The sequence below is a fragment of the Burkholderia sp. Tr-862 genome (genome assembly GCF_011753085.1).
GTDB classification, from domain to species: domain Bacteria; phylum Pseudomonadota; class Gammaproteobacteria; order Burkholderiales; family Burkholderiaceae; genus Burkholderia; species Burkholderia ambifaria.
Map to the genome: position 1 here is coordinate 1 of NZ_VWWG01000025.1, position 57671 is coordinate 57671.

At 66.0% G+C, this 57671-nt stretch carries 47 protein-coding genes and 3 pseudogenes (1 of these 50 running past the window's edge); 29 read left to right on the plus strand and 21 right to left on the minus strand.

Translation table 11 applies throughout. The annotated features are described in order from the left end of the window. Positions 1-141: 141 nt before the first annotated feature. Together sctV and sctU are read right to left on the minus strand one after the other, a co-directional pair. Entirely contained in the window at positions 142-2193 is a 2052-nt protein-coding gene (sctV, locus tag F3J14_RS10565; RefSeq protein ID WP_166722920.1) for a type III secretion system export apparatus subunit SctV, read from the minus strand. Between the two features lie 20 nt (positions 2194-2213). Next, positions 2214-3302, minus strand: a complete 1089-nt coding sequence (gene sctU / locus F3J14_RS10570; RefSeq protein ID WP_166722921.1) for a type III secretion system export apparatus subunit SctU — start codon at positions 3300-3302, stop codon at positions 2214-2216. Positions 3303-3616: 314 nt separating this feature from the next. Between sctU and F3J14_RS10575 the strand changes: the two genes are divergently transcribed. Genes F3J14_RS10575 through sctT form a run of 8 tightly spaced genes read left to right on the plus strand, consistent with a single transcriptional unit; the run spans position 3617 to position 9796 of the window. After that, a complete protein-coding gene (locus F3J14_RS10575) occupies positions 3617-4189 on the plus strand; it encodes an HrpB1 family type III secretion system apparatus protein (RefSeq protein WP_166722922.1) in 573 nt (190 codons plus the stop codon). A 21-nt stretch (positions 4190-4210) separates the two neighbouring features. Beyond that, on the plus strand, positions 4211-4615 hold the full coding sequence (locus tag F3J14_RS10580) for a hypothetical protein (RefSeq protein WP_105832299.1): 405 nt from the start codon (positions 4211-4213) through the stop codon (positions 4613-4615). A gap of 1 nt (position 4616) precedes the next feature. Beyond that, positions 4617-5468: a type III secretion inner membrane ring lipoprotein SctJ gene (gene sctJ, locus F3J14_RS10585; RefSeq protein WP_166722923.1), complete on the plus strand. Its 852-nt coding sequence runs from the start codon at positions 4617-4619 to the stop codon at positions 5466-5468. Between the two features lie 13 nt (positions 5469-5481). After that, entirely contained in the window at positions 5482-6204 is a 723-nt protein-coding gene (locus F3J14_RS10590) for a type III secretion protein HrpB4 (RefSeq protein WP_166722924.1), read from the plus strand. Then, entirely contained in the window at positions 6189-7052 is an 864-nt protein-coding gene (gene sctL / locus F3J14_RS10595; protein WP_166722925.1) for a type III secretion system stator protein SctL, read from the plus strand. The genes F3J14_RS10590 and sctL overlap by 16 nt, the downstream gene beginning before the upstream one ends. Then, positions 7049-8416, plus strand: a complete 1368-nt coding sequence (gene sctN, locus F3J14_RS10600; protein ID WP_166722926.1) for a type III secretion system ATPase SctN — start codon at positions 7049-7051, stop codon at positions 8414-8416. Before sctL ends, sctN begins: the two co-directional genes overlap by 4 nt. A gap of 37 nt (positions 8417-8453) precedes the next feature. Beyond that, positions 8454-8984, plus strand: coding sequence for a hypothetical protein (locus tag F3J14_RS10605; RefSeq protein WP_166722927.1), 531 nt, complete (start codon positions 8454-8456; stop codon positions 8982-8984). Continuing rightward, complete coding sequence (gene sctT, locus F3J14_RS10610) at positions 8981-9796, plus strand: type III secretion system export apparatus subunit SctT (protein WP_166722928.1); 816 nt, start codon at positions 8981-8983, stop codon at positions 9794-9796. Before F3J14_RS10605 ends, sctT begins: the two co-directional genes overlap by 4 nt. A 64-nt stretch (positions 9797-9860) precedes the next feature. Here the strand turns inward: sctT and F3J14_RS10615 are convergent, their stop codons facing one another. The 4 genes from F3J14_RS10615 to F3J14_RS10630 form a co-directional block, all read right to left on the minus strand. Beyond that, complete coding sequence (locus F3J14_RS10615) at positions 9861-12842, minus strand: hypothetical protein (RefSeq protein WP_166722929.1); 2982 nt, start codon at positions 12840-12842, stop codon at positions 9861-9863. Between the two features lie 63 nt (positions 12843-12905). After that, on the minus strand, positions 12906-13538 hold the full coding sequence (locus F3J14_RS10620; RefSeq protein WP_166722930.1) for a GNAT family N-acetyltransferase: 633 nt from the start codon (positions 13536-13538) through the stop codon (positions 12906-12908). 14 nt (positions 13539-13552) lie between these two features. Then, positions 13553-14992 carry a helix-turn-helix transcriptional regulator gene (locus F3J14_RS10625; RefSeq protein ID WP_166722931.1) on the minus strand — a complete coding sequence of 480 codons (1440 nt, stop codon included), beginning with the start codon at positions 14990-14992 and terminating at the stop codon, positions 13553-13555. Positions 14993-15197: 205 nt separating this feature from the next. Next, positions 15198-15383 carry a hypothetical protein gene (locus tag F3J14_RS10630; protein ID WP_166722932.1) on the minus strand — a complete coding sequence of 62 codons (186 nt, stop codon included), beginning with the start codon at positions 15381-15383 and terminating at the stop codon, positions 15198-15200. A gap of 1195 nt (positions 15384-16578) precedes the next feature. Between F3J14_RS10630 and F3J14_RS10635 the strand changes: the two genes are divergently transcribed. Beyond that, the gene (locus F3J14_RS10635) at positions 16579-17010 is read left to right on the plus strand and encodes a lytic transglycosylase domain-containing protein (RefSeq protein WP_166722965.1); all 432 of its coding nucleotides are present in this window, start codon (positions 16579-16581) and stop codon (positions 17008-17010) included. Between the two features lie 65 nt (positions 17011-17075). Then, complete coding sequence (locus F3J14_RS10640) at positions 17076-18116, plus strand: aromatic ring-hydroxylating dioxygenase subunit alpha (protein ID WP_166722933.1); 1041 nt, start codon at positions 17076-17078, stop codon at positions 18114-18116. 121 nt (positions 18117-18237) lie between these two features. Here the strand turns inward: F3J14_RS10640 and F3J14_RS10645 are convergent, their stop codons facing one another. After that, positions 18238-18885 (minus strand): hypothetical protein, encoded by a 648-nt coding sequence (locus F3J14_RS10645; protein ID WP_105832314.1) that lies wholly within the window; start codon positions 18883-18885, stop codon positions 18238-18240. Here F3J14_RS10645 and F3J14_RS10650 point away from each other — a divergent pair. From F3J14_RS10650 to F3J14_RS10660, 3 genes are all read left to right on the plus strand, one after another. Next, on the plus strand, positions 18884-19129 hold the full coding sequence (locus F3J14_RS10650) for a hypothetical protein (protein WP_166722934.1): 246 nt from the start codon (positions 18884-18886) through the stop codon (positions 19127-19129). The two genes, F3J14_RS10645 and F3J14_RS10650, sit on opposite strands and share 2 nt — an antisense overlap. A gap of 371 nt (positions 19130-19500) precedes the next feature. Continuing rightward, positions 19501-21267 (plus strand): hypothetical protein, encoded by a 1767-nt coding sequence (locus F3J14_RS10655; protein ID WP_166722935.1) that lies wholly within the window; start codon positions 19501-19503, stop codon positions 21265-21267. Positions 21268-21952: 685 nt separating this feature from the next. Continuing rightward, positions 21953-23005, plus strand: coding sequence for a hypothetical protein (locus F3J14_RS10660; RefSeq protein ID WP_166722936.1), 1053 nt, complete (start codon positions 21953-21955; stop codon positions 23003-23005). Between the two features lie 35 nt (positions 23006-23040). On the opposite strand, the gene F3J14_RS10665 is transcribed toward F3J14_RS10660, so the two are convergent. Together F3J14_RS10665 and F3J14_RS10670 are read right to left on the minus strand one after the other, a co-directional pair. Further along, complete coding sequence (locus F3J14_RS10665; protein ID WP_166722937.1) at positions 23041-23946, minus strand: 2-dehydropantoate 2-reductase; 906 nt, start codon at positions 23944-23946, stop codon at positions 23041-23043. A gap of 128 nt (positions 23947-24074) precedes the next feature. Beyond that, entirely contained in the window at positions 24075-25145 is a 1071-nt protein-coding gene (locus tag F3J14_RS10670; RefSeq protein ID WP_166722938.1) for a hypothetical protein, read from the minus strand. A gap of 339 nt (positions 25146-25484) precedes the next feature. Here F3J14_RS10670 and F3J14_RS10675 point away from each other — a divergent pair, with 339 nt between their 5' ends. Further along, entirely contained in the window at positions 25485-26777 is a 1293-nt protein-coding gene (locus F3J14_RS10675) for an MFS transporter (protein ID WP_166722939.1), read from the plus strand. A gap of 35 nt (positions 26778-26812) precedes the next feature. On the opposite strand, the gene F3J14_RS10680 is transcribed toward F3J14_RS10675, so the two are convergent. Next, a complete protein-coding gene (locus F3J14_RS10680) occupies positions 26813-27136 on the minus strand; it encodes a hypothetical protein (RefSeq protein WP_166722940.1) in 324 nt (107 codons plus the stop codon). 394 nt (positions 27137-27530) lie between these two features. On the opposite strand from F3J14_RS10680, the gene F3J14_RS10685 reads away from it, so the two are divergent. Together F3J14_RS10685 and F3J14_RS10690 are read left to right on the plus strand one after the other, a co-directional pair. After that, positions 27531-28199: a hypothetical protein gene (locus F3J14_RS10685; protein ID WP_166722941.1), complete on the plus strand. Its 669-nt coding sequence runs from the start codon at positions 27531-27533 to the stop codon at positions 28197-28199. A gap of 205 nt (positions 28200-28404) precedes the next feature. After that, positions 28405-28563, plus strand: a pseudogene (locus F3J14_RS10690) (galactose-1-epimerase); the annotation flags it as partial. Between the two features lie 30 nt (positions 28564-28593). Here the strand turns inward: F3J14_RS10690 and F3J14_RS10695 are convergent. Next, positions 28594-29565, minus strand: coding sequence for an AraC family transcriptional regulator (locus F3J14_RS10695; RefSeq protein ID WP_166722942.1), 972 nt, complete (start codon positions 29563-29565; stop codon positions 28594-28596). Positions 29566-29659: 94 nt separating this feature from the next. On the opposite strand from F3J14_RS10695, the gene F3J14_RS10700 reads away from it, so the two are divergent. Further along, the gene (locus tag F3J14_RS10700; RefSeq protein WP_166722943.1) at positions 29660-30493 is read left to right on the plus strand and encodes an oxidoreductase; all 834 of its coding nucleotides are present in this window, start codon (positions 29660-29662) and stop codon (positions 30491-30493) included. An 80-nt stretch (positions 30494-30573) separates the two neighbouring features. Here F3J14_RS10700 and F3J14_RS10705 read toward each other — a convergent pair whose 3' ends face one another. Continuing rightward, positions 30574-30948, minus strand: coding sequence for a VOC family protein (locus F3J14_RS10705; RefSeq protein ID WP_166722944.1), 375 nt, complete (start codon positions 30946-30948; stop codon positions 30574-30576). Between the two features lie 248 nt (positions 30949-31196). On the opposite strand from F3J14_RS10705, the gene F3J14_RS10710 reads away from it, so the two are divergent. Continuing rightward, on the plus strand, positions 31197-32033 hold the full coding sequence (locus F3J14_RS10710) for an alpha/beta hydrolase (protein ID WP_166722945.1): 837 nt from the start codon (positions 31197-31199) through the stop codon (positions 32031-32033). Between the two features lie 94 nt (positions 32034-32127). Here F3J14_RS10710 and F3J14_RS10715 read toward each other — a convergent pair whose 3' ends face one another. Together F3J14_RS10715 and F3J14_RS10720 are read right to left on the minus strand one after the other, a co-directional pair. After that, on the minus strand, positions 32128-32835 hold the full coding sequence (locus F3J14_RS10715; protein ID WP_166722946.1) for a DUF3142 domain-containing protein: 708 nt from the start codon (positions 32833-32835) through the stop codon (positions 32128-32130). Between the two features lie 7 nt (positions 32836-32842). Continuing rightward, on the minus strand, positions 32843-35014 hold the full coding sequence (locus F3J14_RS10720; protein WP_166722947.1) for a hypothetical protein: 2172 nt from the start codon (positions 35012-35014) through the stop codon (positions 32843-32845). 453 nt (positions 35015-35467) lie between these two features. Here F3J14_RS10720 and F3J14_RS10725 point away from each other — a divergent pair, with 453 nt between their 5' ends. The 3 genes from F3J14_RS10725 to F3J14_RS10735 all read left to right on the plus strand — a co-directional run bounded on the left by F3J14_RS10725 (position 35468) and on the right by F3J14_RS10735 (position 38533). Further along, positions 35468-36973 (plus strand): hypothetical protein, encoded by a 1506-nt coding sequence (locus tag F3J14_RS10725; RefSeq protein ID WP_166722948.1) that lies wholly within the window; start codon positions 35468-35470, stop codon positions 36971-36973. Between the two features lie 32 nt (positions 36974-37005). Continuing rightward, entirely contained in the window at positions 37006-37332 is a 327-nt protein-coding gene (locus tag F3J14_RS10730; RefSeq protein ID WP_166722949.1) for a hypothetical protein, read from the plus strand. Between the two features lie 148 nt (positions 37333-37480). Then, a complete protein-coding gene (locus tag F3J14_RS10735) occupies positions 37481-38533 on the plus strand; it encodes an AraC family transcriptional regulator (protein ID WP_166722950.1) in 1053 nt (350 codons plus the stop codon). A 42-nt stretch (positions 38534-38575) separates the two neighbouring features. Here the strand turns inward: F3J14_RS10735 and F3J14_RS10740 are convergent, their stop codons facing one another. Continuing rightward, positions 38576-39988, minus strand: a complete 1413-nt coding sequence (locus F3J14_RS10740) for a 3-deoxy-D-arabino-heptulosonate 7-phosphate synthase (RefSeq protein WP_166722951.1) — start codon at positions 39986-39988, stop codon at positions 38576-38578. A gap of 178 nt (positions 39989-40166) precedes the next feature. Next, the gene (locus tag F3J14_RS10745; protein ID WP_166722952.1) at positions 40167-40928 is read right to left on the minus strand and encodes a fumarylacetoacetate hydrolase family protein; all 762 of its coding nucleotides are present in this window, start codon (positions 40926-40928) and stop codon (positions 40167-40169) included. 374 nt (positions 40929-41302) lie between these two features. Between F3J14_RS10745 and F3J14_RS10750 the strand changes: the two genes are divergently transcribed. Both F3J14_RS10750 and F3J14_RS10755 read left to right on the plus strand, forming a co-directional pair. Further along, positions 41303-41782, plus strand: coding sequence for a universal stress protein (locus F3J14_RS10750; protein WP_166722953.1), 480 nt, complete (start codon positions 41303-41305; stop codon positions 41780-41782). A gap of 14 nt (positions 41783-41796) precedes the next feature. Continuing rightward, positions 41797-41988, plus strand: a complete 192-nt coding sequence (locus F3J14_RS10755; protein ID WP_166722954.1) for a DUF2964 family protein — start codon at positions 41797-41799, stop codon at positions 41986-41988. 106 nt (positions 41989-42094) lie between these two features. Here F3J14_RS10755 and F3J14_RS10760 read toward each other — a convergent pair whose 3' ends face one another. Next, positions 42095-43285, minus strand: coding sequence for a tetratricopeptide repeat protein (locus tag F3J14_RS10760; RefSeq protein WP_247682183.1), 1191 nt, complete (start codon positions 43283-43285; stop codon positions 42095-42097). 364 nt (positions 43286-43649) lie between these two features. Here F3J14_RS10760 and F3J14_RS10765 point away from each other — a divergent pair. The 6 genes and pseudogenes from F3J14_RS10765 to F3J14_RS10785 form a co-directional block, all read left to right on the plus strand. Further along, positions 43650-43919 (plus strand): annotated as a pseudogene (locus F3J14_RS10765) (hypothetical protein); the annotation flags it as partial. Beyond that, positions 43902-44061, plus strand: a pseudogene (locus tag F3J14_RS35620) (MFS transporter); the annotation flags it as partial. The pseudogenes F3J14_RS10765 and F3J14_RS35620, both read left to right, overlap by 18 nt. Positions 44062-44159: 98 nt before the next feature. Then, complete coding sequence (locus F3J14_RS10770) at positions 44160-45896, plus strand: site-specific integrase (RefSeq protein ID WP_166722956.1); 1737 nt, start codon at positions 44160-44162, stop codon at positions 45894-45896. Positions 45897-45974: 78 nt separating this feature from the next. Beyond that, positions 45975-46298: a TfoX/Sxy family protein gene (locus F3J14_RS10775; protein ID WP_166722957.1), complete on the plus strand. Its 324-nt coding sequence runs from the start codon at positions 45975-45977 to the stop codon at positions 46296-46298. A 60-nt stretch (positions 46299-46358) separates the two neighbouring features. Further along, a complete protein-coding gene (locus F3J14_RS10780; protein ID WP_166722958.1) occupies positions 46359-47270 on the plus strand; it encodes a hypothetical protein in 912 nt (303 codons plus the stop codon). 428 nt (positions 47271-47698) lie between these two features. Further along, positions 47699-48433, plus strand: a complete 735-nt coding sequence (locus F3J14_RS10785) for a lysozyme inhibitor LprI family protein (RefSeq protein WP_166722959.1) — start codon at positions 47699-47701, stop codon at positions 48431-48433. A gap of 70 nt (positions 48434-48503) precedes the next feature. Here the strand turns inward: F3J14_RS10785 and F3J14_RS10790 are convergent, their stop codons facing one another. The 4 genes in view from F3J14_RS10790 to F3J14_RS10805 are tightly spaced (at most 17 nt apart) and all read right to left on the minus strand, a layout consistent with a single transcriptional unit that may run on beyond the window. Then, positions 48504-49850 carry a hypothetical protein gene (locus F3J14_RS10790; RefSeq protein ID WP_166722960.1) on the minus strand — a complete coding sequence of 449 codons (1347 nt, stop codon included), beginning with the start codon at positions 49848-49850 and terminating at the stop codon, positions 48504-48506. Next, positions 49847-56161 (minus strand): AAA domain-containing protein, encoded by a 6315-nt coding sequence (locus F3J14_RS10795; RefSeq protein WP_166722966.1) that lies wholly within the window; start codon positions 56159-56161, stop codon positions 49847-49849. Before F3J14_RS10795 ends, F3J14_RS10790 begins: the two co-directional genes overlap by 4 nt. 17 nt (positions 56162-56178) lie before the next feature. Further along, positions 56179-56823, minus strand: a complete 645-nt coding sequence (locus F3J14_RS10800; RefSeq protein WP_166722961.1) for a 4Fe-4S single cluster domain-containing protein — start codon at positions 56821-56823, stop codon at positions 56179-56181. A gap of 3 nt (positions 56824-56826) precedes the next feature. Next, positions 56827-57671: the end of an AAA family ATPase gene (locus F3J14_RS10805; protein WP_166722962.1), read on the minus strand. Its footprint extends 979 nt past the window's final position; 845 of the gene's 1824 nt are visible here — the last part of the coding sequence; the start codon falls outside the window, past its right edge — the gene reads right to left on this strand; it ends in the stop codon at positions 56827-56829.

Here is a 57671-nt window from a genome sequence, read left to right on the forward strand (position 1 = left end):
TAGCCGCGCGCGGCGCACAGGGCGGCATAGTCGATACCGGCGCGCTGCCCGCCCGGCGCGGGCCGGCGCGCCGGCGTTTCGTCGGCGTCGGGCGCCGGAATGATGCGTGGGTTGACGATCGGAGGGGTCACCGCGCCTCCGTCACAGCGTGATCCGTCCGAGCGGACGCAGTTCGACGTGTTCGGTCAGCTCCTGATACGAGTAGACCGGCAGCCACGCGAGGCGAGTGGTGATCATGCGGCGCACGTAGCGGCGTATGTCCATCGACGTGACGAGCGCGATGCCGTCGCGCGGCAGCTCGCCCGCGTATTCGGCGATGCTCGTGCAGAGCTGCTGGATCTGGTCGGGCGACAGCGCGAGGAAGTTGCCGGTCGGCGTCTGCTTGATCGACTGGCGAATGAACTGCTCGACGTCGTTGCCGAACAGCACCGCATCGAGCGTCGGCGCGCCGCGACTCGCCCGGTACGCGATGTAGCGGGAGAGGTCGCCGCGAACGTATTCGACCAGCATCAGCGTGTCCTTCTCCTTCGGTCCCCACACGACCAGGCTTTCCATGATGCCGCGCGCGTTGCGGATCGACAGCTGCTCCTCGAGCAGGCGACGCAGCACGTCCGCGATGCGTTGCAGCGGCAGCGCCTTCTGGACTTCGGCGACGAGGCCCGGGTAATCGGCGCCGAGCTGGTCGAGCACCCATTGGGTTTCCTGGATGCCGACGAAGAGATGCGCGTGCGTGCGCAGCAGATCGACCGTCTCGTTGGCCACGATCTCCTCGGTGCGCCAGATGGTCGTGTTCGGCGGCACGTCGCGTTCGGCGAGCCAGTGGCTTTGCGCGTGTCCGCCGGCCGGCCCGGCCGTTTCGCAGCGCGACGCGAGCGCGGCATCCGCGGGCGCCTGCGCGAGCATGACCTTGCCGGCCGGCATCTGCACGCGCGCGTAGGGCACGTCCTGCAACAGGATTTCATACGTATGCGCGGCAAGCGCATCGCTGGTCCACATCGTGATGCCGGGAAACGGCAGGCCGATTTCCTCCTGCAGGCGCGCGCGCCGCGCCTCGAACGCGAGGTTGAGGGCGGCAGGCGACAACCGGGCGACCAGATCGGGCGCGAGCCGCACGCCGATCGCGCTCGCGAACTGGGGCGCGCGCGGCAGGATGCTCGGCGCGTCGCCTTTCGCTCCCGCACGTTGCAGCGCGGCGACCTTCTCGCCTCTCTGCTCGTCGTGCGCGCCCTTGCGATGAATCCGGTAGCCGGTGAACGCCAGGATCGCCGACAGCAGCAGGAACAGCGGCCACGGGAAGCCGGGCACGATCGCGAAGCCGAGCAGGAGCACGCTGGCGAACCACATCGCGTGGGCGTTGCCGGCCATCTGGCGAATCAACTCGTCGCCGAGCGAGCGGCCACCGCCGTCCGAGGTTTCGTCGGACACGCGCGTGATCATGATGCCGGCCGCGACCGAGATCAGCAGCGATGCGATCTGCGACACCATCGCATCGCCGACCGACAGGATCGAAAAGCGGTTGGCGGCGTCGGCGGCGCTCATCGAGTGATAGGCCACGCCCACCGCGATGCCGGCGACCATGTTGACGAGCGTGATGATGAGGCCCGCGATCGCGTCGCCCTTCACGAACTTCATCGCACCGTCCATGCCGCCGTAGAGCTGGCTTTCGACCGCGAGCCGCGCGCGTTTGCGGCGTGCCTCCTCGGGCGTCAGGAGGTTCGCCCGCAGGTCCGCGTCGATGCTCATCTGCTTGCCGGGCAGCGCATCGAGGGTGAAGCGCGCGCCGACTTCGGCCACGCGTTCCGAGCCTTTCGCGATGACGATGAACTGAACCGTCGTGATGATCACGAACACGACCAGCCCGACGATCAGGTTGCCGCCCACGACCAGCTCGCCGAAGCTGTCGATGATGTGACCGGCATCGGCATGCAGCAGGATCGACTTGGTCGACGCGATGTTGAGCGACAGCCGGAACAGCGTCGTGAACAGCAGGGCCGACGGAAACGACGACAGCGACGTGATGGTCGGCACGTACATCGTCACCATCAGCAGCGTCACGCTCAGGCAGATGTTGATCGAGAGCAGCACGTCGATGATGTCGGGCGGCAGCGGCAGGATCATCAGGGAGATGATCGCGACGATCAGCGCGGCGATGCCGATTTCGCCGCTGGCGGGAAGTTTGAGCGATTTCAGCATGGAAGACCTCCGTGGCAGGATCAGGAACGGGAACGGGTGTCGGACGATGCGCCGTCATCCGGCGGGTGCGCGGCGCCCACGGAGCCGACCCAGCGCAGAACGGCCGCGACCACCTCGAACAGCTCCTCGGGAATCGCATGATTCACGCCGACGCGGTGCAGCGTGCGTGCGAGCGGCGGATTCGCGACGATCGGCACGCCGTACAGGCTGGCGAGCCGGCGCAATTCGCCGGCGTCGGCATCGACGCCGCTCGCGACGATCACCGGCAACGGATGTTCGGCGGGCGCGTAACGCAGCGCGACCGCATAGTGGGTCGGGTTGACCACCATCACGTTCGCGCCCGCGACGGCCGCTGGTCGCGGATCGCCATTGATCATCCGCTTCGCGAGCTTGCGGCGCTCCTGCTTGATCTTCGGATCGCCGTCCTGGTTCTTGTGCTCGCGCTTGACCTCGTCCTTGGTCATGCGCTGCGAGAGCAGGAACAGCACGTGCTGAAGCTTCCAGTCGCCGATGCCGATCACGAGATACGTCACGCACGCGACCGACAGCACCGTCAGCAGCGCCGACCACAACACGGCCGACAGCCGGTAGAGCGGCTCGTAAAAGGCCGCGGCGGCGAGCGGCAGGAGGCCGGCGATGGTCTTCCACAGCACCGCGCCGAGCACCAGGGCCTTCAGCGTCATCTTCAGCAGGTCGATCAACGAACGCTTCGAGAAGATCCGCTTGATGCCGGCCGCCGGGCTGATCGCATCGAGCTTGGGCATCACGGGCTCCAGCGACACCTTCAGACCCACCTGCATCGCGGACGCCAGCGCGGTGGCCAGCATGCCGAGCGCGGCCAGCGGGACGCAGATCGACACGCCGATGCCGAACAAGTGGAACAGCGCGGAGTCGAGCGCTTGTGGCGAGCGATCGGTCGCGGTGAAGTCGAGCGCAGCGTGAATGGCCTCGCGCAGCGAATCGAACAGCCAGAAGCCGGCGGTGTGGAACGCGACGAGCATCGCCAGCAGCGACGCGGCGCCGACCAGATCGGTGCTCTTCGATACCGAACCCTTGGCGCGTGCGTCTTTCAGTCGCTTGGCTGTCGGCTTTTCCGTCTTGTTGCTCATCGTCGCGTCGATTCGTGCGGCCCGTGCAGGCAATGGCACGCACGATAGTCGTCGCCGGGCGGCGAGCGAACCGCGAAAGCGAAGCCGCGCCGGCAGCCGCGAAGCGGCGCGCCGAATGCACGGCGCGGCGCGGCATGGGTGGCGTTTCATCCGCGTCCGCGCGCCGCGGCGGCCGATCGATCCCGCCGCCGCCGCGCTTCGCATGCGTTCCGCTCGCTTCGCCTCCGGCACCGGGCAAACCCTGCCGCGTTTGCTACTTTTGTCTCCACCGGCCCAGGCCGCGATTTAGACCGCTCATTCACCGGAACGCCAACATGAACCAGATACATCAGTACCCGACCTGCTCGCACGAACTGTTCGGTGCACTCGTCGAGATCGTCAGGATGTCGGTCGTCGACCAGTTCCCGACCACGCGCATCGACGTCGACGACGTCGAGCATCTTCTCGAGGCGTTGCACGTGATGCGCCCGAATCTGCCGGAACTCCACCTGTTCGACGGCTTCGTGCATGTCGTGCGCGGCAACTGGCGCGAGGCGACCGCGATCTTCCGCGCGCTCGTCGACCAGTCGGTGGGCCTGCCCGGCAGCAAGGCGATGCTGATCTACTGCCTCAGTTCGAGCGGCGACGGCGACTGGCGCATCGTCGCGAACCAGCTGCTGGACGACGACGGCGTGACGCCGCAAGCGCGCATGCTCGTTCATGCGGTGATGGCCCGCAACGATGTCGAGCAGGCGGGCGAGTACGCGCTCGCCAGCGGCGAATTCGTCGAACCCGAGTCGCTGAAGCAGCTGCGGGCGGACTCGGTGTCGGGTGAAGCGGGAAACGGGGCATCGGGTTCGGCTGCGACCGAACTGCCGATGTTCGATGGCCAGTATCTGCGCCTTTGATGGCTTGGACAGGAGAATGCGATGAATCAGGCTTTATCGTCGTTGACGCTCGACATGATGCGGATCCAGCCGACTTCGATCCCGCATCAGCCCGACGTCCACGTTGCGCCCGTTGCGGCGCATGTTGCCGACAGCTTCGAGGCGATGATGCAGCGCGGCGTGATGGGGCCGTCGTCGGGCACCGGCGACAGCGCGGGCACGATGATCTCGGAGATCGTGCGCGGCGAGGACGCGGCGTTCCAGACCGTGTCGAACGACATGCTGTACATGATCCACAACGTCGATGCAATGTCGCCCGGGGAACTGACGGCATCGGTGGTCCAGCTGCAGATCGAGGCCGCGAGCCTGCAGGTCGACATGCAGATGAAGATGAGTGTGGTCACGTCCTCGAAGGACGCGATCGAAACCCTGATGAAGAATCAATGACATGAACCTGGGTGCCGAACCGAAACGCCGGTCGATGCGGGGCGCCGCGCTGTGCGCGATGCTGGTCCTGTCGATGTCGCTTGCCGGATGCGAGAAGGAGCTGTACGGCAATCTTTCCGAACGCGATTGCAACGAGATCGTCGCGACGCTCATGCAGGCCGGCATCGGGGCGCACAAGGTGAGCGCCGACGGCGGCAAGACCTGGAGCGCGAAGGTGGACGAGAGCGACATCGTGCACGCGATGGACGTGCTGCGCGAGCACGGCCTGCCGTCGCGGCGGTACGACGATCTTGGCGCGCTGTTCAAGAAGGACGGCCTCGTGTCGACGCCGATCGAGGAGCGCGTGCGATTCATTTACGGGGTGTCGCAGGAGCTGTCCGACACGCTGTCGCGGATCGACGGCGTCGTGATCGCGCGCGTGCATATCGTGCTGCCGGACAACGATCCGCTGTCGAACAAGGTCAAGCCGTCGTCCGCGTCGGTCTTCATCAAATATCGGCCCGACGCCAACCTCGCGACGCTCACGCCGCAGATCAAGAACCTCGTCGTGCACAGCGTGGAGGGACTGTCGTACGAGCAGGTGAGCGTCACGTCGGTGCCGGCCGATCCGATGGAGACGGTGGCCGTCGACAAGACGTCGGGCAACCTGGCGATGATCGCGCTCGCCGCCGGCCTGTTCGTGACGGGCGGGGCGGTGCTCGTCGTGACGAAGCGGCGCCGCGGGCCGGTTGCAGCGGCTCACGCCGAGCATGGCGCGACCGGCGCGAGCCGCGATGCGCCGGCGAAGGCGGGGCCGCTCACCGCGATCGGCGGGCTGCTCAAGCAGGCCATGCCGGGCAGGACGTCGCGTTGACGCGGCGCGTGCCATGCCACTTTCCACGCGAGACCAGACCATGCGCGACATCGAACGGTACGGCAGCGTCGCGACGACGCTCGCGGCGCGACTGACCGGCTACGAGCGCAATCGCGGTGCGCTGTTCGCGTGGATGGACCCGGGCTGGTTGCACGATGCGCTGGCGATGCTCGGCGACGCGCGCGGCGTGGCGAGTCCGCACACGTCGCGGATCGCGCATGCGTGGCTCGCGGCGGCCGGTTGCCCGCCGCCGCCGCTCGATGCGTTTCGCTGCGAGAGCGCCGCGCTCGCGGCGTTGCCGATCGAGGACGCGCTGGGCGCGCTGTGCTTGCGAGCGCTGCATTTTCGCCGCGCGGAATTGCGCTACTGGGTCGATCGCGACAGCCGCGAGCAGATCGCCGGCTGGCTCGGGCGCCGCGGCTTCGCCGCATTGCGATGGTTGATCGAAGTCGGCAATCCGCCGGGCATCGATCGGCTGATGCGCGACCACGGCATGGCGCCGCTCGGTGAACTCGACATGCCGACCCTCGCGTGGGAAGGATTCTGCCTGTTCGCGCACGCCGGCTGGTGCGATGCGTCGTCGCCGCTGGCGTTGCTTCGCTTCGTGTGGCGCCGGGATGCGCAGCCGCCGGTGTGGCTGGGCGCATGCGACGCGGCCGGGCACCGTGACGACGCGATGCAGGTCGTTGCCCGTCTTCCGGACTTCTATCAGGAGCAGACATGGTCATCTGGTTGAGAAATGCGCATGACGAAGGGGCTGCCGAGGCCGCGCCGCAGGCGATCGGCGTGGACGGCGACATCGTGCGGCGCGAGGCGTTCGCGCAGCTGGTCGATCTCGACGACGGCCATGCAAGGCTGCGCGAACGGCAGCGCGACGTGCTGGCGACCGCGCGTGACGAAGCCGCGCGGATCGTCGCGGCGGCGCGCGCCGAGGCGGACGCGATCCGTGCCCGCGCGCAGGACGAATTCGATACCGGCCAGCGGCGCGGTTATGAAGCCGGCCGTCAGGACGCGCTCGCGCAGTGGTACCGGGAGACGGCCGAATCGCTCGCGCGGCGCCGCGATCTCGAGATGTCGCTGCGCCGGCGCATGGCGGACATCGTCGTGCTGGCCGTCGAGAATATCGTCGCGAGCGAGCGGCCGGAGGCGCTGTTCGCGCGTGCGGCCGATTCCGTCGATCGCATCGTCGACGCGAGCTGCCATCTGCGCGTGCGCGTCCATCCGGACCAGCGCGAGCTCGCGGCCGACGCGTTCGAACGGGCGGCGGCCGGATGGCACGAACGCGGCCGGCCCGTGCCGATCACCGTGATCGCCGACCGCGCGCTCGAGCCCGGCGCCTGCGTGTGCGAAACCGACATCGGCCTGATCGACGCGAGCCTCGGCGCGCAGATCGACGCGGTGCGCCTCGCGGTCACGCGCGCGTTGCAGCGCACGGAGGACGCCGGCGTACCGGTGCATGAGGCCGCCGCGGTTCCTGAACAACCGCAGGAACGGTCCGACGTCGAGGCCCACGACCCGCTGCACGACGATCCGTCGTACGGCGCGGGCGAACCGCAGCCGGACGCCGAACGGGAGTTCGCATGAAGCCGGACGGCGCGTACACGGCGTCCGGCCACAACGCCGACGAATTCGCGCGGCTGCACACGTTCGCCGATTCGCTCGCGCAGGAGCTTGGCGAGGGCGCCGCGCGGCCGAGCGGCAAGGTGCTCGAGGCGATCGGCACGCTGATCCGGGTCGGCGGCATCGATGTGCGGCTCGGCGAGCTGTGTGAGTTGCAGACCCCGCGCGGCGCGTTGATGCAGCTCGCCGAAGTGGTGGGCTTCTCACGCGACACGGCGCTGCTGTCGCCGTTCGGGCAGCTTGCGGACCTGTCGCGCGAGACGCGCGTCGTCGCGCTGCGCCGCCCGCTCGAGGTACCGGTGGGCGACGCGCTGCTCGGTCGCGTGATCGACAGCCTCGGGGCGCCGCTCGATCACCGCGGCCCCATCGACGCAAAGGCGTTCCGGCCGATCTACGCGCCTCCGCCCAATGCGATGAGCCGGCCGCTGATCGAGCGCGCGCTCGCCACCGGCGTGCGCGCGGTCGACGGCATGATGACGCTCGGCGAAGGGCAGCGCATGGGCATCTTCGCGCCGGCCGGCGTCGGCAAGAGCACGCTGATGGGCATGTTCGCGCGCGGCACCGACTGCGACGTGAACGTGATCGCGTTGATCGGCGAGCGCGGGCGCGAGGTGCGCGAGTTCGTCGAGCAGATTCTCGGCACGGCCGGCATGGCCCGTTCGATCGTCGTCTGCGCGACGTCGGACCGATCGTCGATCGAACGCGTGAAGGCCGCGTACGCGGCGACCGCGATAGCGGAGTATTTCCGCGACGCGGGCAAGCGCGTGCTGCTGATGATGGACTCGCTGACGCGGTTCGCGCGCGCGCAGCGCGAGATCGGCCTGGCTGCCGGCGAACCGCCGGCGCGTCGCGGCTTCCCGCCGTCGATCTTCGCCGAATTGCCGCGTCTGCTGGAGCGCGCGGGCCTGTCGGAGCGCGGCTCGATCACGGCGCTCTACACGGTGCTGGCCGAAGACGAATCCGCCAGCGATCCGATCGCCGAGGAGGTGCGCGGCATTCTGGACGGACATATGGTGCTGTCGCGGGACATCGCCGCGCGCAACCAGTATCCGGCGATCGACGTCGGCGCCAGCCTGTCGCGGGTCATGCCGCAGGTGACCGACCCCGCGCATCGCGACGCGGCGGGACACGTGCGCAAGCTGATGGCGAAATACCGGGACATCGAAACGCTGCTGCAGCTCGGCGAGTATCGCGAGGGCGGCGATCCGCTCGCCGACGAGGCCGTGCGCAAGCGCGATGCGATCCACGCGTTCCTGTGCCAGCGGACCGACGAGCCGAGCCGGCAGGCGGACACGCTGGATGCGCTCCGGCAACTGTATATGGACTGACCCGGCCGACGGCCGGCCATCGAATGGAGCACTGACGATGCAGGATCGAAGCAGCAGGGCCTTTCGGATCGTGGTGGGGCGTCTCGAACGCCTCGACGCAACCTTGCGCGAAACACTGCGCTCACGCATCGACCTGCTCGATGACGCGCGGGCGCGTCTCGACGAGCATCAGAACGCACTGGCGCGCGTGCGCGACGAACTGGCGCGTCAGGACGCGCGGATCGCGCGCCTGGTCGGCGGTGGCGGGCCCGTGCGCATCGACGAGTTGCTCGGCTGGCAGGAGCAGCGTTCGCGCGTCGCCGCCGAGCATGATTCGATGCGGGCGGCGTTGAACGCGTTGCACGACGAGATTGCACGCATCGAGGAAGAGGTCGCAGAGGCGCGCGCCGCGGTCGTCCGCAACGACGCCCGCATTACGCTTTGCAAGCAGCGTCTTGCCGCGCTGCACGCGCAAGCCCAGCGGGACCTGGACGACATGCTGGACGAGGAAACCGAAGAGGGCGTGGTGGCACGCATGCTGTCGCGGCGGCGCGCGCGGCCCGATGCTTTGACGCGGAGACAGGGATGAACGTATTCGAGAGCGGTATTCCGCAATTCGGCGGCGTGCTGCTGCAGTTCTTCACGCTGGTCGGGCTGTGCGGCGTGCGCCTGCTGGTCATCATGATCGTCTTTCCGCCGACGTCCGACCAGGTTCTGCAAGGGACGACGCGCAACGCGATCGTGATGCTGTGGGGCGCGTACATCGCGTTCGGCCAGCAGGCGCTGATGCCCGCATTGAGCGGCTGGCATCTCGTGCTGCTCGGCGCGAAGGAGGCGCTGATCGGGCTCGTGATGGCGTTCGTCGCATCGCCCGTGTTCTGGGTCGCGGAATCGGTCGGCACCTACATCGACGACCTGACCGGCTACAACAACGTGCAGATGTCGAACCCAAGCCAGGGGCAGCAAAGCTCGCTGATGGCGACGCTGATGAGCCAGTGCGCGTCCGTCGCGTTCTGGACGCTCGGCGGGATGACCCTGCTGCTCGGTGCGCTGTTCGAGTCGTATCGGCTGTGGCCGCTCGACAGCATGACGCCCGTGCCCGCCGCGATGCTGCAGATGTTCGTGATGCAGCAGACCGATTCGCTGATGGAAACGGTCGCGAAGGTCGCCGCGCCCGCGTTGCTGCTGTTGCTGCTCGTCGACGTGGGCATCAACCTCGTCAGCAAGACCGCGCAGAAGCTCGATCTCGTGTCGCTCGCGCAGCCGGTCAAGGGCGGGATTGCGGTGCTCACGATCGCGCTGCTGATCGGCACGTTCATCGGCGAGGTGCGCGATCAGGTGGCGCTCGTGCATATCGGCGAGCAGATTCGCGAGCTGGCGACGCCGCACGCGCGGCATTGACGGTGCCGGGGCGCACCGGCCCCGAACGCGCCGCCGGGCATCGGATGCCCGGCGCGATGGTTCACTAGAACGCGCCCGCGACCCGCGCGGCGCCCAGGCCCGTTCCGACCAGAACCGACGCGATTCGCACGGCTGAGTCGATCTGATGCCGGATGATCGCCTTCTTCCGGCTGCGATCGTGTTCCAGCTTGTTCGCCAGGTCGATGTGAAGATTCGCCATCTCCTTGATGAACCTCGGCTTGCTGAGACGCCCCTGAACGAACAGGCGAACCTGTTCTTCCACCGTGCGTTCGAAATCCGGCACCACGTTCTGCATGTAACCGCTGTCCTTGCCGCTGTAGGGCAGCCGGGTCATGGCCAGTTCGTCGTCGCGAGAATCGACCAGTTGGCGGATCTCGTCGAGTGCCGCGACCGTGGCGGCCGTCAGGTCGATCGACCGTTGCTCGAACGACTGCCATTTGCCGGTCACGCCGTTGTACGCGACGACGGCCTTGGCGCGCGACGCGGTATCGTCGGCGGACGCGCCGTGCGGCTGGATGGTGACCTCGCCGTAGAGCTGGTTGGCATTGGCCGACCATTCGAAATTCGTCCAGTAGTTTCCTCGCTCCCCGGTTACCTCGATAATGTAGGTGATGGTGTTCAATCCGGATTCCGAACGGAATCCCGAATCGCTGACCTGCCTGATCCTTGCGTGGTTCCAATCGTTGACCGGGTCGGCCTGGTGCGCACCGAGCGGCGACTCGACCGCCTCGTAGTGTGCCGGGAAGGTGGGCAGTGCGACAGCAGGCCGGGGTTGTGCCGGAGGCAAATCGATCACGCGATAGAACGCATCGTTGCCGGCCGGCTCGGTCGACGGAAGCGGCCCGGGTTGCGTGACGGCGCTGCCCATCAGCAAGGCCGCCGTGTTGGCGTCGTTGCCGTGCTCGCCGAGAAAGGCGGCCGCGGCACTTGCCGCCAGCGTCCAGGCCGGCCGTGTGCCGGGGGCGGGGATGCCTGCGCTCGCCACTTGCGCGTAGGCGAGCTGCCGCGCCAGGGCAACGGCCGGTTCGCCGGATCCGGCACCCCAGCGCGCCGCCAACAGGTGCGCGGCGACCAGCGAATCCTGATCCGTTGCGCCGCCCAGCGCGGCAAGATGCGCGGTCGCGGCCGCGCGGCGAGCCATCGCCTGGTCGCCATCCGCGCCGAACGTTTCAGATGCCGCGCGCGCCGCGATCATCGCGGCGCCGTGCCGGGTCGGCGCGGCGTTGCGGGCATGGGTCAGGGCTTGCACGATGACGTCGCGACGCAGCCGTTGCTCGGCTTCATCGCCGACGAGCGCGACTTGAGTCTCGGCGTTGACATGGCTTTCCAGTACCTTTTCGTAAGCCTTCTGCACGTCCAGAAGTTTGAGACGTTCGTGGATGAGACGCGCCTCGTACGCGACGCGCTCATCATCCTGCTGCTTCGCCGAGGTCGTGGGCGCGTGCCAGCCTGCCAGCGAACGCGGCAGCCAGCTCGAGCGGGACACGGGCTGCTCCGGTGGCTGCTCGGCCACCACGGCTGCCACTTGTGCGTGCGCGTGAGCGAGCGCGGCTTCCGCTTGTCGGAGCGATGCTTCCGTCCGGCTCTTATCGGCTTGCAGCGTGTCGATCGCGCGTCGTGCTGCCGCATCCGCAGCCTTCGCGATGTCCACGCCGGGCGTTTTCTCGATGAACAGTTCCCGGGCGGCCGTATTGATCGCCGTGAGGTCCGGCCCCAGTGCGCGTCTGTCCATGGCCTTGACGGCTTCACGCATGCTCGCGAGACCCTGCGTTGCGTCGTCGTAAGCCTGCGCGATCGCGCCGAGTTGTCCGGCCGTCGCATGGTCTGGACCGGGGGAATGCATCGATTCGGCGGCGCGCACGACTGCCTGCGCGACGCGCGCCGCCGCGGCGTGGTCGTACCCGGCCCGTCGCGTCAATCCGGCGCTTGCGCCGGCCGCGGCGTAGCCGGCCGGGCCGTCCGCGCCGAGGTCGGTCCGCGGGTCCGACGCGAGCTGCTCGGCGAGCACGATCGCTTCGTGCGCGGGCATGCCGGCGCGGAACGCGTGGATCGCGGCGGCCTTCATGGAATCGAGGCGGGGCGAGCGGCCCCAGCGGTGTTCGAGTTGCGCGACGATCGCCGTTTCGAACGGATCGGCGGAGAAGGCATGGCCGGCAAGCTGAATCGTCCGGCCCGCGCTCAGATCGGCGCCCAACAGGCGATACCGATCCGCGGCCGCCTTCGTGCCGACGACCCGCTCGACCACGACCGGCGCGCACGGACCGTCGATGGCGGGTACGGTCATCAGCCGGGCCTCGCAGAGCTCGCGCGTCCCGATCCGTACGATCCCGGAGGAGCGGGCCGGTTGATTCAGCGCATCGAATGCGTCCGCGGCGAGCCAGTTGGCCGACGCCTTGGCGGGTTGCTGACCGAACACGGCCCATTCGCCGTTCGGCGTGCTGAAAAGCTCGATCGTCGTATCGGGCGTGAGATTCGCGGTGACGGGATGAAACCCGCTGAATGTGGCCGATTTGCCGGTTTCGGCGGCACGCTCGGCGATCACCCGAATACGATCCACTTTCCCGTCGGCGGACTGAAGCGCCATCGTCCGGACGAAAAAATGTCGCTTGCCGACGGTAATCGTCGTCGCGCCGTCGTTCCCTCGACCGCTACTGATCTTCGGTTGCAGCGCCGCGAAGTCGACGCAATCCCCGATGCCGCGCTTCGCCGACGACACGCTGACCCGCTCGGCGATCCGGCTCGGCAATGCGGCGAGCTTCTGTTTCGCACCGGCGAATCGATTGATTCCTGCGGGCCGCGCGAATGCAGCAGCCGCGCTCGAGCGCGGTGCCGGCGCGGCATGCGCGTCGTCAGCCGGCGAAACAGGCGACGACGTCTCGCGTCGTTGTCGCTGAAGACCTCCGAGGTGTGGGGGGAAATCGGCGCGTGACGGCCGAGAAACGGATCGGGACGCGCGCTGCTCGGCGTTCGCGGTCGGTTCGACGATCGCGTTCGTATCGGCTTGTGTGGGCGGGGGTGTTCTCATGTGCGATGGGATAGGCGACGAACGAGCCGGTGAGCACGCCGCTCCACCGACACGCGATGCCGCTCATGGTTCGGTGCGGTCCTGAACGACCGGGAACGGCGCGTGCCGCAACGCCAGTCGCCGCGCGATGCGCGACGACGTATCGTTGGCGCCACGCGTGATGGCGAACAGCAGCGCGTCGCCGGCGGCGAGGTTGCGATTCGGGCGCGGCTCCCAGTTGGTCAGCCTCGCCTCGAGGGTGAATCCGAGCCGCGACATCGTGCTGGCCGCGGGGCCTTCGGGCGCGCAATACGCGTGGATACGGTACAGCTGCGGCTGCGTGAGCAGCCAGTCGATCAGCATCAACAGCGCGGCCAGCCCCGCGCGTCGTCGCCGATGGCCTTCGCAGCGGCTCGTGACGACGCCGATCTCGGCGCGCGGCGGCGCGGGCGCGAGATCGATTGCCGCCACGAGGCGGCCGGTCTGCAAGTCCTCCATCGCCCAGGTGAAGCGCGTCTTGCTGGACCAGCCGAGGCGGCAATGGCGGATGAATGCGCGCGTTTGCGCGACGTTGCGATGCGTCGGGAACGGCAGCCATTCGGTGACGGCGGGGTCGCCGAGCAACGCGTGAAAGAGTGCGTCGGCATCGGCATCGACAAACGGCCGCAAGCGCAGCGCGTCGGTTTCGATGATCGTCGGCGGACAGAAGGTATTCATCGCTGTTCCCCGCGTCAGCGCGCCAAGGTTTCGGAAGGCGTTTCGTTGAACATCTTCCGATAGCCGTTCAGGAGCGTCGAACGATGCTGCACGCCCCAGCGGTTGGCGATTTGCAGCACGCTGGGAGCCAGCGTGTCGTCCGCCATCAGTTCGTCGCGAATGTGTTCCATCCGTTGGCGACGGATCAGCTCGCTCGGCGTGATGCCGAGATGGGTCTTGAACGCGAGCTGCAGCGCGCGTTCGGTGACGCCGATATGCGTGGCGACTTCGCGCACGGACAGATCCGGGCGATCGAGACATTCGGTCAGGTACCGGTACGCGCGGCGATATTTTCCCGGCAACCGTGCGCTGATGTCGTCCGCGACGGGCTCGGCGCGCTCGGCGGCCGCGGATGACAGCAGCGAGCCGTCCTCCCGCACGTGCTTGATCGAGAGCAGCGCATACCGGCCATACAGCTGCGAATAGTCCTGCAGGCGCCCCTGCTGCTGACGAACCTTCGACTGGCAATAGAGGTACTCGAGATACCAGCGCGCATGCTGGTTGCCGGGCATCGACGTGTCGTTGAACATGCGCAGCATCGTTTCGGCGATCCGGGTCGCGTTGCCGGCCAGCGCGGCGAGCGCGACTTCGAGGCGCAGCGCGCGATGGTAGTCGTGCAGTCCGGCCCCGACGCTCCAGCGCAGATACACCTCGATGCGCTCCAGCACCGCCTCGCTGCCGCGCGCGAGCGATTGCAGCTGCTGAAGATAGTCGGCGCGCTGCGCGAGCACGGCGATCATCGGCGTCTGTTCGTCGGACAACATCGACATGCCGCCGCCGACCTCGTTCGCCGCCGGCTCGAGAACGACCGGATGCCCCGAGTGCCAGTAGATGTGGTCGGCGATCGGCTCGCAGGCGCGCAGGTGGTATTGCGCGAGCAGATCCCGGCGCAAGGCATCCACCAGCCGGCGCCAGCGCTTGTCCGGCGCGGCGACGGCCAGCTCCGACATCATGTCGAGGCGCGTGCGTGCGCCGTCGAGGCGGCCGAGATGGAACAGCACGAGCGTCGCGCCGACGAGGCTTTCGAGACGTTGCGTCGGCGACGCTTCGTCGTCGTCGGCAATGCGCTTGAAGCACATCAGCGCGGTGCCGAACCGGTTGCGAAACAGTGCCTGCCAGGCCGCATTGCGGCTCAGTGCCGCGCGGATCGCGACGCGCTCGCCAGTCAGCGCCTTCTGCACGCGACGATACGTTTCTTCCGCGTCTTCATGGCGCCCCAGCACGAGCTGGACATCCGCGTACGCCTGCAATGCTTCGACGTCCGGCGCGCCCGCCGGTCGTTCCGTGTCGGCGCGATGGGCGGCGAGGTTCGCCGCGTCGAGGAACTGGCCCGCGAACATCTTGGTACAGAACGTCGACGACGTATCTGCCGACGACAAGGCCGATGCGATAGCGAAATAGAGGGTGGACAGCATGGCGTGCTCCTGTCGGAAAAGCGGTTGAGGTGCGAACGGGTGACAGTCATTTGTCGAGTACATCGTTGCACCCGGGGTCCGGGTGGTCTGCGATCTTTGACGTTCTGTTACCGTTGGCTGGCCGCTCCTAGGGGGCGAAGGAGTGCGGCGGGTGGCCGTGGCGCCACGACCCACCCGTCATGCATCCGTGACGCTTCGCGCATGCTTACTTCCTTGAAAGCTCCTCGAGCTTGTGCGCGGCCTTCACCAGGATTTGCAGGAATGCGTTGAGCGTCGACAGGGCGATGTCGGCGATCTGGCCTCCCATGTTCGCGAGTTGCGGTAACCGCTGCTGCAGCCAATGTGGTTCGGCCGGTTGCCCGTGCGACGTTACCTCGGGATGTAGCGGCATTTCCTGCATCAGCGGCTCGGGATGCGCGCCCGGATGATGTGCATGAAACCCGGGCGGTGGACCGGGCGGCGGATCGTAGCGCGGAGCGCCATCGGACTCGGGCTTCCACCCCGGCGGTGGACCGGGCGGCGGATCGTAGCGCGGAGCGCCATCGGACTCGGGCTTCCACCCCGGCGGTGGACCGGGCGGCGGATCGTAGCGCGGAGCGCCATCGGACTCGGGCTTCCACCCTGGCGGTGGCCCCGGCGGCGGGGTGTAGCGCTGAGCACCATCGGACTCGGGCTTCCACCCGGGCGGCGCCTCCGGCGGCGGGGCGTAGCGAGTCGCGGTTTCCCCGGCCGGGTGCGGCGAGGCCGGCGTGTTCGCCCGCGGCGAATCGGGCGCGATCGATGATGATTCCGCTTCCATCCTCGGATGTGCCGCCGCCGGCCGCAGACGCATGGGCGAAAGCGCACGCTGGCCCCCGAGGACCTGCAAGGAAACCGCGTCGCTGGCCTTCACGGGGCGCGGCGCGAAGATCGAAGGTGCGTCGTTCGCCGGCGCCGATGGGACGGTTGATCCTGCCCGGGCTGCCGGAAACGGGCGGACCGATATCCTGCCGCGCGAACGGAGGCTGTCCGTTCCTGTATGTTGAAGGCTCAGCAGCGGTGACGAGACGCTTTGCGATCGCGATCGTGGAGACAGCGATCCGCCGTCCGAATGATCGGCACTACCCGGTCTGGAATGGTCCCCGATGGATTCGGCGTTACTGGGCGACGGCGATACGGTGTTGATGGATGCCACGGGATTCTCCCACCACAGGAAAGGGGTGTCGCGGTTATAGCCCCGCATGGCCGCTCGTCGCGTCAGCGGGACGAAGTCTCGTGGCGCGACCCGAACGGCAGGCCAGCGAGCCACGGCGAGCACCGCCCGCGGCTTCGGGCGCGCGAAGCAACACGCGCCAATCCGAATCTCACGCCACGTGGCGGCGCTGGCGCGATGGACGTCGATCACGGTCGTGGTTACTTTTCATCCGGCACGGCGACGGCGCACGGTCCGTGTGTTGTCCGTGCGCGCCGGCCGGACAGGGACCGGACTGCGTGCGCGCCGTGCACCCATGCCGACCATTCGACCCATCGGATCCAACATGACTCGTCGATCTTTCCAGCCGTCGCGGCCATGGACACACGGCGGCCGCTGCACCATCGCACGCGGCATGGCCGCCGTCGTGCTGTCCTGTTGGCTGACCCCGTGCGCGTTCGCGGATTGCTTCGACGCGGCGGCGAACTATCAGGGCGTCAGTGCATACGTGTTGCGCGCGATCGCCTGGGTCGAATCGCGCGGCAACCCGGCGGCCGAGCATCGCAACGGCAACGGCTCGATCGATATCGGGGAACTGCAGATCAACTCGATTCATCTACGCGAGCTGTCCGGTTTCGGCATCGATGCGCAGTCGCTGCGCGACGAGTGCGTGAACATCTACGTGGCCGCCTGGCAACTGAAGAAGCAGATGCTGAAGCACGGCAACACCTGGGAAGCCGTGGGCGCCTACCACTCCGAAACGCCGAAGCTGCGCGATGCCTATGTGCGCCGGATTCAGCAGACGTTGACGCGATGGGGCAGCGGACCGGCGCAGTTGGAACCGTGAGCCGGAAACGGCGCGCGGCGCTTGCGGCGGAACGCGCCGCGCTTCGCGACAAGAGGACCAAACTCATGACATTCATTCGAAATGCCTGGTATATCGCTGCATGGATCCACGAGCTGTCGACGGAAAAAGGGCTCGGCCGCACGCTGCTGGGCGAACCCGTGATGCTGTTCCGCGACGCGCAACATGGTGCGCGCGCGCTGTCGGACCGTTGTCCGCACCGCTTCGCGCCGCTGCACAAGGGCGATGTCCGCGACGGGACGGTGGGCTGTCCCTATCATGGCCTGCGCTTCGACGGCACGGGCCGTTGCACGCACAATCCGCACGGCGACGGCCGCATTCCGGCTGCCGCGCACGTGCGCAGCTTTCCGGTGATCGAGCGTCATGGCGCGGTGTGGATCTGGATGGGCGACGCCGCGCTGGCCGACGCGGGCGCGTCCTTGCCAGACTTCTCGTTCGTCGATCCAGAGGATAACGAAGTGAGCACCGGTTATTTGCTGACGCGCGCGCATTATCAGTTGAGCGTGGACAACCTGCTCGACCTCAGCCATTTCCAGTATCTGCATCCGGACACGCTCGGCAGCGACGCGATCGCACGCGATCCCGGCCGCGTGGAGCAGGACGGCGACACGGTGCGCTCGTCGAGGCGAACGCAGGCGGAACGGTTGCCGGCGTTCGTGGCGCGTGCGTTCGGCGTGCCCGACGGCGTGCGCGCGGATCGCCATCTGGAAGTGCGTTGGGATCCGCCGTCCCTGCTCGCGATCGACGTCGCGGTGTGCCCGAGCGGCGCGGCCCACGGGCGGGTATCGCGCTCGGCGCATCTGCTGACGCCCGAGACGGCCGCGAGCACGCATTATTTCTTCGCGTTCGGTTTGCCGAAGGCGCTCGGCCCCGCGGCGCGCGCGCTGGTCGATTACGCGGTCGCCGGGCTGATGGTGCCGTTCCGCGATGAAGATCTGCCGATGCTCGAGGCGCAACAAGCGGCGCTGGGCGCAACGGATTTCTGGGCGCAGCGGCCGGTGCTGCTCGCCAGCGACGCGGGCGCGATTCGTGCACGCCGGATCGTCGAGCGTCGGGTGGCGGAAGAGGCGCGCTGCGCCAGCGCATGAGAATCCGGTTCGTGCGGGGTGCGTGAGCGCAGTAGCGAGGGGCCGGCGTCGAACATGCCGGCCCCTGTCGTGCGTTCGGGGAGGCGCGCTCGCGCGCACCGCGCGCGAGCGTCAGGCAGCGTCAGTCGAGCTGGCCCAGCCATTGTCCCCCGATGCTCATCGGACTGATCCACGGGCTCATGATGTTCTGGGCCGAATGGCTCTCGGTCGGATCGAGCGCAACACTGAGCGGGTTTTTGAACGCGCCGCCGAGCGAGAAGACTTGCGACGCAATATATTCGCGGCCCGCCTTCTTCGGATCGGAGGAGTCTCCGTCCAGTGCACCGCCGGTTTCGTGCGCGATCGCGTAAGCGCCGGCGGACGTACCGTTGTGGCCTTTCGACGAGAAATCGTACTCGTGCGCCGCCGGTCCCTTCGTCAACAGTTTGGACGCCTGGTCTTTCGTGATCTCGCCCTTGTTGATCGCCATCTGCAGTTGATTGATGACCTGCTTCTTCTGCTTCGGATCGTTGGCGCTCTTGTCGAAGTTTTTGGCGGCGTCCGGATTCTTGCTGCTCCAGTCCTTCAGCGCCGACTGGTACTGCGGGTTGTTTTCACCCGGCGTCATTGCGTTGTTCATGTCATCGGTGAATTGCTTCGAGTATTTCTTGACATTGTCGTCAATGAACTTCCGAATATCGCCTCCGTACTTGTCGGCGTCGTTCGCGATGGACCTGTTCCAGTCATCGACGTTCGGAGTATTGGTGGCATTGGGCATTTCGACGGACATGGCATTCTCACTGGAGTTGGAAAGGTGCGAACCCACCGTGTTTCAGGCGGATGTACGCACCGAACAATCTAGCCAAGATCGCCGTGATTCGATAAACGCTTGCGAAGCAGGTGAGCTCCATGCGAACGAGATGCCGACGAATGCCGGCAGTGCGCGCTACGCGCTGATCGGTCGTCGAACCGGCGTGGTGACGGCATCGGCTGGATGCCTGCGCACCGGCCGCATGCTGCCGGTTTTGCGTTGACGGACGTTCGCGCATCGATATCCCGCTTCGTCTGTCCGGCACGAAGCCGACGGCAGTGCACGTAGCATCCGCACCATCGATTCCGATCCGTCCATCAAGGTACATTCGCCATGCCATCGTCGATTCGCTCTGCCTCGCCCCCTCACGATTTTGCACACGGCGATGACGTATCGCACGCACCGTCGCATAAGCCTGATACAAGGGGCTCCACGCACAAGAGTCCGGAGATCGCGTCATCGCCGTTGTCGAGGCTGCCGTCGCGCAGCCCGCGACCGGCCTCGTCGACCGACGCCGCTGGCCGCCGAAACGCGTCGCCTGCCGGGCGTCGCTCGACGGCGACGGGGCGGCCTGGCACTCCCGATGCCACGCGCGTGCGCGACGTCGAACCGCCGATCGAAATGAGCAGCCTCTCTCGCACGACCTCTGCCGCTCGTTCTCATTCGAGCACCGAATCGAGCGGCGACGAGATCACGTTCAAGATGCCGCCGCCGTGCGGCGGCACGCTGAGCGTCGGTGCGGACAAGCACTTGCGCTGCGATGACGACCAGGGCGTGCAGGCCATGCTTGAGCTCATCGCGCACCTGGATCCCTCTTTAAAGGTGTCGACGCTCCCGCCCGGGGCACGCATCCAGGTCGAATGGGACGGGAACCTGATGGACAAGATGGGCCTGTTCATGAAACTTGCGGGCGGCAACCTGCTGTTGGCCACCGATCTGTTGCGCGATGCCATTGCCAAGCCGCTGCACGCATTTACGCCCGATGCCCGCGTGCCGGGGACGAATCAGCACCCGAGCGAATTCATGCGCAATATCGGCCTGCGCATTCATGTGACGTCGGATAGCGCGCTGGCCGCCCGTCTGCAATCCGTGCTGACGGCGCCGGCCGACGATTCGGAGCGGAGCAGACGGGTAACGAAATTCCGCCACGATTTTGGCGCGATGTCGCTGCTGTTGCTTGCGACCAACAAGGACTTCAACAAGGAATTGACGTATGGCCTGGGCGCCAGCCTGGTCGGCACCGGTGCGATCGGCGCGGCCTTCGAGTACGGCATCTGGGGCAGCGTCAAGGAGGCCATAGGCCGCGAACCTGCGGCACGAGGGGGCCCCTACCTCGATTCGCTGACACCGCTGGTCGCCGAAACTTTCGATTCGATGGTCATCAAGCGGCTGATGGAGGTGATGAAGGGCGGCCGCTTTCTGCCGCCCGACTTGGCCACGGCGCTGGACGACCTGAAGGGCGCGGCCTATTCCGGCTCGATCGCGGCCCTCGGTTCGATTCCGAACAATCTCGTGCGCCAGGCCGCTCTCGACGCGAGAGACAGCGGCAATCATGGTCTTGCCCTCGCTCTGCTGGCGGTGAAACAAGGCACCAACCTGCTCGCGACATGGACGTCCGGTGCGATGGTCCCGCTGGAAATCAAGGAGGACCACGAGAAACTGGTCGAGGCCAAGATGGCCATGATCGCGGCCGGGACGATTCCGCCGCCGGTCGCGAACGATGTGCGCAAGCACGTCCAGGACGAAGCGCTCAATACCTTGCGCGCGGCCCGTGGAACCGGATCGTCGATCCGTTCGATGGCCACCGGCGGCGAAATTGCCGCAACGCTCGGGGCGCTCCTGTCCGTGCTCGAACACCAGCGCATCATCCCGAGCTCGGTCGAACAGCTCATTACGCTGATGTACTCGACGCCGACCGAGGTCATCAGCATGTTGTCCACGATGCTGACCGAAAGGTGGGCGGGCAGCGGGACCAACCATGTGGACGCGTGGATTACCACGGACCACGCGAAGCAAAGCGGCATGCTGCGCCAGATTTCGCAATCGGAGAGCACGTCGCTCGCCGAACTCGATCGGATCGCCCGGCCCGCTGGCGAGATCAATGCCCAAATCGGTTATGCCGTCACGTTGGTGCTCGGCGGCGCGATGGGGCTGCTGGAAGCGGGCGCCGGGCGCGGCGCGCAATATTTGCGCACGCTCGGACGGGCCGCGCAGGCATTGCCCGGCGCAGCGCAGGCGCATGTGCTACAGCCGATCAGCGACGGCGCGGCGATGGCATTCGACGCTGCTACCCGCACCCTCACGAACGGTGCACGCGAGCAGCCGCGACGCTCGGCGCCGACCGGTGACGACATGGTTTGACGGTTCTGGAGCAGATCGAGTGGTTCGTTGAATCGCATGACAACGCGGCAATTTTGGGGGCATTGCAATGAGATCTGGTGATGTGACGCAGTCGTTCCCGGCTTCTGTCGATGCACACCCGGACGAGGCGACCTCTCCGAGTCGGTCCGGCAAAAGTTCGGTGAGAGGTGACAGTCGTGTCTCGTCCGCGTTGTCTGAACTGTCGCGAAGTCATCCGCAGATATCGAGCGCTGGCGGCGAGCGTGATCGAAGTACGCCTTTGGCGCCGAGGACCCGCGAACTTCACCCGAAACGCCTTGGGCGATTGCCGAACAATTTGCCCGCAGAGCGGTGGAACGAGCGCATGGAATGTGGCGAGCGTGGGTCCGGTACGGCGGTACTGCTGCCGGCCGGCTCGCTGGACCCGCGCGGTCTTTCCGACATCCCGGTCCCCATCGTGCCGGAATGGGAAAAATCGGCGGGAGACCGGACCGGGGCGGTTTCTCCCCAACACGCTCCAGAGTCCGTTTCGGAAGCGATCGCGGAATCACCGCCGGCCCAAGCGCACACCGCGCCGCCGTCATCGACGCGGCGGTCGTCCGCGTCAGCCGAGTTGGCGACGAGGAGGTCCGAGTCTGCGCGGTCGCTGCCGATGTCACTCGCGGAACATGCGCTGTCGGCACCACGTCATCCGGCGCTTCGGCGCATGGCCGCCAACTTCGGCACCGCAATTGCGCGCGAAGGGGCCATTACCCTGGCGACGACCTATATCCGTGAAGTCTGCGGGCATGAGGTGGCGAGATGGCTGGAACATTCGCCTCAGTCCACCAAGATCGCGGTAACCGGCACGATTCTCGGCGCCACGGCGTTGCTTAACGCACTGGTGTTTTTGAAGCAACGGAGGGACGGGCGGGCGAATACCTGGACGAAGTTTGGCCAGGCGAGCAACGTGATGTGGCTAGCGGGCGCCGGCGTCGCTGCCGCCACCACGGGCGGATTCGGCGACGCGGCCGCGTTGTTGGCGAAGGCGACGGTATATCCGATCACTCGCGATATGCTGAATGTGTTCGTCCGTCTCGGCGACAATCGGGACCCCGGAAAAACCGCGCCGAACAGAAAGGCCGTGCTGACGGACGCGGTCATCTATGGCTTCAATCAGCTCGTGGTCAATATATTGCAGGGCGTGGGCACATCGCACTCCGGCACAAGCGCGGCGACGGCATCCGAATCGGTCGCGCATGCGACGCCTTCCCTGCTTGTCTTTTCGGGCGTCAACGCATTAGGCGAGACGATGGACGCGCTGTGCTATCCCGCGCTCACTGCATTTTTCGACAAGTTCGATGTCGCCCCGACGCTGATGAGCGGCGTGCGGGAGGGGATGCGGGCTATCGGGAACCTCGAGCTGACGGCCAGCCTGCACCTGCCGTTCGTCGCGAATGCCGGCGACGATCGATCGAACGGTCGCTGGGTCGGTCGCGCGAGCCGGGAAGATTTCGCGGACAAGGCGATGGGGGCCATGCTCGGGCGCCAATCGCTTTTCGTCGCGTTGTTCGGTCTGATCGGCGCGATCAGCCAGGTCGGACCGGCTGCGAAGCTCGGTCCGAAAGAAGCCGCGCTGGTGACGAATGTGTTGGCCGCGCTGGCCATCGCGTTCATGCTGCCGGCTTTCGTCGGCGCGGCGAGCGCGTCGCCGCGGCGGCAGCGGCCGACCGACGATATCGAGGCCGGGGTCACCGATCGACCGTCCGGCGCGACCTGACGGCCTGCCCGGTCCACCCACGCGATCGTCGCCCGTCACGCGCGCGCCGCGGCCTTGGCTTCCAGCATCTTCACGAGCAGATGGAGTGTCCGATTGACCGGCGTGCCGATGCGGGCAGCCAGACCGCGCCGAACGACCGCGCCGTTCAGATGGTCGATTTCGCCGGGCTTGCCGCGCGCCAGATCCTGCGCTGTCGACGAATACTGGCCCGGAGGAATCGTCGCTTCGATGTGCGCGACGATATCGGCCGGCTCGTCGTCGACATGCACGCCTTCGGCCGCGGCGACGGCGATGCATTCGGCGACGATCGCGCACATCGTTTCGCGCAATGCGTCGCGATGCGGCATCTCGCCCAGCGGCAGGTGCACGATCGCGGAAATCGCGTTGTATGCGCAGTTGAGCATGAACTTGCGCCAGAGTACCGCGCGCACGTCGTCGGCTATCCGGGTGGGAATGTCCGCTGCGCGCAGTACCTGTGCGAGCCGTCCGCTGCACGGCGACGCTTCGATCGCGAGATCGCCGCGGCCATGGTGGAGCAGATGCCCGGGGCCGGCCATCTCGCTCGCCACGTAGACGGCCGCGCAAATGACCGGCTGCGCGATCTCCGCACGCAACAGCGCCGCGTTGTCGACGCCATTTTGCAGGCTGACCACGATGGCATCCGGCGCCAGCACATGACGCAAGCCGCGCGCGGCCTCGGCGGTATCGCCCGCTTTCACGCAGATGAAGACCACGTCGGCCGATCCGGCCGCGGCGATGTCGGTCGACGCATGGGCGGACACGTGCGTGTCGAACGTGCGCGTCTGAATGCGCAGGCCGTGGTCGCGGATCGCGTCGACATGCAGCGGGCGACCAATGAACCCGACCTCGTGGCCGTGCAGCGCCAGCATGCCGCCGTAGTAGCAGCCGACCGCGCCGGCGCCGAGGACCGCAAACCGCATGATGTCTCCGGGAGGAACGGTGAACGTTTTACGCAGGCACCCAGTGCACGCGTGCGGCAGGCCCATTGGGACCTTGTATCCATATAGAACACGCGGCTGTCGCCGTTTATTCCCGGCATCGCGGCGGGTTACCTCCGCGAGGCGCCCATGTTCGGTCGCGTGCCAGACGCTTCGCCATTGGCGGGAACGGCCTTGAACAGGCGTCCCAGAAAATCGGCGGCAATCATTTCGTTCTTCTTCAGGTCCTTGTATGCGGGTGTCTTCTTCAACGATTTCCAGTGGTCGTACAGCGCGGCACTTTCCTGGTGATATTTGTCGACGAGGGCGATCGCGACGGGGTCGTCCGCTGGGATAAACGATGGGACATGAGGTGGCACCACCGTGTTGTTTACCAGCCTGTTTGAAACTCGGTGAAGAGCGGACATTTTCTGGAGGTGGGCGTGCGATTCTGCGGTCTTGCCGGTTAGCCATTTCAAGCGTTGTAATTTCGCCTCCGGCGTGAACGAATTGAATTGGAGGGCGCTCGATACACCAAAACCGAGCACAACACCCATTAACGCTTCACCTTTCGCGCTGTCACCGAGGACACTGGGCGCTATCGCCGGAATGATGTATTCGTCTACCAGTTGATGCGTCGGTGGTGTCTGGCCGGGGCACAAAGTATCAATAAAATACGAATATGCTTGGGGTTCGTTTGCCAGGTCGAGCAGGTTCTTTTTGTTTACGAGGACGAAGCCCCGCGATGATCCGGGTGACGATTCGAGACGAATCAGTGTGAATCCATCACGCAGCTTCAGTAGGGGACTTTCGATCAGCGACGATATGGCGGTATAGCCCGACTTTTCATCGTGCTGCTCGATAAACCATCCCGGCTTGCTGCCATGAACAAGCAGACCGGTGCCTAGTTCTTCCAGGGTGTGCGCTATTTCGGCAGTAGCCGATTTCAACAGGTCGCTATGCGATGGTTGCAGGAATGGATTCTGTTCCGGTGCGTGAAACGCAGTGCTATGAAAGGCCGATGCAGATGGCCGTTCCGTTAATGAGGTTCGGCGGCTCCTCGAAGCCAATCCCGTTAGCGCGGGCGCAAGACCGTTCGATTTCCTCCCGATCGTCTGGTGGCGGTTGTTCATCTCGGTGCCTGTCTGGCGGGGCTGCGCGTCATCGACTGACGGAGCGGAACTCGACGAATTGACTTTCATGTGTCCCAGAAGATCCGGTTGGCGTTTCAAGTGATGACATGGCGTAACGAGCCCAAAGGGCGGAGCACATCCGCCCATTTCCGGCGCGATTGCCTCTTTATTACTCGGTTCGCCCGGACGCGGCCCGTCGTGGCGCGAAGCCGTCACGCGGAGCGCGAATTTCCATGCCGGCGCGCGTACGCTGCGACGTCGCTGGCACAGCGCGGTCTCGATCGGTCGCGACGTCGGCCGCGTCGACGAATCGATGCAAGACGGAATGAAATGAGTCGCGCGGGTGTTTTGAGCGAGTAGCACGTCCTTGGCTTGACGCGCCGTCCGTGACTCCAGACCTCATTCCAGATGAACTCAATAGACTCGCTTTCCATTCCGGCTGTACCGAACCGTCCGCTGACAGGCAGCGACCACCGAACGCTGGTGCTCGCCGCGCTGGGCGGCGCACTAGAGTTTTACGACTTCGTGATTTACGTGTTTTTCGCGACGGTCATCGGTCAATTGTTCTTCCCGCAGTCGATTCCCGACTGGCTGCGCCAGGTGCAGACGTTCGGGGTTTTCGCGGCCGGCTATCTCGCGCGCCCCCTCGGCGGCGTGATCATGGCGCACTTCGGCGATCTCGTCGGCCGCAAGCGCATGTTCACGATGAGCGTGATGCTGATGGCACTGCCGACGTTGATGATGGGGTTGCTGCCGACCTATGCATCCATCGGCGTCGCCGCGCCCGTGCTGCTCCTGCTGTGCCGCGTGTTGCAAGGCGCGGCCGTGGGCGGCGAAGTGCCCGGCGCGTGGGTGTTCGTGTCCGAGCACGTGCCGCCGCGCCATGTCGGCTATGCATGCGGCCTGCTGACGGGCGGCCTCACGCTCGGCATCCTGCTCGGCTCGCTGATCGCGGCGGGGATCAACCAGCACTACTCGCATGCCGCCATCGGCGCGTATGCGTGGCGGATTCCTTTCGTGGTCGGCGGGCTGTTCGGGATCCTGTCCGCATTTCTGCGACGCTGGCTCAATGAAACGCCCGTGTTCATCGACATGAAGCGCAGCCGGGCGCTGACCCGCGAAGTGCCGTTGAAGGCGGTGCTGCGCGATCACGGCAGGGCCGTGCTGGTTTCGATGATGCTCACGTGGACGCTGACCGCCGCGATCGTCGTCGTGATCCTGATGACGCCGACGCTCGTCGCCAAGCGTTTTCATATCGAGCCGGCGCTTGCGCTGCAGGCCAATTCGGCCGCGACGCTCTGCCTGACGATCGGATGTATCGTCGCCGGTACGGTGGCCGGACGCATTGGCACCGCCCGCACGATCTTCTGCGGCTGCCTGCTGCTCGGTGCATCGTATTTCTTCATGCTCCGGCAGCTCGCCGTCGATCCGTCATTGCTGCTGCCGCTCTACGCGGTATCCGGTTTCTTCGTCGGCGCGGTGGCGGCAATCCCGGTCGCCATGGTCAAGGCATTTCCGCCGATCGTGCGTTTTTCGGGGATCTCGTTCTCGTATAACGTCGCGTATGCGCTGTTCGGCGGCCTGACGCCGGTGTTCGTGTCCGTGATGCTGAAATCGAACCCGCAGGCGCCGGAGATTTATGTGGGCGCGCTGTGCATCGTCGGCGCGCTGGCAGGCTTCGCGTTGCGCCCGGCGCGCTAGGCCGCGGCTGACGGGGATGGCGGTCCGGCCGCGCGTCATGCGCATCGGCGGCCGGGCCGCACGTATGCGCGAGCCGCGCCGCCGGTGCCGGCATTCGCCCGACGTGGTTTCGACCGAACGCGGATTCGGGTGGTCACCGAGCACATGGCGACCTCGGCGAAGTAATGTTTCGGGTTGCGAAGCATGTCGATCCGGTGTCGCGGTTTGCGTTGTATCGGCAAGCGCACGTGCTTACCTTTCGTATCGACCGGCTCGATATTTGTTTGAAGACGGGAAACGGTCGGCCTGAAATTATTGAGTGAGGGAGCGTCGATGGTCAGCAGAATCACCCGTGCATTGATGCCGGTCTGGGAGGCCATGCATGAGGCGCACGCCATCGCACGTACCGTCCGTACGATGCACCGGCCGGCCGGCCCGCTTGCCGGCCTAGCTTCGTCACCACCCCGCGCTGCCACCGATGCCGTTGCGCGGCAGCGCAGCGCGCCGTCCGCGCCAATGCTGGGTCCTGGGCGTCCAGGCACGGCGACACCGGCGATTGCCGCGGTTTCGATGCGACGCCCTCAAGCCGAAGCGACCGCCGCGAGTCGGATGTTTGCGGCCGCGGGCCCGGCGTCGCCATCTGCGCCGATGCCGCCGACGCGTGGTTCAGCCTTCGCACAACTGCATGTGGACTGGCCCCGGCCGCCGGTCCACGTGCAGCGGCCAACTGCAACGACGTCATCGCACGCAGCGCCTTCGCGAACCTTTACCGACTTGCGGCCCCCCGCCACGCTCGCGGAAGAGCGGGCGCAACTACGCCTCGCGCTGGAGCAGAGCCGCACGGAAGCCTTTCTCAAGGACCTGCCTGCAATCGACGAGCATTTCGACGCCGGCGCGTCGGCCCACGGCGGCCGCATCACCGATTGGGACGAGTTGCCGGCCGACATCCAACAGCTCTATTCGAGCAAGCTAGAGTACTTGCAGGAAGCCGTCGCTGCGAACATGACCTCGCCTCGCATCGAACGGGCGCTGACGCGGGCAGGGATGCACGCCGTACCGAATGACGGTGTCACCGCCGGTAGCACCAACAACTGTTTCCTGATTTCGATGCTTCAGCATGCGACCGGCAACTTCGATTCGTCTCATCCTGCGCTGGTCCGTCAGTATCGCGAGATTCTCAAGAAAGCTCCGGGCGTGCGTCTTCCCGACAACGAAAAGATCTCCGCCCGCAGCGCACCCGCAGTGAGGCTGGTCGATCTGATCAACGCCGATCCCGGCGTGCAGCCGAAATTGAAGGTCGAAGTCATATCGGAACTGAACGGCGTCGTCCACCGGGACAGCCTCGGGTCCGACGAGCCGGACGCACGTAAGGTCGTCATCTGGGATCGAGGCGGCCATTTCGAAGCCGTGACCGGGCCGCGCGACGATCGGGACCTGAGTTGACGCGAAGCGTCGCGTGTCGACCGTCGTCAATGTTCATGCACGACGGCCGGCGGTGCTGCCTGAGCGCGTCGATCGGCATATCTCCGGGCGCCGCGCGGGTACCCGATTTGCGTCACGTGGCGAAGAAACCGGCTTCGGAGATATTCCATGAAACGACTTTGGCCGCTCCGCCCGCTACTCGCGATCTGTGCGTTCGCAACGTTCGGCGGGCAAGGGCGGAACGGCCTACCGGCAGACCGACGCGTTCGCGCTGGAAGCCGAGCACTTTCCCGATTCGCCGAACCATCCGTCGTTCCCGACGACCGTGCTCAAGCCGGGGCAGACGCTGCACGAGGTGACGGTATGGAAGGTGGGCGCGCGGTGACGGCGTGCAGGCGCAGCAGGATGCGGCACGTCAATGCGACGACACATACACCGCATCGTCGAACGCCGCCGGAATCGCGAACTGCGCGCGCATGCGCTTCGTCTCCTGAGCGGGCGTGAGCCCGAACAGCCGCTTGAATTCCCGGCTGAACTGCGACGGGCTCGTATAGCCGACTGCATAACCGGCCGCCTCCGCGGTCAGGTCCTGGCGCACCATCAGCAGGCGGGCCTGATGTAGTCGCGTCGACTTCAGGTACTGCATCGGCGACACCTGCGTGATCGCCTTGAAGTGGCTGTGGAAGCTCGGCACGCTCATCCCGGCCTCGCCGGCCAGTCGCGACACATCGAGCGCCTGCGCGTAGTCGGCGTGGATCACGCGCAGCGAGCGGCCGATCCGGCCGAACTGGCCTCGCATCGCCAGCGCGTTTCTCATCGCGCTGCCCTGCGCGCCGGTGAGCACGCGGAAATACAGTTCGCGCAGCAGCCCCGGGCCGAGCACCGCCGCTTCGAGCGGCCGATGCATCGCCTCGACGAAACGCAGCACGCTCGCATGCATCGCTTCGTCCATCGGCGTCGACATCATGCTCCTCGGCGCCTGCACGGGCTCCGCGTTCCCCGCGCGGTCGATCTGCGCGGCCAGTTCGGCGGCCATCGGGAAATCGAGGTGCAGATACAGCGCGAGCAGCGGGTGCTCCGCCGTCGCGTCGGTTTCCATGCTGAACGGCACGGGCACCGACACCGCCAGATAGTGATCCTCGTCGTACAGATAGCGTTCACCGCCGAAATAGCCGCGCTTGCGGCCCTGGCACACGATCACGATGCCCGGGTCGTACAACACCGGCGTGCGCGACAGCGCGCGGTTCGAACGCAGGATGCGCACGCTCGGCAGCGCGGTCAGGTTATAGCCTTCGTCGGGCGCCAACGCGTGCAGCAACGCGATCAGGCGTTGGCGGCCGCGCGCGGGCAGCGACGGCGATCGGGGCGAGGAGGACGTGGCGCTCATAGTTTTGTGCAAGAAAATCAGCAGAATCGGGCTTATTCGGCGTAGATCGTCAGACTAGTATGCATGCTTCGATCGACATTTGGGAGAAGCTCACATGGCATCCGGCAACCTCATGCTCATCACCGGCGTCAGCAGCGGCTTCGGCCGCGCGCTCGCGCAGGAGGCGCTGGCCGCGGGTCATACGGTGGTCGGCACCGTGAGAAGTGACGAGGCACGGCAGGCGTTCGAAGCGCTGTCCCCGCATGCGGCCATCGGGCGCGTGCTCGACGTGACCGACTTCGAGCGCATCGACGGCGTCGTCGCCGACATCGAGGCCAGCGTCGGCCCCATCGACGTGCTGGTGAACAACGCCGGCTACGGGCACGAAGGCATCCTGGAGGAGTCGCCGCTGTCGGAGATGCGCCGACAGTTCGACGTGAACGTGTTCGGCGCCGTCGCGATGATGAAGGCCGTCGTGCCGTTCATGCGCGAACGCCGGCGCGGCCGCATTCTGAACATCACGTCGATGGGCGGTCACATCACGATGCCGGGCATCGCGTATTACTGCGGCAGCAAGTTCGCGCTGGAAGGGATTTCGGAAACGCTCGGCAAGGAGCTCGAGCCGTTCGGCATCGCGGTGACCGCCGTCGCGCCGGGCTCGTTCCGCACCGACTGGGCCGGCCGCTCGATGGCACGCACGCCGCGCTCGATCGCCGACTACGACGCGATCTTCGATCCGATCCGCCAGGCGCGCGAGGAAAAAAGCGGCCGGCAATTGGGCGATCCCGCGAAGGCCGCGCGCGCGATGCTCGCGGTCATTGCGGCGGACCGTCCGCCGGCCCATTTGTTGCTCGGCAGCGATGCGCTGCGGCTCGTGCGCGCCAAATGGGCGGCGCTGGAAGACGAGATGCGCGCGTGGGAGGCGGTGACCGTGTCGACGGACGGTTGAAGCGCAATGGCTTGCGTGTGACGAATCCGCGGTTGGTTGCGTGACGTGCGGATGCAGTCAATCGTGGCCCGATCGAACGATCAGGCCTCGGGACGCGAGCAAACGGCTTCGATGTTGTGCCCGTCCGGACCGATGACGAATGCGGCATAGTAGTTCGCGTGATACTGCGGGCGCAGGCCGGGTGCGCCGTTGTCCTTGCCGCCCGCAGCCAGCGCCGCACGGTGGAACGCGTCGACCTGCGCGCGCGTGTCGGCCGCGAATGCGAGGTGAAGATGGGCCGGCTTCTCGGCGGTCTGGAACAGGCACAGCGTCGGCTTGCCCGGCATGCCGAGTTCGACGCCATAGGTCGGCACGCCTTCGTCGAGGACCGCTACGCCGAGCGGTTCGAGTGCGTCGAGGAAGAAGGCCTTGCTGGCTGCGTAGTCGCTGACACCGAATTTGACGTGATCGAACATGAGTGTCCCTGAAGTGAGTGGGGCTGCACGGCGGATCCGACGCGATATTGCCATACGGCGCGGCCGCCCGCCGGGCCTCGTTCATACCGGATGCAATCCGCTTCATGACAGGGTCGCAGTTTTCCGCTACAACGTGAAAGTGCCGCGTCGATCGGCGCGGTGTGCCGCCGCGCCGCGGTTCGTGCCGACACCCGCCCGGGTGCTCGGCCGGCACGCGATGTTCACCTACCCCAAAGGAGCCTGCAGCCATGCCTTACATCACCACGAAGGACAACGTCGAGATCTTCTACAAGGACTGGGGCGCGAAGGATGCACAGCCGATCGTGTTCCACCATGGCTGGCCGCTGTCGTCCGACGATTGGGATGCCCAGATGCTGTTCTTCGTCCAGAAAGGCTATCGCGTGATCGCGCACGATCGCCGCGGGCACGGCCGCTCGGCGCAGGTGTCCGACGGCCATGACATGGATCACTACGCGGCGGACGCGTTTGCGGTGGCCGAGGCGCTCGACCTGCGCAACGCGGTGCACATCGGTCACTCGACCGGCGGCGGCGAAGTCGCGCGCTACGTGGCCCGGCACGGCGAGCCGGCCGGCCGCGTCGCGAAGGCGGTGCTGGTCAGCGCGGTGCCGCCGCTGATGCTGAAGACGGACGCGAACCCGGAAGGCCTGCCGCTCGAGGTGTTCGACGGCTTCCGCAAGGCGCTCGCCGACAATCGCGCGCAGTTCTTCGTGGATGTGCCGAGCGGCCCGTTCTACGGCTTCAACCGGCCCGGCGCGACGGTGCAGCAGGGCGTGATCCAGAACTGGTGGCGCCAGGGCATGATCGGCAGCGCGAAGGCGCACTACGAAGGGATCAAGGCCTTTTCGGAAACGGACCAGACCGAGGACCTGAAGGCGATCACCGTGCCGACGCTCGTGCTGCACGGCGAGGACGACCAGATCGTGCCGATCGCGGATGCCGCGCTGAAGTCGATCAAGCTGCTGAAGAACGGCTCGCTGAAAACCTATCCGGGTTACTCGCACGGCATGCTGACGATCAACGCGGACGTCCTCAACGCCGACCTGCTGGCTTTCGTGCAGGCGTAACGGTGTAAACGGTGTAACGGGTAGCGACGCATGCCTGCTTCGGCGGCTGCGTCGCCATTGTGCGGGCGGGATGCGGCCACCGCGTTTTCGCCCGCTAGTCGTTGCGCAGGAATACGACGTAGCCGCGGAACCATGGATTTGCCGCGAGGTACGGCGGGGCGTCCCACTCGCCGCCCTGGATCACGCCGATGCGAAACGGCAACTGCAGCCGTGCGACGCGCGGCAGGTAGGCCGCATGGTCGGGGATCGTGCGGCGCCCCTGGTAGGTCTGCACGACCACTTCATCGACGATCCCCCTGAGCTGGTTGACCTGGTCGGTATCGATGCGGCTGCTCCAGTCGAGCAGCCCGGTGATGCTCAGCCGGCAATCGGCGGGCAGCGTCTCGCGCAGCGTCCGCAGGAATTCGAGGTAATCCTGCAGGTGGCGCGTGCGCGCGTCGAAGTCGATCTGGATACCGGTGATCGTGCGGCCCGACGCGCGCCAGCGCTCGAGCTGCGCGAGCATGATCCGCGTCACGCGTGGCGTCCAGCGCAGCGTATGCGCACGATAGACGAGCCACACCCGGGCGTTCGGCGCGGGCGGCAGCGCGACGCCCTGCGCGATGACGCGTACCTGCGACTCGTCGCGCGGCGACGCTTCGATCTGCCCTTGCAGCACGTACAGGGTGCGCGCGCCGCCGACGACCGGCTGCGGCTTCACGCCGGCCCACAGCCAGAACGCGTCGTACCGCGCGGCATCGACGGTGCCGGCCAGCGCGACGCGGCATGCCAGCAGCAGCGCGACACACGCGATGCGCTTCACGCGGCGCTCACCAGTAGTAGCGGAGCTTCTGCGCCCACGGGGTGCCCGGATAGGCGGTCTTCAGCGTGTCGAACCAGCGCTTGCGCACGTTCTTCGGCACGTCCTTGCCGCCGCATTCGTTGGAGCCGCCCGGCGCATAGCACTTGATCGAGCGGTACAGCGCGTACCCGCGGTCGTTCGGGCTGGCCTGCGCATCGGCGATCACGGTCACGTAGCTCGACATCCGCTCGTACGGCTTGCCCGCGAATTGCGACGGCGCGCCGCCGAGCGTCGGCGGCACGCGCGTGGCGGCCGCCGCCGACGCGTTGCGCATCCACGGCGGAACCGGGTCGCTTTCGAGGCCGGCCGCGGGCGGATGAAGGCGCACGAAATCGGCGAGGCAGTTCAATCCTTTCGCATCGGCGGGATTCTGCTGCAGCGCCGCGGCGATCTCGCGCGCGGACGGGCACACGTAGCCGTCTTCGTTCCGGGCGCCGGCGGCGATGAACGGTTTCAACGGATCGGCGGGCGCGCCGGACACCAACGCGGTATCGGCGATGAAGTCGGCGTAGTGCGAGCGCGTGAGCTCCTTGTACAGCAGCGTGTATAGCGCGGTGTCGCGCAGCGCGCCGCCGGTCGCCTGGTTCTGCGCCTGCGTGCGCAGCAGGTCCGCATTGGCCGTGCGCTGCAGCAGGACGGCCCGGATCGCGGCGTTTTGCACGAGCGAATCGTCGGCGAACACGTCGTTGACGAGCCCGGCCTGCTCCAGGTTGATCGCGAGCGCGAGTTCCAGCGCCTCGCGCTGGAAGCGCAATTTCGCGAGCGGAATCAGGTCGCGCCACAGCTGGCGCGCCTTGTCGCCCTGGCCGCTATCCTCCAGCGCGAACGCGCGCAGCGCCTGCTGGCTCAGGCCGAAGTAGTCGAGCGGCACGGCGGGCGCGGGCGGCAGCAACGCGAGCGCGGCATCGGGCTTGTGCCCGATCTGCACATACCAGGTGGCAAGCAGGTAGTCGTACAGCGCGGGCGCGTTCGCGAAGCGTGGTTTCTGCGCCTGCAGATCGTCCAGCGTCAGCGGCTTGCCGCGGCTCGAGTCGCTGCTGTCCGACGTACGCATGCGGAGCAGGTCGACGGTCGCGAGCACGGTCGGCGACTGGATCTGGCGCACGTCGAGTTCCGACCCGAACAGCAGCTTGCTGTCGAGTTCGTTCGCGAGCTGCATCAGCGGCACGTTCGACGTCGCCGGCGACCAGCGCGTGAGCGCGTGGCCGTAGAGGTCAGCCTGCTGCGCGACGTCGCCGCCGAGCCACGCGACGCGCCGCAGCAGCCCGGTGGCGGAAACCGCATAGCGCCCCTGCGGATACACCTTCAGGTAGGTGCGAAACACCGTGTTCGCGGCGTCGAGCGACACCTTCGTGACGCGCGCGCGCGACGGCGTCGGGCTGTCGTTGTCGAATGCGTTGGCCTGCGCGGCGTTCAGTTGCGCGCGCCCGGCCATATAGAGGCCGGTTTCCTTCAGCCACGGGTTCGCGCTGTGCGATGCGCTCGCGAAGGCCCGGGTCGCGGTGAGGAAGTCGGCGCGGTAGAACGCGTTCGTGCCGTCGAGGTACGCGGCGAACTGCTGGCCGAGCGGCGACTTGACCGGCGGCTTCGTCCAGGCGGCGCTCGCGCCGCCCGCGGCACAGGTTTTCTGCGCGATGTCGGCGCGCGCCGCGCGCAGGCGGGCGGCTTCGTCGGGGGGAAGGCCGCCGGCACCGTCCAGTGCGTCGTTGAACGCGTCCGCGCCTGATTCCATGCTGCGACAGATGCTGCCTTCGCCATCGGCGTACCGGTTCGACGGCGCAGCGGCGTCCGCTGCGCCGCCGGTCGGGTCGGGCGCCTTCTGGCCGATATCGATCCACCCGGAAAAATCCATCGGGAACGGCACGATCATCTGGCTGATCCGGTCTTTCGGCGGGATGGTCTTCGGGTCCGGAAACACCCGCGCGACCTTGGCGCTGTCGACCATCATCAGCATCGCGTTGATGCGCGTGTCGTTGGCGGGACTCAGCATCGGCACGTTGCCGCACGAGTACGTACTCTGCCGGAGCGTGGGCGGCACGTTGCAGCTGTCGTCCGAGCTGGCGTGGGCGGCGGGCAGGCAAAGCAGGCTCGCCGCCAGCGCGGCGAGCAGGTTTCGGTTCAGCGTCGGGTTTCTCGGCATTTTTCTTGTACTGGGTGGGGCCGCGAGGGCCGGTTCTCTCAGCGGGCATTTCGCCTCGGCGCGTATCGTACCTCACGCGCCGCTTCGTTCGCCCGCGTGCGCAGGGCGGCCCGGCGCGCCGCTCGCCGGCCCGGCGAGATGGAAGTCCACTCACTGTAGACGCAACGCCACCTTGAATCCGGAGCGCATGAATTAAGATGCAGCCGGCAGTGACGGACATCCGACGATAGACGACATGCGGTCGTCTTCGCCGTCCGACGGGGGTGGTCTGCAGAAGGCGGCGTTGGGTTCGATCCGATCGACGGAATCGATCCTGACGGGGGCATGAAACGGCGCCGCCGCCTTGCGGGTCTTTTCAATAGTATTGCTAATCGATCGGCCGACCGACGCGATGCGGCGTTTCGGCCAACGGCAGACGAGAGCATGCCGGAAAACGAAAACAAGAGGATTCCGATGAAACCCATTACATGGTTGGTCATGTCAGCCGTTCTCGCGCTGAGCGCATGCGGCGGCGACGACGTCGCCACGAACGGCGGCGCGTCGTCGGCGGCGCCGGGCAATCCCGGCTCGCCGTCCGGGACGACACCGCCCGGCGGCGGTTCGAGCGGCGCCCCGACGGGCGGCGGCACCGCGCAGCCGCAGGCCGGCTGGTCGACGGCCGTCGTGGTGGACGGCAAGGGACCGGAAGGCGACCCCAGCGTGACGATCGACGCGAGCGGCAATGCGCTCGCCACGTGGATGACCGTCAGCCCGGCCGGCGCGAACGGCAACGAAATGTGGGGCGCGCGCTATGTCCCGGGCTCGGGCTGGGCAAGCGCGACGCGGCTCGACACGAGCGACGGGTCGCATTCGATGAACGGGCTGACCGGGGTTCAGCCGCAACTGGTCGGCAACGCGAGCGGACAGGCGGTCGCGTTCTGGACGGAATGGATGCCGGGCCCCAACACGTACGCACTGTGGGCGCGCCCGTACAGCCCGGGTACCGGATGGGGCGTGCCGCTCGAGCTGGCGGCGGACATGGCCGGTTCGTCCTATACGGCCGGGATCGACAGCCAGGGCAACGCGCTCGTCGCCTGGACGCAATCGATCAGCCTGCTCGATACACGCATCGCATGGACGCGTTATACGCAGGCGGGACAGTGGTCGCCGACGGCGCTGATCCAGATGCCGGTGCAGACCGGGCCCGGTGCGGTGACCGGCGATACCGACAACGTGAGGCCGATGATGTCGGTGCTGCCGTCCGGCCGCGCGGTGCTCGCGTGGCGGCAGACCAACCATACGAAGTCGGCGCTGTGGACGGCCACGTACGATGCGACCAACGGCTGGACCGACGTCAACCAGGCCGTCTCGAACTCGAGCCTGTTCACGACGATCATCTCGCCGGTGGCCGGCATGGACACGAAAGGCAACATCACGCTGCTCTGGGGGCAGCTCGACGTGACGGGCGGGCAGATCCTCACGGCGACGATGTCGCAACGCTACGTGGCCGGCACCGGGTGGCAGCCCGCGCAGCCCGTCGCGCCGGCGATCGCGGAGCCGACGGGGTTCATCGCGACGCCGATGCTGACCGTCAACGAAAACGGCGTGGCCGCCGCGATGTGGGCCGAAGGGGGCGCCGTCCTGCAGGCGAGCGTGTCCGATGCCAGCGGCAACTGGGGGCCGCTGCAGCGGCTGACGGAGCACCTGAATGGGGCGGCCCCCCAGTATCCGCCGCTGGTGATCGACGCGGGCGGCAACGTGACGGCTGCATGGCAGGACACGGGCTTGCCGGGCGCGTCGGCCGTCATCGCGGCCACCTACCGGAAAGGGGCGTGGAGCGCGTCGACGGTGGCGGCGCAGAGCGCATCGTGGCCGGCGCTGGCCGTCAACGGCACGGGGTCGATGGCGCTCATCTGGCAGTCGTATGTCGCGAGTATCGGCAGCCAGCTGCAGTCCAGTTTCTATACCCCGGGCACGTAAATCGCGTTGCGCGGGAAACCGAAGGAGAAGTGATGAAGCAAACCTTGCATTGCACCGTCCGGACCGCGCTGGGCGCCGCGGTCGCGGGCCTCGTGTTGTCCGCGTGCGGCACGACGCAGATGAACATGGTCGACGTGCAGACGTCGACCGCGAAGACGCTCGGGCTCGCGTCGTCCGACGAGATCACCATCGCCAACGTGCAGTACGGGAAGAAGGACGGGCTGGGTGGCCAGAAGGTGAGTTACGCCGCGACGACGGGCAAGGGGCGGCGTTTCGGCTGTACGGTGTTCATGATTCCGGGGCTCACGCCGATCGATCGGCCGACGTACAACGACTGGGAGTGCCATCCGCAACGCTGATGGCCGCGATCACGACGACGCCCACCGCAGGGCGTCGGTCGACCGCTTAGGTGGACGATATGCCGCGCCGGCCTTGCGCCGGCGCAATTTGGTCCGATAATCAACGAACCGATTCATCCCTTCCCGTCGGCTCGATAAAAAAACCGTCATGGATCAAGCGGCATTCGTCCCTGTTTTCAAGTTTCGCACGACCGATTACCCCGAGCCGGACCGGTTCCACGTGTGGGTCAAGGACATGCTGTGCGACTACCGGCTGGATGACGCCGGCGGCCACGGCCCGTTCGACGCGCAAGCGAGCGGCGCCGCGCTCGGCCCGCTGATCCTGTCGGGCCGGCAATGGCGCTCGCGCGCGCCGACCTATACGGTTCACCGGACCACCCGGCGGATCCGGCTCGACGGGCAGGATTCGATTCGCTTCACGCTGCTGCTCGGCGGCCGGCTCGCGAGCCATACCGGCGGCCCTGAGCTGATCAAGCGCGCCGGCGACGTGTTCGTGTACGACGTCGCGCAGATCAACGACTGCCGGGTCGACGCCGGCGACGTGATCAGCCTGGTCGTGCCCAGATACCTGCTGCCGAGCCATGCGGCGCGGGCGCACGGGCAGACGCTGACGAGCGGCGTGGGCCGCCTGGTCGGCGACCAGATGCTGTCACTGTTCCGGAACCTGCCGGACCTGCGCATGCACGACGTGCCGAGCGTCGTGCAATCATTGTTGCTGCTGCTGGCGGCGGCGGTTGCGCCGAGCGCCCAGGCACTCGACGACGCGCGCGGCCCGATCGACAACGCGCTGGTCGAGCGCGTGCGGCGCTACATCGACATGCACCTGCTGGAACCCGACCTGACGCCCGACCGGATCTGCCGGGACATCGGCGTATCGAGGGCACGGCTCTATCAGCTGTTCAAGGAAGAGGGCGGCGTGATGCGGCAGATCACGCGCAGGCGATTGCGTCACGCATACCATGTGCTGGGCGATCCGCAGCGCCGCCATCAGCGCATCGCGGAAATCGCATGGGCGCACGGTTTTCCCGACGAGAAGTATTTCCACCGGCTGTTCAAGGCCGAGTTCGGCCATACGCCGAAGGAAACGCTCGAGTGTGCGGCCGCGCCGGTGCTGCTGCCGTGCGATGCGGCCGACGATCGATGGGGCGACGGCGGCCGGCTGGCGGGATGGACGCTGCCGTTCGGCGTGCTCACCAACTGAGCGGGCCGCGCGTCGCGGTCGTGCGGCGGCCCGCTTCGGGCATCACGCGCACGCGCTGCTCGCGACGCCGCCTTCGTCTGCGTCGTCGATCGCGGCGCGCAAGTCGTCGATTGCCACCATCAGTTCGCGGACCTGCCGCAACGACGGGTATTGATGCAGCACCGCATGCCATTGCGGCTGCGTCAGCAGCGCCTGCCAGATGACGCCCAGGCCGGACGGATCGGCGTCGGGCTGCCGCGCGAGCGCGCTCGCATATTCGAGGCTCGCCTGCGCCGACAGCAACTGCATCCGGCTCGCGGCGCCCAGCAAGCGCGGCGTCGCATCCGTGGACGCATCGCAGCAATAGAGTACTTCCCGTTGCAGCGCCGCGTCGTCGGTCGTCAATGCGCGCAGCGACGCGCCGTGCACGCGCACCGTGCCCTGGTGCGTCTCGAACGAATAGATCGTGTCCGCGTCGGCCTGCGCGAGCAGGTTCAGGCCGCGCAGCAGTCGCGGCAAATCGGTCGTCGCGGCATCCGCCGACGCCTTCGCCTCGACGAGGAAGCGCACGTTCCACACGGGCGCCGCTTCGTCGCCGCGCGTGCGTTCGAGCAGGATCGCGTCCCATTCGGTCTTTGCGCGGTCGTGGCGGCCCGGTATCGATGACGGCACGCGCATCGACGTGACCACGCGGTACGTGCGCCGCTCGTCGACCGCGTCGAGCCGGCGGGCCAGTGCGTTAAGCGCCTGCGCGGCCAGCGCTTCGACGGCCGCGCCGCGCTGTTGGGACGCAACGCCCTGCGCGACAGCGACCGTGCTGCCTTCGAGCGGCCCTTGCCGGACCCACAGCGCGCGGTATCGACGGACGTGCTCGTCCGATGCCAGCGCGTCGAGATGCAGCAGGCGTTCGAGTGCGGCACCGTCCTTCAACTTCACGATGTCCTGCTCGAAAGCGGTGTCGGTCGCCATGCCGGGCAGCGCGAGCAGTTGCTCAAGCGTGGCATGGAGTTCGCCCCACGATGCGGACGTTGCGGCCGCATGCAACCGCGCGAGCCCGTCGCGTTGCCACGCCTGGGCGCTGCGCTCGAGTTTGGCGGGGTGCGCGATCGCGTTGACCGCCGAGTGCAGCGCGCGCCGGTCCTGCTCGGCGTGCGCGTGCAGCGATGCGTATTCGCGCACGCTCGGCGCGTCGTGCCGCAGGACCGACGCCTGAAACGCGTGATCGCCGGAATGCGCATCCATCGCAGCGCGGATCATGTGCGCAAGGGCATCGATGAAGCGCTGCCGCAGATCCGTGCCGGGAGACCGGCCGTCAGTCAGCATCCGGCGTGCGTCCTCGATCACGCGCGCGAGGGTCGCCGCCGGGTTCGCGGCATCGGCTGGCGTCGACGCGCCGTCGAACGGCGGCAGCCGGTAGCGGCGCGTGACGGTGAGCAGGATTTCGTCGAGCAGGGCGGGCAGCGGTGTCAGCGACATGGCGGGTATGGGCGTGAAAGCGGTTCGCGTGCCCGCGGTTCGAACCGCGGGCGACGATGTGCAACGTTATCACGCCGGACCGGACGAAACCGGCCGGCGGGTCAGCCGGCCAACTGCATTGCGCATCACGCTGAAGCAGTCGTTGCCGGCCGCTCGCGTGATCCGCCCGTGCGGCCGGTTACGCCGTCAGCGTCACCGACAGGCTGCCGAGCTCGCCGAAGCGCACGGTCAGCGCGTCGCCGAGCGGCACGTCGATCGCGCCTGCATACGAGCCGGTCGTCACGATCTGGCCGGCGCGTGCGCCGTCACCGCGCGACGCCAGGAAATTCACCAGCCATACGAGCGGCTTGAGCGGATCGCCGTCCGGATGGCGGCCGTCGATCGTGCGATTCAGTGCGCCCTCGAACGACAGCGCGAGCGTCTCGAGCGGCACGTTCAGCCCGTCCGGCACGACCGGGCCCACGCACAGCCCCTGGTTGAACTGCCCGTCGGCGAGCAGTTCGAACTTCGACGCGCGCGCAGGCTCCGCATAGCGGCAGCCCAATACCTCCAGCACGATGCGCACTTCGCGGATCGCGCCGCGCACATCGTTTTCGTCGTACGGCTGCGCGCGGGCGGGCAGGTCGCGCTCGAGCACGAACGCGATTTCCGGCTCGATCCGCACGATCGGGCCGCCGACGACGCGGTACGGCGCATCGGCTTCGCGAATCGTCGACGCGAAGATCGGCGCGACGATCACGCGGTCGGGCGGGGGCAATGCGCATTTCCATCCGCCGATCGTTTCGCCGAGCAGATCGGCGACGCGATGCTGGATCGCGAGCGCGGTGTCGACGTTCTCGGGGCGGAAGGCGTCGGGCAACAGCGGGCCGGGCACGCCGGCATGGCGGGCGGCGACGAGATGCTGGGCGGCGCCGTCCACGCGTTCGGTAGTCGTTGTCATGTCGGTTGAGCGAGTTGAAAGTGAACCGGCAAAAAGGGGCCGGACGAAGATCGCAGCTCTGATGATAGCGCCTTCGGCGGCATGGCTGCTCGGTTGCGCGGCGCGGCTGAATGGATCCCCGCGGCAGGGAGGCGGGCGCGCCGGCAACGTCGCGGCGCATGTATTCAAAGCATCCCCGTCGTTGCGCCGGCCGGAAGCTGGTCCGCGCGGCCATGGCCGCCATCGCTTGCATCACCGGAACCACGTGGCGCTTTGCCGCACGACCGGCGTCGGGTGGACCTTGATCGCCGTCAACCTTCGAACCCGCCGTCGGCCGATGATGGGGACATGGCCACGCGCCACCGCGCGCGGCAACTCACCCCAGCGAGGTTCGTATGTACAAGAAGATCATGGTGGCCATCGACGGCAGCGCTTCGTCGAAACAGGCGCTTGCCGAGGCCGTGAAGGTGGCGCTGGCGGGCGATACGCACGTCAGCGTCGTGTACGTGGTCGACAAGTCGGTGCTGTTCACGTACGCGGGCCGCTTCGATCCGCACGCGCTCGTCGAGGAAATCCGCGACGACGGGCGCAAGGTGCTGCGTGAAGCCGAACAGATCATCGCGCTGGCTGGTGCGAAGGGCGAGGGCGAACTCGTCGAGACCGAGAGCATCGGCGAGGACATCGCGGAGCGCCTGCAGCGTTACGTGAAGGAGCATGGCATCGATCTCGCGGTGGTCGGCACGCACGGGCGGCGCGGCATCCGGCGCGTGCTGCTCGGGAGCGTCGCCGAGCGCTTCGTGCGCGGCTCGCAGTGCCCGGTGTTGCTGATTCGCGGCGACGACGGCGACGTGCCGGCGTCCGCCACGGCGGCCTGACGCGGGGGCGCGCGATGATACGTCGCCAGTACCGGATCGTCGTCGCGGCGATCGCCGTGTTCGTGTCGCTCGCGGGGATGATGGCCGTCGTAACCGGGCTGCTGTTCGACGAAGCGATCGCGCTGCGCGGCGGTGCGATCGCGATGATCATCGGCGTCGCCGGTTTCGTCGTGATGCTCAACCCGGGGCCCAAGGGCGAAGGGTGAGGCGGGGAAGGCGCCGGTCTTCCTGTCAGGGCACGTGCCGGCGCCCGGCAGTGACCGGCGGTGTCCGACGATCACTGCCTGCCGTGTGTGGCGGGCCTGTGACGTGTCACGTGCCGGTCGTACCGGACGCTGACGCACCGGCCTCGGCAGGTTTTTCCTGCACATCCAGCCGCTTCAACGTTTCCGCCAGTTCCGTGTTCTTCGGCTGAATCTTGCGCGCCTGCGCGAACGCGTCGCGCGCTTCATCCTGGCGGCCCAGCTTCCACAGCACCTCGCCCTTGTGCGTCAGGCCGGTCGCCCAGGCTTCGCGCGTGTCGCTATCCTCTTTACCATTCTTCTCGAAGATCGCGATCGAGCGGTCGAACCACGTGAGCGCTTCGTCGTTGCGGCCGAGCCGATACAGCGCCCAACCCTTGCTGTCGAGCGCATACGCATCGTCGGGCGATTTCGCGAGATGCGTGTCGATCATCGCCAGCCCGCGATCGACTGCGACGCCCGCGTCGACGAGCCGATAGCCGGTGTCGTTCAGGCGGTCGTCGGGGATCTCGCCGAGGTCAAGCACGGCGGCCACGCGGCCGGCGTCGCGTTCGGCGGTCGCGAGCGACAGCAGCTTGACGACGATCTGTTGGCGCAATTCGCTGCCGATCCGGTCACCGTTGGCGACCAGGCTGCCGAGATATTGCGTGTACAGGTCCGGCGCGCCCGGTTCGTTCGCGCTGTTCGCAATGGCGGCGCCGGGGCCCGCGCACCAGTCGGTGTCGGCCGATCCGCCCAGCATCCCGGTGTACAGATTGACGGTGCGCGGCGTGCGTGATTGCGCGTAGTACGTGTAGCCGTTCGCGTCCGAGTGGCCGCACGCCAGATATTCGTGCTCCACGTCCAGCAGGTAAGGGAAGCCGCCGAGCGGCGCGTCGCCGGCCGCATCGACCAGCCGGAACGATTCGCCCAGGTCGCCGTCGCCGATGACCGGGTTGAACACCCACTGCTTCTGCGGATGCGATTTCGGCAGCCGGATCCGCACGGTGCGGCCGGCGTCGTCGGTCGTGCCGAAGACCACGCTGTCGTGCTGGCCTGGCTTGACCGGCAGGCCAGCGATGACCTGGCCCGGCAGGAACAGCCGGTAGCGCGCATTCGGCAGCGGCTGGTGCGTGACCGGGTCGCGCAGCACGAACTGATGGACGTAAGCGCCTTTGCCGAGCGACGTCGCCGGCGTGATGTAGGTGCGGGCGTGAGCGGCGGGCAGCGTGGCGCAGCCGATGACGGCGGCAATGCATGCGGTGAAAAAGCGTGATGTCATGAAAATGCGGTTCTTATAGGTAAAGGTGTTATTGACCGACGGCCGGTAAACCATCGAATGCATTGCGCAGTCTTCTATAAACAGCATGCTGCGGGCCGGCGATTACCCGACGGGAATCGCCGTTCATTCAATGGCATTCGAGGGGGATTGCGCCCGACCGATCCAGAGGGAAACGGACGGGCAGGTGCAGCGGAGCGCCCGGGCGCAGCATAACAGGTGGTACCGCTCAATCGGCGGCGATCGAAATCCGATGGCCCTTTACAACCGGTGTTTCATTTCCTTGAATAATCAGGGTTTGCGAAAAGACCGGAGAAACGCGATCCCCCATGCGCCATTTCCTGGGCAGATTGCGTGATTTCTCCACGTCACCTGGGAAACCCGGCAGACCGATTACCCGCGCACGCGGCCCGACATGCTGAACCACGAACCGTGCGGCTGCTCGCACGGTGCTTCGTTCTCCTACTATCTGTAAAGCGCGAGCCGTCCGAAGCATCCGGTGGTGCGCAGCGCATTGGTGAAGCAGTGGCGCGAACGCCGCCGCACGCTCGCGCCGGTCGACGCCTGGCGCTCGATCGTCGAGGACGACGACGCGCGGCGTTCGTACCAGTGCCGGCGCGGGCTCGGCAGCTTCCTGCTGCCGATCCTGTTCGGCATGCTGCTCGACCTGCTGCGCGCGCGCACGCACGACCTGCTTCATGTTCCGGTACGGGATCATGTGCGTGTCGCGGATCCTCATCTACCTGTCGGAAGTGCGGCGCCCGCCCGTGGCGGGCTGAGTGCTGTTAAGCGATACCGGCAGCGTCCGGCATCGCGCGGGGCGCGTACCGCGCTTCGGGCGTTTGCGACCGTGCGCAGTTCTGTCAAACTTGCGCCCATGACACCGCGCCTCGCCCTGCCGCCTTCCTCCGATTCCGCGCCCGCGCTCGCGGGCTTTCCCGACGCCGACGAACTGGCCGCGCTGCGTGCGTGGTACGCGGGCATGACCGTGCGCCAGGCCGTCGAGCGCTACCTGCCCGGTCGGCTCGGCGACGGGCGGTCGGCGCGCGGCGTGATCGGCGCAATTCGGCGTCGCCTCGTGCGTGTCGCGCGGCAGGCCGGACGGCCCGATCTCGCCGAGCAGCTCGGCCATGCCGACAGCGAGCGCATGCAGATGGCGAAGGCCGCGACCGATGCGATCGGCATGCTGCGCCATGCGCGCGCGCCGGTGCCGCAGATCAGCGACGACGTCGGCCTGTGGCTGCCGGCGCGTGCGGTCGTCGCGCTGCGTGCGCACGGGATCGCGACGCTGGCCGACCTGACCGTGCGGATTCCGCGCCGGCGCCAGTGGTGGCGCGCGATCGCGGGGCTCGGTGTGGCGAGTGCGCGGCATATCGAGGCGTTCTTTTCCGCGCATCCCGACCTGACCGAGCGGGCGCGCGCGCTGATCGCCGCGACGCCGCGTGGCAGCATCGTGCCGTGGGAGCAACTGAAGCTGCCGCACGAGGTCGACGGATCGGCCGGCACGTTCCGCGCGCCGCGTGCCACCAGCACGCTCGATGCGGACAACGATTACGCGGCCGTGCACGCGTGGTTGTCGCTGCACGAATCGGCCGCGACGCGGCGCGCGTACCGGAAGGAGGCCGAGCGGCTGATCCTGTGGGCGATCGTCGAGCGCGGCCGTGCGCTGTCGTCGCTGACGACCGAGGATGCGGTTGCGTATCGCGCGTTCATCCGGCGCCCGACGCCGCACGAACGCTGGGTCGGCCCCGTGCGGCCGCGCGGCGCGCCGGACTGGCGGCCGTTTTCGGGCGGGCTGTCCGCGCGCTCGGCCGCGTACACGCTGTCGGTCCTCGGCGCGCTGTTCCGCTGGCTGATCGAGCAGCGCTACCTGCTCGCGAATCCGTTCGCGGGCGTCAAGGTGCGCGACACGCGCGGCGCGAATGCGCTCGACACGTCACATGCGTTCACCGAAGGCGAGTGGCTGCTTGTGCGCACAATCGCGGACGGGCTCGAGTTTCGCAAGGACAAGCCGTCCGGCGCGCCGGGATCCGGCTGGACGCCGGCCGCCGCGCAACGGCTGCGCTTCATCCTCGATTTCGGCTATGCGACCGGACTGCGCGCGAGCGAGCTGGTCGGCGCGACGCTCGGCGACATCGATACGGACGCGCACGGCGACGCGTGGCTGAAGGTGATCGGCAAAGGCAGCAAGGCCGCGCGCGTCGCGCTGCCGCCGCTCGCGCGCACGGCGCTCGATCGCTATCTGGTCGCGCGCCGGCTGCCGGTCACGCCGGTGCGCTGGCGGCCCGATACGCCGCTGATTCCGAGCCTCGCGGAAGACGGCGCCGCCGCGATCACGAGCGTGCGGCTGTGGAAGGTGATGCAGCGGTTCTTCGCGCAGACGGCCGCGCTCGTCGATGCCGACAACCCGGCGCTCGCGCAGAAGCTGCGGCGGGCGAGCCCGCACTGGATGCGGCATACGCATGCGACGCACGCGCTCGCGCGGGGGGCCGAGTTGACGACGGTGCGCGACAACCTGCGGCATGCGTCGATCTCGACGACGTCGATCTATCTGCACGGGGATGACGTGAAGCGGGCGCGGCAGATGTCGAGTGCGTTTTCGGCTGACAAATAGGCGGGACGCGAGCGGATTGAACGGAACGACACGGCATCGATGACGGTCAGAACGGTTATTCGGTCACGGAGCGGGTGAATGGCATCGAGTCAGGGAACCGTCGATTTCATCGTCGAGCAGATGGCCTTGGCCGGCACGGTGTCGGCCCGCAAAATGTTCGGCGAATACGGGATCTACTGTGACGGCAAGATGGTCGCGCTGGTGTGCGACGACCGATTGTTCGTCAAGCCGACATCGGACGGGCGTGCGTTTGTCGGCACCTGCGACGAAGCTCCACCGTATCCGGCAGCAAAGCCGCATCTCGTCATCGGAGGCGAACGCTGGGACGACCGCGAATGGCTGTCGACGCTGATCCGGATCACCGCCGCGCAATTGCCGGTCCCGGTGAAGCGAAGCCGATAGCGGTCAGCATCTTCCGTGAAACAGGCGCGCCAACCCCGCACGCCGCACTGGAGCACAAGAATGGAGACAACCCGACACCCGCAAGCCTCGCGATACGCTCGCCGCGCATGGCACGCGCTCGTCGCGGCGCTATGCGTCGGCTGGAGTGCGCTATCGTTCGGCGCGGACGGTGCGGCGGCGCTGCTCGACCGCTATCACAGCCTCGGCGAGCAGCTGAAGAACAACCCGTTCCACCGCCCGCTGTACCTCGAATCGTCCGAGGCGTCATCATCGCTGAAGGGCGACATCTACGCGATCGTCGACTATCCGTTCTCCGTCGTGAACGGCAAGCTCAACGATCCCGCGCAGGGCCCGGCCAACTGGTGCGCGGTGCTGATCCTGCACCTGAACACGAAGTATTGCCATGCATCGACCGGCAGCAGCGGCCCGGTGCTCGACGTGAACCTCGGCCGCAAGATCGAGCAGAAGCTGTCGGATACCTATCGCGTGCAGTTCCGCTACGGCGTGGCCGCCGCGACGCCCGACTACTTCCAGGTCGACCTGACCGCCGACAGCGGCCCGATGGGCACGAAGGACTACCGGATCGCGCTGGAGGCCGTGCCGATCGGCGCATCGCGCACGTTCCTGCACCTCACGTATTCGTACGGCTTCGGCACGGTCGGCCGCATGGCGATGAAGACCTACCTCGCGACGGCCGGCAGCGACAAGGTCGGGTTCACGGTCGCGAGCGGCGCATCGACGGCGCAGCCGCAATACATCGGCGGCGTGCGCGGATTGCTGGAGCGCAACACGATGCGCTACTACCTCGCGATCGACACGTATCTCGCGACGCTCGACAAACCGCTCGACCAGCGCCTCGCGCGCTGGTTCGACGCCACCGAGCAGTACCCGCAGCAACTGCACGAAGTCGAGCGGGGCGCGTATCTGCAGATGAAAGCACAGGAGGTGCAGCGGCAGCAGGCGGCGCGGTAGGGCGGCGCGAATGCGCGATGGAGCGCAGCGAGCGGACAGCTTTGGGAACGGCACCCACGCGGCTGGAGTGATGTGGAAGGATACTCGGGTGTGAGTTGCAGACACAATTCAACACAATTTTTCCCGACGTCCTGACGGGCGGCGATTATTCGCACTATCCGGATATCACCAAATAACCCGCGTGCTGTCTGTTTTTTGGGGTGTGACTACGCAGAATCGGAGAATTCGACGGAAGTTCGCCTTGTAAACTTCCGAATGAATGTGGAATAAAATCCATCGTGATCGAACGAAGGGTAGCTAAAGGGCGACGTGGGACAATGGTCGGTAATGCTTGAGAGGGCCAATGCGGATCTGCTCGAATTGCTCTGATGCCGCCCCGAAGGTCACATTGAAAAAATACATCACAAAATTCGCATCGGGGAAACCATATGGCAATAATTGGTAACAGCCTGCTTGGTATGGGTGTGCTTGCGTCACTGATCGGTATCGGGGGCTTTATAGACAGCCGTAAGGTGGATCGGAGATTCAAGACTGGCTATAAGAATAATGAGCCGGATTCTAGAAATTTTGTCCGGTCAGGAAAGATTTTGTTGTGTGGTATCGGTTTATTTTCATTTGGGTTAATGATTAACCGGGTATCGGATTCAGATGCGCAACCGACTCGAAACGAAGTGACTCACGAAGGTCCGACAGCCGGGGATCTTCCCTCTGTAGATGCAGTTCGACCGGCGAACGAGAATTCTCTGTCGGCGGCGCATGCAGCGGTTCCATCAGCATCCGGTATGTCCGATTCCGAGCCCTCGGTATCCGAAATATCTGAACAAAACGGCGGAGCCTCCGAAGTGCCGGCTGATCATGCTTTGCAAGCGCATACGTTCGCGACCAGTTTCGACTGCTCGCAAGCATCGCGCGTTGACGAATCGGCGATCTGTCACGACCCAGGTTTGGCAGCAATGGACCGGAGGTTGGCTCAGTTGTATGTGGCTGCATTGCAAACCGTCTCGGATCCAGAATCTCTCCGGCAATCAGAGTCAGACTGGCTCGCTACTCGGCATCAATGTGGCCAGAACCTTGACTGCTTGCGTCGCGCATACGGCGAGAGAATCGGCCAGTTCGTGGGTTCGCTAGGTTCGAAGCCGTTGCTTCCTGGGGACGGCAAATAGATTCACTCCGTCACCGACAACACCCGCGCGCGGCATACGCCGCGTTCGGAAGACTTTCTCCATCACCGGCTTACCCCAGTGTGCGTTTGGCTGCTTCAGTGCCGGAAGCATGGTCCATTTCGGAAACAACCTTCAGCGGCACCTCGCCAACACCCATCGCACGCTCGATCAGCAAGTCGTCGCCATGTTGTGCCAACAACTCCTGCAACCGGCCGAACTCGCCACACCAGAGCGTTTCGACATCCTTGTCGCGGGCGACATTGCGATTTGCGACGAGGGATACGGCCCGGACCTGCAGGCGGCCGGCTTGAGCCTGACCGCCGACTTCGACACCATAACCCGGCAGGGACGCTTTCTTGACAACGACGCGGCCGTCCTTCGCCCAGGCGGTCGTCATGCCCTCATGCACCTCATAGCCGAGTCGAGCCAAGCCGCTCAGGACTGCGTTGCGCCGAGCCTCCGCGGCTTGTTGCTGCCGCACCCGCGCGATCAGGTTCTGCCCATTTTGGATCAGCTCGGTCACGACGTCAGGCGAGGTGGCAATCTCGCATTGTCGAGCGCGTTCGACAAAAATCGCCGTATCTGCCGTGTCGCACGCCTGAATCTCTGCCGTCAGCTCTTCCAGTGCAGCGAGAGCCGCGCGACGTGCGCGGGCTGCCTCGATTGCACTCGACAGGTCGAGGATCAGGCTGTCGAGCAGCAGGTTTTTTCGCGCGTCGCTCACTTCGTCTTCAAGCGCATCCAATCTCGACGAGAACCCGGCAACTTCTTGTGGTTCCAGGAATACCCGTGCTTCTCCGATCCGTCGATCGAGACGATCGATCGACGGATCACGAGACGCAGCCAGTTGCGCTGCTTTCCAGGTCTGGAAGTCCGCCGACGCTTCAGCCGGCATCAGGCGATTCGCTAGCGCCTGTTGCGCATCATTGAGTGTTCGTCCCACAGCGGGCGTCAGAAGGGCGAACCCTTGCGCTAGCAGGACATCAGCATTTTCGAGTATGTCACCCGAGCGCAGGCGATCAAGCTGACTATGGAGTTCAGCCGGTATCTCGATGCCTTTCGCTACCAATGCGCCGAGCAATGCCGTCGCGCTGTGCCGTCCTTGCCGTCGGCGTTTCGCTGCCTGCTCGGCCTGGTCTACCGCCGCCTGTTGACGCCGGGCGACATCCGCCTTCAGGAAAGCAATCTCGTCGGGTACTTTCTTCTGCAAATCCATGAACGCGTCGGTGGCGATCAAGGCGGCCAACACTTCACGGCGAGCCCGGGTCGCCGCGATCTCTTCGTCCGACAGCTTGCCGGTACGTCGGCCTTCTGCAATCCATGTGACGATGGCTTGGTCAAGGCGCTGCAGATGTCCCTCGCAGATCGCGACGATTTCTTCGCGCGTCACGATCCGGACCACTTTCGGGCCGCTCATGCCGTCACCTCCTGGCTCAGGGCCAGCTCTACGGCCGCTTTCAAGCGTGCCTTCTCTGTCTCCGGATCGTGGAACCAGGCTTGTGACGAGACGCGATGCAGTTTCGGAATGGCTCGTCCCAGCACGGACGGCCGCCAGATTTCCCGGGCTCGCGCATGTTCGAGCAAGTGGTGACGCGGCGCATCGCACTCGATGCCGATCGCATAAAGCCCGGTTTCCGGGTTTGCAATCGCAAAATCAAGCCCGAAAGCATCGCCTTCCTGTGCTGGCACCGGCGACAGACCGAGATCCTGCAGATAAGCAAGCACATTTTCCGCGAATCCGTCGACGACACCCGTCTGCCGCAACTTCGCATGCGCCCGTTCGCTACTCATGCGGCCAAGCAATGCGCGGCCGGCGGGGAGTTCACCGTTCGACATCGCACGTGCGTATTCCATATAACCCTGAAGATAATCGCGCGGAATCGCCGGCTTGCGCTGCGTCGTGAGCATGTCGGAGATCTCGCGGATGGGCATCGACGTGATGAGCACGACTTTATGGCGGGCACGCGTCACTGCCACATTGAGACGACGCTCGCCTCCGCTCTGGCCAAGCACGCCAAACATGCGTCGGAAGGTTCCCTGGCCGTTTCGCCCGAAGGTCGTGGAAAAGATGATGATGTCGCGTTCGTCTCCTTGGACATTCTCGACGTTCTTCACGAATACGGCCATGTCCTCGCCACGATCCGTTCGGTCGAGTTCCTCACGGTAGGCATCGCGGAATGCCTCATCCACTTCCGCGCGCTGCTCCAGGCGCTCGAGGATGAGGTCAGCTTGCTTGCGGTTGAATGTGACCACGCCGACGGAGGGGCGCTGTGCGTAGGGCTGTTGCCATAGTTGCGCCAGATGCGCGACCACGCGATCCGCTTCGTCGCTGTTGGTCTGCTGCTCGTAAAGACCATTCACCTGGACGAGTTCGAGCGGCTTTACCTCGCGCACCGTGGCATCCGGATGACGGACGGGCACGCTGAGGTTGTTCTCGTAGAACGCTGCGTTTGAATAGCCGATCAGCTCTCGATACGCCGAACGATAGTGAATCTGCAGCGTCGACACGGGCAGCGCGCTCCGTGCCAGTTGCAGCAGGTCGGGGCAGTCCTTGATTTCACGTCGGTTCCAGGTGTCCTCGAAGCGCTCGCGTTCATCTTCCGTCGCCGCCTCGTCGGGTTGCTCGCCGTCGAAGATTTCCGTTTCGTCGCTATCCGTTCGGCTCGAAAAGAACGCCGTCGGCGGCATTTGCTTCTCGTCGCCGCTGACGATCGACACGTTGCCGCGGAACAGCGTCGGAATCGCGTATTCCACCGGCATCTGAGATGCTTCGTCATAGACGACGGAATCGAACAACCCTGATTTCAGCGGCAGTACGCGGCTGGCGACGTCGGGATTCATCAACCAGACCGGCCGCAGCGCCATCAGGCCCAGCTCCGTACCGAGTTCGATGAATTCGCGCAGACGCCGGGAGCGTCGACCGGTCAGACGCGTCACGTCTTCCCAATCACGCGCTGAACCCAGTCTGCCGTGGTCGATGCCGTTGCGAAGCATCTCGCGGTTCAGACGACGCATTTCCTCGTCGGCAGTCGCGAGTGCGTCGATCTTTGCGGTCGTTTCGCTATGGTCGAGCAGCAACTCAGGATTGTCCTGCTCCATGCGACGCTTCCATCCGAGCCGCGCTTCGCGGTTGATCATGCGCCGCACCGCGTCGTCGAGGTGTTCAGGCGGCACACGCATCAGCGAGTCTTCGTGGTCGCGCACGATGGCAAACACGTCGAACGCCTCGGCGGTGAGGTGCCGTGCTCGGGTTCGGAATTGCTGATAGGCGGCCAAGGTCGGCAGCGCATCGCCGATTCGGGTCAACGGCGCCTGATAATTGATGTTGTCGGCAATTGCCTGCTGACAGGCGGTGAAGAGTTCTGCCGAAAGCCACTCATCGAGCGGCCTCAGCGCCCGCAGACTGTGCTGGCGCGCGTTGTGCCGTACAAACGCGGTCTCGAAACCGTCGAGTAACTGTTTGACGGGCGCTCGATCTCCGGTCATCACGGCCGAGTCGAACTCGTCGCCGCGTGGCGCGATGGCAAGATGCTGCGCGAGTTCGCGAATTTCCTCGAACTGGCGCAGGCGGGTCAGGCAGGCATCGGCGAGTGCCCGCCCACAGGCGGGCTCGACCGTCTCGAGATTCAACGCCCGGCTGATCGTGTTCAAGGTGTCGCGCATCGGCCTCCAGGCCTTTTCGAGCCGGGTAGCAGCCAGCAGCTTCCTGAGCGTCTCGTCTGTCGCGGGCGCGCCGCAGCCGGTGACGAACTTCATCAAGCGACCACGCCGCAGATAAGTGATCGGGTTAAGGCGGCGCACTAGAGATGGGGCGCGAGTTGCCAACGTCGCCTGGGCCTCGAGCTTGCGGAGCTCTGGATCGGGCAAGCGCGCGACGGCTGCCGATAGCACGGCATCGAAGCCGCTGGTCTCGACGGCCAACAGATCGCGATGCAGGCCGCCGAGCGCCGTGTAATACCGATGGCCTTGCGCGTCGGCATGGTCGGCCGGACGAAATAGCGGCAACCATTGCGCAAGCCGTTTGCGTTGCGTATCGTCCAGCGCGACAAGGCGGCTGGCGTTGGCATCGAGCCAGGCCCGATATGGGGCGGGATCGTCGACATCGAATCGCGCGGGATGTGCAGTGAGCGTCTCGATTCGCAGGCGCTCCGCCTCGCGGAAACCCGCGAAGATCGCATTGAACGCTTCGAGCGTGGCGGTATCCGTCGCGAACGGCTTCAATTGCGCTAGTGCACTGCCTTCGAACTTCGACGGTAACCAGTATCGTGCTAGCGGTGCACAGTGTTCTTCTAGTGTTGTCAGTGTCGAAATATCCAGCGTGGCAAGCCGTGTACGCAACTGCGGCACGCTGACAGGCGGTGTGCCGGCTTCGAGCCGGATCAGTTCGCCGAGTAGCGCCCGATAGCTAAGGCCGGTTGATTCGTCGATGCGATGCAGTGCTGCATGCTGACGATCAAGTTCGCCCTCAAGGGCCTCGATTCTCGCGGCCATGCGTTCACGCTGGCGTATCAATCCTTGGTCGAACACGGTGCCGCGGAAGATTGCATCCAGTTGCTCGCGGACGGCCCGGATCGTTGGCTCGCGGTCCTTGTTGACGTCGTTGAGCATCACGATGCGATCGCCCAGCCCTTCGGCGACCAGACGCTTGCGAACGACGTCCAGCGCAGCATGCTTCTGGCAGACTATCAGCAAGCTTCGGCCTTGCCCGATTGCGTCGGCGACCATGTTGACAATTGTCTGGCTCTTGCCGGTACCGGGCGGCCCTTCGACCAGCAGTCCGGGCCCCTGGCGCGCCTGCAGGATTGCCGCTTCTTGCGATGGATCGCTTGCCACCGTCAGGAATCGGTCGAGTTCGGTCGAGACTGCGTCGGATGCATCGTAGGCGGATTTGTCCTTGAGCCGAAGCATCGATTCGAGCGCCGTGCCGGAAGGCGACAACTGCTTGAGCTGACGCAGATCCTCGCCGATGGCCTGGCCGGCGAAGTCGACATGAAAGAGCACACCGGCGCAGGCGAGGCGCGTCGCGCCGACGGGCATGTCGAGAGTCGGCGACGGCAATGCGCCGAGTTTCCGACTTTCCACGTCGGCCAGCAGGCCGAAGGCATCGACCACGTCGGCCGCTTTCAACGCGGAACGTCCGAGCACCTCGTCGGCTGCGACACGCCATGCCTTGGCGGCCTCCCGCCCCAGCAAGCCCTCGAGCGCCGGATTCAGGCGAACCTCCTCGCGCTCGCCGTCAAAAGCCATCGCGACCTGGCCTCGCGTGCCGAGCTCCATCAGCAATTTGACGGGCCACAAAAGGACGGGGGCGATGCGAGGGCGCGTCGTGCCGCGATGATCCTTGTAAAGCAGGAACGGGAAGCCCAGATAGAGGCCGTCGATGCCGGTATCCCGCTTGTAGAGCGAAGTCTGCCGGTACAGCGTGTTCAAGCGGCCTTCTAGCGTTCCGCTTGTACCAAACACGGCCGGGTCCACCGATACCGTCTGTACATTGCGTTGGAGCAGATGGTCGAGCAGCGCCGTGCTGGCGAATCGCTCGCCGTTCAGTTCGTGAAGATCGACCCGTCCCGTGGTTTTGCCGATGGTCATCCGTACCAACGGACCGCGCAATACGGTTGTGGCGACTTTTTTCTCGAAGAAGTCGAGGATCTGCGACACGTATTGCTGCTTCTGCGGTTCAAGCCACTGCTCGACGGGAACGGACAACAGAACGACCACTTCGTGCAGCGGCAAGCGGCGTTCTAACCGGAACTGCTCTGCCCATTCATCGACCGCCTGATTTCCAGTACGCGCGAATCCGGCGATTCGGTCATCGACAGAGTGGAACAGCTCGACGCGCGGCAGCGCAAGTGCGGACCGGGCCGCCTGGCGGTCAAAAACCAAAATCTGTTCTCGCTCTGCGATGACTGCCGCTTGATCGAGGATCTCGTCGACCGAACGAAACTGTGAAATTGCCGCGCTCAACAGAACGATAAGGTCTTCCTCGCTGAGGACGCGGCGTTCCGACAGCGACAGCAGGCCGTGATGATCGGAATCCGGCAACAAAAGGCGTCGTTCTTCCCATTGCGCAGCCAATTGGGCGCGCGAGGTGGAAAGCAGCGCGACGCGCACCATGTCCTCGTCCAGTTCGATGCCAAGATGCGCAGCCCGGTGTCGCACTTCATCGGCTCGAGAGCGTAGCCTGGACAGCCAGCTTTCGGTGCCGAGTCGCTCCAGGAATGTTGGCACCGGCCCGGTCACCAGGTCGTAACCCTCCAACGGGTTTTGCAGCAACCAACCGGGCGTGACAATATCGCCGCGCAGAATAAGCGGCATGTCGGGATTCAACAGCTTGAGCGCGATCATCAGGCGGCAATCGTCATCAACGCCGTCGAGTTGAGCAACCTGACGCAGGCCAGCCAGCGCTTTCCCACCGACACCGGCTTGTTCTGCCCATGTCAATACAATGCCGCGATTCAGGTGGTCGCGTGCCGCTTCCCAATTCTCGCGCTCGGCAGCGGCCAGCGCGAAGACCGCCGGCTTGCGATATAGCCGAGCGCCCAATGCGATGCTGGCACCTTCGTCGTTATCGGAATCTACAGTCGCTACCGAGGGTGCATCTACCGGTTTGCCGTCCAGCCAGGCTCTGACTTGTGGCCATTGCCAGCGTTGATGCCGATCACGTGCCAGCAGGCCGCGCAGCAAGAGGTGAAGCGACGGATCCAGATCGTCCGGCAGCGTGACGCCGTTGGCCAGCACGTGAATCAGAAACGCGCGCGGGTTGATGCCCTCGAAGCAGCGGCCGTCGGTCAGCTGCTCGAGCAGGATCATACCGAGGCTCCACCAGTCGGACGCCGCGGCAACACCGCCTGCAATGGCCTCGGGCGCCATATAGCGCGTTATTTCGAGCGGTGAGACGATATCGAGATCGAATTCGGACAGCCGTGCCGAACCGAAGCCACTGATGACGAGGTCCAGGGGTTCGCGGCTGCGCACAAGCAGCGTTCCGGGCCGCAGGTCCCGATGCCGAAGACCCGCGTCCGAAAACGCCTGCAGAGCCTGACCAAGTTCATCGATCACATGGCGGATCGTCGCGATATCGCGTACGGCTATGCCGAGATCCGCCAGCGTCCCGCCGCTCATTTCCTCGGCGACTTCGTAAGCACGTTGATCCCAGCGTCCGGTAGCGATGATGTCCGGCACGTGCTCGCGAGGTAGGCGGCGAACCACATCGTAGACCGCCGGGTCAGGTTCGGCACCTGGTCGATAAAGCGTCACGATTGCCTGCCTGCCGCTCTCGTCCTGCTGGGCCACGTAGCGTTCGCGCACGCCGTCCGCGCTGGAAATCTGACGCAATAGTCGCCAGCCGTCGATCCGCGTTTCTTCGAGAGGCACCCGCGACGAGTCCTCCGTCGAGTGATCTGCGGAAGCCTCAACGCCGACGCCGAGCTGGTGCGCGTCAGCTGGTACGGCAGGATCCGCGCCACATTCGAGGCACATGAGGTCGCCGTCGTTCATCGGGTGGCCGTTCGCGCACGACAATGATGTCTGCACAGCGGCTCCCGACGCGCCCGAAGCCACTTGCTGATTGACGGTCTCGACCGTGACCACGTCCTGGGGGCGCCAGCCGGTCGCACGGATCAGTACGCCGGACAAGTCCCAGTTGCAAATGGCATCGCCGACCGTGCCGGCACAGAACCACTCGTCGACCGACCGCTCGGTTCGGCAATTCGGACAAAAACGCATCATGGCTGACATTTCCTGTCTTATCTATTTCTCGCCTTGTCGGCACTGATCCGGACGTGATGGCCCTGATCGGTCAATAGGTCTCTCAATCGTTGAAAGTCGTCACGGTCCGGTATCCCCGCGAACCAGACGCTACCATCCTCGTCGAACATTACGTCCAGTGCCTTGCCGTCGTTCCGGGGCGTGTGTTCGTACTGTGCAAAACACGCGTGGCCGAGTGCCGTGAGGCAGTGCAATCGCTGATTGTCGCTGCCGCGCAGCGGGAGTGTCTGCGGGGCGTCGATGTCGAACGGATCGGAGATCAGCGCATCGATCAGGCCGTCGGCTCGGGCCAGGGTATTGGCCAAGGATTCGATTGTGTAGCCGCTGTAGACGAGGATGTCGCCTGTCGATAGCTGCCGCATGCCATGCAGGAGCGCAATGAGCGCATCGGACTGATCGAACGGCTCTCCACCCGAGATCGTAATGCCAGTGGATTCAGGCAACCAGGTCCGGACCTGCGCCAATATGGCGTCTACGGTGGTTTCGCCTCCGGCGTTTGCCCAGGTATCCATCGATATGCAGCCCTGGCATCGGATTGCGCAACCCTGAAACCAGATGCCGATCCGCTGTCCCGGCCCGAGCGTCGTCACGGGAAAGTGCAGGCGCGAAATGCGGATGTCCATGGCCTAGCGCTTTTGCAAGTGGAACGCACCCGAGTCGATGCCCGAGATGACGAACTGATCGCCGACGTTCGCATCTTGATCGAACAGGCCGCGTGCGAGTGGGTTGAGCAGATGCGCTTCGATCTGGTTTCGGATGCCGCGGCCACCGTTGGATAGATCGCCGAGACATCTCGCCTGAAGCGCTGCCTTGGAACAGGCGTCCAGGTCGACGGTGATGCCCTGGGAGGCGACGTCGTCGAGCACGGCACTGACCATCTGCTCGAAGATATCCGTCGCGACATCCTCGCGGATGAAGTCGAAGACGATAATGTTCTCGCCGATGCGGTTCAGGATTTCGGGTCGGTTCAGGACCAGCTTGAAATGCCGCTGGATTTCCCCGAGTACTTTCTTCTGGATTTCCGCAAAGTCGTTTCCTGGTTGGATATTCGCCACCCGCTGACCCGATTCGTCCTGGCGGTAAATGCCGAGGTTCGACGTGAAAACGATCAACGCTTCGGAAAAGTACACGCGATCACCGCGCCCCGATGTCAGCACGCCGTCATCGAGAATTTGCAGAAACTTGTCGAGAATGCGCGGATGCGCTTTTTCGATTTCGTCGAAGAGCACCACGCTGAACGGGCGTTCGCGAATTGCATTCGTCAATTCTCCGCCGACGTCGTAGCCAACGTAGCCAGGCGGCGCGCCGATGAGCCGCTGGTCGGCGTGTTCCGCACTGAATTCCGACATGTCGAAGCGGATGTAGGCACTTTCGTCACCGAACAACAGGCTCGTGATTGTCTTGGCAAGTTCTGTTTTTCCGACACCGGTCGGGCCGGCGAGGAATGCGACACCGCGCGGCCGGTTTCCTT

Coding starts and splice junctions, on each gene's coding strand:
- sctV (WP_166722920.1), bottom strand. CDS start 2,193: ATGCTGAAATCGCTCAAACTTCCCGCCAGCGGCGAAATCGGCATCGCC.
- sctU (WP_166722921.1), bottom strand. CDS start 3,302: ATGAGCAACAAGACGGAAAAGCCGACAGCCAAGCGACTGAAAGACGCA.
- F3J14_RS10575 (WP_166722922.1), top strand. CDS start 3,617: ATGAACCAGATACATCAGTACCCGACCTGCTCGCACGAACTGTTCGGT.
- F3J14_RS10580 (WP_105832299.1), top strand. CDS start 4,211: ATGAATCAGGCTTTATCGTCGTTGACGCTCGACATGATGCGGATCCAG.
- sctJ (WP_166722923.1), top strand. CDS start 4,617: ATGAACCTGGGTGCCGAACCGAAACGCCGGTCGATGCGGGGCGCCGCG.
- F3J14_RS10590 (WP_166722924.1), top strand. CDS start 5,482: ATGCCACTTTCCACGCGAGACCAGACCATGCGCGACATCGAACGGTAC.
- sctL (WP_166722925.1), top strand. CDS start 6,189: ATGGTCATCTGGTTGAGAAATGCGCATGACGAAGGGGCTGCCGAGGCC.
- sctN (WP_166722926.1), top strand. CDS start 7,049: ATGAAGCCGGACGGCGCGTACACGGCGTCCGGCCACAACGCCGACGAA.
- F3J14_RS10605 (WP_166722927.1), top strand. CDS start 8,454: ATGCAGGATCGAAGCAGCAGGGCCTTTCGGATCGTGGTGGGGCGTCTC.
- sctT (WP_166722928.1), top strand. CDS start 8,981: ATGAACGTATTCGAGAGCGGTATTCCGCAATTCGGCGGCGTGCTGCTG.
- F3J14_RS10615 (WP_166722929.1), bottom strand. CDS start 12,842: ATGAGAACACCCCCGCCCACACAAGCCGATACGAACGCGATCGTCGAA.
- F3J14_RS10620 (WP_166722930.1), bottom strand. CDS start 13,538: ATGAATACCTTCTGTCCGCCGACGATCATCGAAACCGACGCGCTGCGC.
- F3J14_RS10625 (WP_166722931.1), bottom strand. CDS start 14,992: ATGCTGTCCACCCTCTATTTCGCTATCGCATCGGCCTTGTCGTCGGCA.
- F3J14_RS10630 (WP_166722932.1), bottom strand. CDS start 15,383: ATGCCGCTACATCCCGAGGTAACGTCGCACGGGCAACCGGCCGAACCA.
- F3J14_RS10635 (WP_166722965.1), top strand. CDS start 16,579: ATGGCCGCCGTCGTGCTGTCCTGTTGGCTGACCCCGTGCGCGTTCGCG.
- F3J14_RS10640 (WP_166722933.1), top strand. CDS start 17,076: ATGACATTCATTCGAAATGCCTGGTATATCGCTGCATGGATCCACGAG.
- F3J14_RS10650 (WP_166722934.1), top strand. CDS start 18,884: ATGGCATTCTCACTGGAGTTGGAAAGGTGCGAACCCACCGTGTTTCAG.
- F3J14_RS10645 (WP_105832314.1), bottom strand. CDS start 18,885: ATGTCCGTCGAAATGCCCAATGCCACCAATACTCCGAACGTCGATGAC.
- F3J14_RS10660 (WP_166722936.1), top strand. CDS start 21,953: ATGGCCGCCAACTTCGGCACCGCAATTGCGCGCGAAGGGGCCATTACC.
- F3J14_RS10665 (WP_166722937.1), bottom strand. CDS start 23,946: ATGCGGTTTGCGGTCCTCGGCGCCGGCGCGGTCGGCTGCTACTACGGC.
- F3J14_RS10670 (WP_166722938.1), bottom strand. CDS start 25,145: ATGAAAGTCAATTCGTCGAGTTCCGCTCCGTCAGTCGATGACGCGCAG.
- F3J14_RS10675 (WP_166722939.1), top strand. CDS start 25,485: ATGAACTCAATAGACTCGCTTTCCATTCCGGCTGTACCGAACCGTCCG.
- F3J14_RS10680 (WP_166722940.1), bottom strand. CDS start 27,136: ATGGCCTCCCAGACCGGCATCAATGCACGGGTGATTCTGCTGACCATC.
- F3J14_RS10695 (WP_166722942.1), bottom strand. CDS start 29,565: ATGAGCGCCACGTCCTCCTCGCCCCGATCGCCGTCGCTGCCCGCGCGC.
- F3J14_RS10700 (WP_166722943.1), top strand. CDS start 29,660: ATGGCATCCGGCAACCTCATGCTCATCACCGGCGTCAGCAGCGGCTTC.
- F3J14_RS10705 (WP_166722944.1), bottom strand. CDS start 30,948: ATGTTCGATCACGTCAAATTCGGTGTCAGCGACTACGCAGCCAGCAAG.
- F3J14_RS10710 (WP_166722945.1), top strand. CDS start 31,197: ATGCCTTACATCACCACGAAGGACAACGTCGAGATCTTCTACAAGGAC.
- F3J14_RS10720 (WP_166722947.1), bottom strand. CDS start 35,014: ATGCCGAGAAACCCGACGCTGAACCGAAACCTGCTCGCCGCGCTGGCG.
- F3J14_RS10725 (WP_166722948.1), top strand. CDS start 35,468: ATGAAACCCATTACATGGTTGGTCATGTCAGCCGTTCTCGCGCTGAGC.
- F3J14_RS10730 (WP_166722949.1), top strand. CDS start 37,006: ATGAAGCAAACCTTGCATTGCACCGTCCGGACCGCGCTGGGCGCCGCG.
- F3J14_RS10735 (WP_166722950.1), top strand. CDS start 37,481: ATGGATCAAGCGGCATTCGTCCCTGTTTTCAAGTTTCGCACGACCGAT.
- F3J14_RS10740 (WP_166722951.1), bottom strand. CDS start 39,988: ATGTCGCTGACACCGCTGCCCGCCCTGCTCGACGAAATCCTGCTCACC.
- F3J14_RS10745 (WP_166722952.1), bottom strand. CDS start 40,928: ATGACAACGACTACCGAACGCGTGGACGGCGCCGCCCAGCATCTCGTC.
- F3J14_RS10750 (WP_166722953.1), top strand. CDS start 41,303: ATGTACAAGAAGATCATGGTGGCCATCGACGGCAGCGCTTCGTCGAAA.
- F3J14_RS10755 (WP_166722954.1), top strand. CDS start 41,797: ATGATACGTCGCCAGTACCGGATCGTCGTCGCGGCGATCGCCGTGTTC.
- F3J14_RS10760 (WP_247682183.1), bottom strand. CDS start 43,285: ATGACATCACGCTTTTTCACCGCATGCATTGCCGCCGTCATCGGCTGC.
- F3J14_RS10770 (WP_166722956.1), top strand. CDS start 44,160: ATGACACCGCGCCTCGCCCTGCCGCCTTCCTCCGATTCCGCGCCCGCG.
- F3J14_RS10775 (WP_166722957.1), top strand. CDS start 45,975: ATGGCATCGAGTCAGGGAACCGTCGATTTCATCGTCGAGCAGATGGCC.
- F3J14_RS10780 (WP_166722958.1), top strand. CDS start 46,359: ATGGAGACAACCCGACACCCGCAAGCCTCGCGATACGCTCGCCGCGCA.
- F3J14_RS10785 (WP_166722959.1), top strand. CDS start 47,699: ATGGCAATAATTGGTAACAGCCTGCTTGGTATGGGTGTGCTTGCGTCA.
- F3J14_RS10790 (WP_166722960.1), bottom strand. CDS start 49,850: ATGAGCGGCCCGAAAGTGGTCCGGATCGTGACGCGCGAAGAAATCGTC.
- F3J14_RS10795 (WP_166722966.1), bottom strand. CDS start 56,161: ATGATGCGTTTTTGTCCGAATTGCCGAACCGAGCGGTCGGTCGACGAG.
- F3J14_RS10800 (WP_166722961.1), bottom strand. CDS start 56,823: ATGGACATCCGCATTTCGCGCCTGCACTTTCCCGTGACGACGCTCGGG.